The sequence below is a fragment of the Corynebacterium halotolerans YIM 70093 = DSM 44683 genome (genome assembly GCF_000341345.1).
GTDB classification, from domain to species: Bacteria; Actinomycetota; Actinomycetes; order Mycobacteriales; family Mycobacteriaceae; genus Corynebacterium; species Corynebacterium halotolerans.
The window spans coordinates 3,036,607-3,092,986 of record NC_020302.1 but is presented as its reverse complement, the minus strand read 5'-3'; the positions used below and the strand labels follow the sequence as shown (position 1 = coordinate 3,092,986).

Below are 56,380 nucleotides of genomic sequence, written 5' to 3'. Positions count from 1 at the left end.
CGGTAGGCGCTCGGGGACTCGCCGAACTCGGAGCGGAACACCCGGGAGACATGGGAGGCGTCCGGGAGACCGTGGCGGGCGCCGATGGTCTGGATGGAGTCGTCGGCCATCAGCGGATCGGCGAGATCCCGGCGGATGAGCTCCAGCCGACGGCCGCGGATATACGCACTGACGGTCAGCCCGCTGGCCGAGAACTGTGAGTGCAGGTGCCGCACGGAGACGAAGAGGGCCTCGGCCACCGTCCTGGGGCCCAGCTCCATGTCGGCCAGGTTCGCGTCGATATAGGCGATGGCCTGGTGGAAGAGCATGTCGGCCGCGGATGGCTCGGTGGGGTGCGTGAGTTCCGCGGACAGAACGGTGACCAGCATGTCCAGTGCGGAGCGCAGCAGAGAGCTCGCGTGGGGGCCGTTGAGCACATCGAAATTCATGGCCAGCTGCTCGAACAGCGGAATCATCACCCGGCCGAGTCCTTCGTCGCCCGAGATCCGGGTGGCGGTGAGCCGGCTGATCTGGTCGGGGGTCAGGTGGACGAAGCTCTGGGGGAAGTGCACCACGAGAGTGTGCTGGGGGGCGGGGTAATGCAGCTGGTAGGGGCGCTGGGTGACGTAGAGGGCGAGGTCGCCCGGCCGGAGAGCGCACTGCCGTCCGTCCTGGCTCAGAATGGATTCCCCCGCCAGTTGAAGGCTGAGTTTGCAGTAGGGGACTCCGTCACGGGGGATCGCGGCGGCGAGGCGATCCACGGTGTGGGCGGGTGTCTTCATGTCGAACAGGGAGACCTCCCCCACCGTGACCACGCGCAGGTCCGCGCGAAAGGTGGCGGCGTCGGCGGCGTTGACCTGCAGTGGGCCGAAGGGGGACGTGACCGCTGCCCGCCATTCGGGCAGGGACAGCGCTGACTGCGTGGACGGGGACATGTTTCCTCCCGGGTCTCGTCTGCCGGATGAATATTCACTACCTGTCGATCATCACACTGGACGGCAAGTGGTGTGCACGATTCTCCAAGCGGGGAAACTGTGTTCAGGGACACAATGGGTGAACCGTACCCCCAAGGAGGAACCATGACCCAGGCAACGCTCCAGACGTCCACCACGGCGGAAGAACTTCTCGCGGCCGTCGAGGCCGCCGACAACGGCCGCGATATTCTCAACCCGGCCACCGGCGAGCTGGTCGGCCGCGCCCCGGCCCACACCGTCGCCGACCTCGAGACCGCGGTACAGCGCGCCGTCGACAGTCAGCAGGGGTGGGGCGCGCTGAGCGACGAGGAGCGCTGCGACCGCCTGATGAAGGCCGCCGATGCCGTGGAGGCCGCCGCCGAGCCGCTCGCGCAGCTGTTGTCGCGTGAGCAGGGCAAGCCGCTCAACGGCCCGAACGCCCGTTTCGAGGTCGGGGCCTGCTCGGCCTGGCTGCGGGCCACCGCCTCCTTCGAGCTGAACGAGGAGACCCTGGTCGACGACGGCGAGACCCACGCCGTGATCAACTACCGGCCGATCGGCGTCGTCGGCGCCATCGGACCATGGAACTGGCCGATGATGATCACCATCTGGCAGATCGCCCCCGCCCTGCGGATGGGCAACGCAGTCGTCGTCAAGCCGTCCGAGTACACCCCGCTGAGCGTCCTGGCACTCGTGCACGTGATCAACACCGTGCTTCCCGACGGCGTGCTGAACGTCGTCTCCGGCGAGGGCGACGTCGGTGCCGCGCTGAGCACGCACGAGGCGGTCGGCAAGATCATGTTCACCGGCTCCACCACCACCGGCAAGAAGATCATCGAGGCCTCCGCGGGCACTGTCAAGCGCCTCACGCTCGAGCTCGGCGGCAATGACGCCGGCATCGTCCTCGACGACGCCGACCCGAAGGCCATCGCCGAGGACCTGTTCTGGGGCGCATTCATCAACACCGGCCAGACCTGTGCCGCGCTCAAGCGGCTCTACGTCCCGGACGCCATCTACGACGAGGTGTGCGCCGCGCTCGTGGAGGTCGCCGAGCAGATGCCCATGGGCGTCGGCCTGGAGGAGCAGAACGTGCTGGGACCGCTGCAGAACAAGGCGCAGTTCGACATCGTCGACCGCCTGGTGAACGCCGCGAAGGCCTCCGGTGCCCGCGTGCTCACCAGTGGCGAGCCGGACTACGACGCGCCGGGCTACTTCTACCCCACCACCCTGGTCGCCGACATCGACCCGGACAACCCGTTGGTCGTCGAGGAGCAGTTCGGCCCCGCCCTGCCGATCATCCGCTACACCGACCTCGACGAGGCCATCGCGCAGGCCAATGCGCTGGATGTCGGCCTCGGATCCTCGGTCTGGTCGTCCGACCGTGACCGGGCCCGCGAGGTGGCCGCCCGTATCCAGGCCGGCACCGTGTGGATAAACAAGCACGGCGGCGTCGATCCGCGCATCCCCTTCGGCGGCATCAAGGGCTCCGGCTACGGGCTCGAGTTCGGCGTCGAGGGCCTGAAGGCGCTCGGCGTGCCGCAGGTCATCAGCGGGTAGGCGCTCCCCCGCGGAACCCGGTCCCGTACGACGACTCGATCGTCGCCCGGGACCGGGTTCATTTGCGCGGGAAAACCGGAAAGGGCGACCCGTCAGGCCGTGAGGACCTATCTTGGGGTCCATGGAATACAAGGTCGTGGAAGTTCGGGAAGGCTGGTTCGGCGACAAGATGTCCGGCGGCAAGCTCGAGAAGATACTGAATGAGCACGCCCGGGAGGGCTGGCGCTACAAGTCGATGACCAATGTCAGCGTCAAGGGCCGGATCGGGCCCGGCGGCGTCGACGGCCTGGTCATCGTCTTCGAGCGGGGGTAGCCGGAGGGGTCGGGAACCTTCCGGAAAGGCCGGACGGTTCACACGCTCGCGCCGACGGCCTCCCCGGCGACTTCGTCCACGGCTTCATCGACGACCGCCCCGACGAGCTCATCGGTGATGAAGCTGGCTGCGCGCTCGGCGATCATGATGGTCGGGGCGTTGGTGTTCCCGGTGGTGACCAGCGGCATCACCGAGGCATCGGCGACGCGCAGGCCCGTCATCCCGTGCACCTTGAGGCTGCGCGGGTCCACGACGGCTGCAGTGTCCACGCCCATCCGGCAGGTGCCCACCTGGTGGTGGTAGGTGATGACGCTGCGGCGCACGTAATCCTCGAGGTCATCATCCGACACCTCCGGGCCCGGGTAGATCTCCTGCACGCCCCACTCCTCGAGGGCCCGGGCACGGGCGAGCTCGCGGCACTGCCGGACGGAGGCGACCAGGGAGCGGACGTCCTCCTCGGCGGACAGGGTGCCCAGATCGATGTTGATGGGGTCCTCCGGGTTCGGTCCCGAGAGGGTGACCGAGCCGCGGCTGGCCGGCCGGACGATGCCGCCCATGAGGGTGAATCCGTTCTCCGGCCCCTCCATCCAGTCCCGGTCGTACATCGGGATGGAGAAATGGATGGGCTGCGTGTCCGGAACGGGAAGTTCCGGGCGGCTCTTCCAGAACAGGTGTGTCTCGGCGGGGGCGACCTCCGGGGCCGGGACGGGCTTGTCGGTGGTGGTGCAGATGACCGGGGAGAGGAAGTGGTCGTGGAGGTTCTTGCCCACGCCCGGCAGGTCCAGGACCGGCTCCACGCCCACCTCGCGGAGCTCCTCGGCCGGGCCGATGCCGGAACGGAGCAGCAGCTCCGGCGAGTTGAGGGCGCCGGTGGCCAGGATGGTCTCCCGGGCGAAGGCCGTCTGCAGCTCGCCGTCCTTCTCGTACTCGACACCGACGACCGTGCCGTCCTCGATCAGCAGTCGGCGTGCGTGCGCGCCGGTGAGCAGGGTGAGGTTGGGGTGGTCGACGACCGGCCTGAGGTAGGCGTGCCAGGTGTTGAAGCGCCTGTCATCGCGCAGGTTGAGCTGCATCTGAGATACGCCCTCGGGGTCGCCGCTGTTGTAATCCTCGTTGAGCTCGATTCCGATCTCCTGCGCCGCCTCGAGGATGTCCTCCTGAATGGGGTTGGTCGGGTAGCTCTTCCTCACGTCCAGCGGCCCCGAATCACCTCGGGTCTCCGACGCCCCGCCGTCGTAATTCTCGATGGCCTTGAACACCGGCAGGACATCCTCCCAGGACCAGCCTGCGTTACCCAGGTAGGCCCAGGTGTCGTAGTCCTGCCGTGCACCGCGCACCCAGATGGTTGCGTTCAAGGCGTGGGAACCACCCAGGACCTTGCCGCGCGGCAGGTGCAGTCGCCGTCCCGCCGCATGCGGCTGCTCCGTCGTGTAGTAGTTCCAGTCCTCGGGACCGTGCCACAGTGCGCCCAACGTGTGCACGGTGGAGATCGCGGGATTGAGATCGTGGTCCCCCGCCTCGAGCACCGCCACCTTCTGACCGGCGTCGATCAGCCGACGGGCAATGACCGAGCCGGCGGAACCGGCGCCGATGACGATGAAATCCTGTGTGTGGGTAGTCATAACGACCTTTCTCTGGTGTCGCGCATCACCATGAGGGATGGTGCACCAAGTATCTGCCGGGTTCTCAGGTAAAGCTTGGATTTCTGCGCAGACCCACTGGGAAAGGAGTGCAGATTTCGGCCCGCTGCCTCCCCCGGTCCGGAGATCCCGGCGCGAAGCTCCTGACACGCCTCAGACCCGCCGATTACTATTCCCCCGACGGCGTATGTGCCCACCCAACTTCGCGGCTACCGCCGTTTCCCACCCCACCATAAACTCCATCAAGGAGCCCGCCATGTCTGTGCCTCCATCCGCCACGACCATCCTGGGCAAGGGAACCAGGTCGAAGGCGGCCAACCAGCGCCGGGTGGCCTTCGCCACCATCGCCGGCACCACTGTCGAGTGGTACGACTTCTTCATTTACGCCCAGGCCGCCGGCCTGGTGTTCACCCACCTCATGTTCGAGCCCGCTGGCGAGCAGATCGGTCTCATGCTCGCCTTCGCCTCCGTGGGCATCAGCTTCCTGTTCCGGCCCCTCGGCGCCTTCCTGGCCGGCCACCTGGGCGACCGGCTCGGGCGCCGGGTCGTCCTGGTCGCGACCCTCCTGCTGATGGGCCTGGCCACCACCCTCATCGGATTCCTGCCCACCTACGAGGCCGTGGGAGTGGCCGCCCCGATCATGCTGGTGCTGCTGCGCATCCTGCAGGGCATTTCCGCCGGCGGCGAATGGGGCGGTGCGGCCCTGATGGCCGTCGAACACGCCCCCGCCCACCGCCGCGGCCTGGCAGGCACCTACCCGCAGCTGGGCGTGCCCCTCGGCATGCTGCTGGCCTCCGGCGTGTTTGCCCTGATGACCGGTGTCATTGCGCCGGGCGACGCCTTCCTCGAGTGGGGTTGGCGCGTTCCCTTCCTCCTTAGCTTCGTACTGGTGCTGATCGGCCACTTCATCCGCCGCTCAGTGGATGAGTCTCCGGTCTTCCGGGAGATCGCGGAACGCAAGGAGCAGGCCTCCGCCCCCGTGGCCAAGCTCTTCCGCTTCCACTGGCCGCTGATCATCGCCGCGGCCTTGCTCTTCGCCGGCAACAACGCCGGTGGCTACATGACCACCGGCGGTTTCATCACCGCGTACGCGTCGGACGCCGACGGTCCCGTCGCGCTCGGCCGCACCGAGGTGCTGCTGGCCGTCACCGTCGCCGCCGCAGTCTGGTTCCTGGCCACGCTGGCAGCCGGCTTCATCTGCGACGCGATCGGCCGCCGCCGGACCTTCCTCATCGGCTACGCCTGGCTGGTGATCATGGCATTCCCGCTGTTCCTGCTGGTCAACACCGGTGACATCATGATGCTGACCCTGGGTCTCAGCCTGTTCTCCGTGGGCCTGGGGCTGACCTACGGCCCTCAGGCCTCCTGGTACGCCGAACTGTTTCCGGCCAATGTCCGCTTCTCGGGCGTGTCCATCTCCTACGCCCTCGGCGCCATTGTCGGCGGCGCGTTCGCCCCGACGATCGCCCAGGCACTGCTCGGCGCCACCGGCACGAGGCTGGCGGTCTCGGCCTACCTGGTGATCATGTTCCTCGTCGGCTCCGTGGCGGCTCTGGTGCTGCAGGACAAGCCGGGACGACCACTCGGCATCGACAGCCAGGAGGATCAGGAGAAGTACGCCGTCCTCCGAGTCTCACCGCGCTACCAGCAACAGGAGAAGGAAGTGGTCGAGGCCTGACCGACGACCGACCTTCTCACGGGCCGCGGCACCTGCACGGTGCCGCGGCCCGTCGGCGTTAACCCGTCAGCCGCACCATCCGCTCGTGGTACATCTGCGGCAGGCACCGCGCCTCGACGATCCGGCGCGCCGCCTCCTTGTCCCCCAGCGCGCCACGGAAGACGGTGAGCATGTCGACGTCGTGGCCCGGGGCGTCGACAAGCACCAGTTCATCGCCGGCCGTGATGGTACCGGGCACGACGACGCGGAAGTAGGCGCCCGTTCGCTCACGGGCGCTGAACCGCTTGACCCAACCGGCTTCGTCCAGCCAGCCGGCGAAGGTGCGGCAGGGCGTGCGCGAGACCGAGACCTCCAGCTCCGCGGTGCCGATCCGGATGCGCTGGTTGATCAGCAGGCGTGACAGGTCGACGCCGCGGGTGGTGAGGTTCTCCCCGAAGGAGCCGTTCGGGAGCGTGCGGCCGAGCTCGCGTTCCCAGTGGTCGAGTTCCTCCCGGGCGAAGGCGTAGACGGCCTTCTGGGCGCCGCCGTGGTGGGCCGAGTCCCCGACGGTATCGCCCACGACGCCGGGACCATCGCCGTAGGACGGCCCGGGCGCGAAGACCTCGAGGGAGGGCGCCGGGCGCTTGTCGATACCACTGACCCGGTCCGCCCCGCCCGGATCGGTCCGGGGGTGGGCGAGGTTGGTGGAGAGGACGAAGGCGGTCACGGAACCCAAGCTTAGACCGGAGTCATTCCTCCGTGGCCTGATCCGCCCGGATCGGGACAGGCCCGGTCCTCCCCGGCTTCGCGAACACCACGACGCCCCGGCCCGGAATCACATCCGGATCGGGGCGCCGTGGTTGAGGCCGGGTCAATACCGCGGCATCAGGGGTTGCGCGGGCCGCGCGGGCCGTAGTCGAAGTCCGCGGTCATCGGACCGAAGGACTGCAGGCCCGCGGGAGCGTCCTCGGGGTCCAGGTGGACCTCCAGGAATGCCCCGGCATCCGAGGCCTCGATGCTGGCCAGCGCCTCCTCCAGCTCGCCCTCGGTGGACGCGGAGTAGGAGACCATGGTGGTGTCGGGGCGGAACACCTTCGGCAGGTCACCGTAGCTCCAGTTCGCCACATCGTTGTACCCGGAGTTCATGCCCAGGATGAAACGCTCGATGGTGTAGCCGCGGTTGTTCACGAGCACGATGATCGGGGCCTGGTCCTCGCGCAGGATCGTCGAGAGCTCCTGGGCGGTCAGCTGGAAGGAGCCGTCACCGATGAACAGGATGTGGCGGCGCTCCGGGGCGGCGAGCTGGCTGCCCAGCAGGGCCGGGAGGGTGAAGCCGATGGATCCCCAGATCGACGAGTTGATGTACCTGCTGTTCGCGGGGAAGGTCTGCGCACCCAGGCCGATATTGGAGGTGCCCGCCTCGGCGATCACCACGTCGTCGGAACGCAGGAAGCGGGAGAACCGCGGCCACATCCGCTCCTGGGTCAGCGGGGAGTCCTCCTGCACGATCCACTCGGGCTGTTCCGGGGCGGGCTCGAGATCTTTGCTGGTGGCCGCGGGAATCCGTTCGAGCAGGATGTCGAGGAGTTCGAGCACGGTGATGCCCACGTAGTGCTCGCCCTGGATGCTCACGTGCTGGTCACCGAAGTCGAGGAGGGCCTCCTCCGGCAGCTGGTGGGTGAACGCGCCGGAGTTGCCCTCGATGAACCGGGGCGTGGTGGTGATCAGGAAGTCCGAGTTTTCGACGGCTTCGCGCACCGCAGGGGACGAGCCTGCGCCGTTGTAGGTGCCCAGGTACAGCGGGTGCTGCTCATTGAGCGTGCCCCGGCCGGAACTCAGGTGCGCATACGGCGTGCGGGTCTTCTCCGCGATGGCCTGCAGGGCGGGGACGAAGCCGTGGCGGTCCGCGTCCAGATCGGCGAGGATCACCGGGCGCTGCGCATTGCCGAACATCTCGAGGATCCGCTCGGCGGCGGATTCCAACCGTTCCGGGTCGCTGGTGGGCAGCGTGGCGTCGAAGGGGGTGTCGGGCACCTCGATGGTCAGGTGGGAGATGTCCGAGGGCAGCTGGATGTGGACGGGGCGCTTCTCCCGGAGGCAGGTGTGCAGAGCGCGGTCGATCTCCTCGACGGCGTTCATGGGCGTGATGCGCACCGCCGCCGCGGTGAACTGCCCGATGCTGGCCAGCATGTCGCTGAAGTTGCCGTCGGCCATCGTGTGGTGCAGCGCGTAGCGGTCCTCGGTGGCGTACAGCGGCGGGGCACCTGCGATGGAGATGAGCGGGACGTGTTCCGCGGCGGCACCGGCGATGCCGTTCAGCGCGCTGAGCTCGCCCACGCCGTAGGTGGTCAGCAGTGCGGACAGCCCACGGGAACGGGCGTAGCCGTCGGCGGCGTAGGCGGCGTTGAGCTCGTTGCAGGTGCCGACGAACCGGATGCCCTCAGCCTCGTCGACCTGCTCCAGGAGGTTGAGGTTGAAATCGCCGGGGACGCCGATGATCTCGGTGATGCCGACCGTCTTGAGCCGGTCGAGCAGAAATTCGCCGATGGTGGTGCGCATTGGGTTACTCCTTGATGGTTGCGTTGGTGGGGTTGGGGTCGCGTGCCGCAGGACCGCGGCACCGGTTGCTGTTCATTATCACCGATCAAATTTCCCGTTGTGTGGTAATAAGGTTATCATCTGGTGAGAGCTTGTCATGTCCGTTGCGGCGCTGGTGGACACACTGCCCGAGCCAGATGACCGCCAGGGTGAGCACCCAGGCCGGCAGGGCGAACAACGCGATCCGGTAGTCCGGCAGGAAGGCCATCAGTGTCAGAAGCAGGGCGAAGAACGCCAGGCAACCGTAATTGGCGATCGGGAAGAACGGCGCCCGGTAGGTGGAGGTCTGGCCCGCCCGGCGCAGCTGCTTCCGGAAGCCCAGGTGGGCCAGGGCGATGGCGGACCAGGAGATGATTTCCGCCCCCAGGATGATGGCCATCAGCGCAAACAGCAGTTGGCCCTCGAAGAGGAAGTTCAGCAGCACCGCCACGCCCATCAGTCCGGAGTTGAACAGCAGGGCGCGCAGCGGCAGCCCCCGCTTGGTGGTGCGGGCGAAGAAGGGCGGGGCCTGGCCGTTGAGGGCCAGATCGCGCAGCATGCGGCCACCGGAGTAGGTCATGTTGTTGAACACCGACAGGGCCGCGGACAGCACCACCACGTTGAGGATGACGGCGGCGCCGCCGATACCCAGGCCCATCAGGATGCGGACGAAGGGGCTGGAGTCGGCGTCGATGTCATTCCAGGGCCAGAGCAGCAGCATGATGCCCACACCGCCGACGTAGAAGACGATGATGCGGTAGATGACGCTGTTGATGGCCTTCGGGATGTTGCGGGAGGGGTTTTCCACCTCGCCGGCCGCGGTGCCGATCGAGACGGTGCCGCCGAAGGTGAAGGTCACCGCGACCAGGGAGAGCATGAACCCGCCGAGGCCGGTGGGTGCGAAGCCGCCGTGCTCCCAGAGGTTGGAGAAGCCGATGGCCGGGTCGGGGCCGATGCCGAAGACCAGGCACAGGCCGAGCACGATCATGGCGACCAACGCGACGACCTTGATCATGGACATCCAGAACTCCACCTCGCCGAAGGCTCCGACGTGGATGAGGTTGATGCCGGTGATCACCACCAGCGCGACCAGCGCGGTGATCCAGTGCGGCAGGCCGGGGAACCAGAAGTCCATGAACACCCCGGCCGCGGTCAGTTCCAGCATGCCGACCACGATGCAGGTGAACCACCAGTTCCAGCCGGTGATGAACCCGGCCACCGGACCGATGAACTTGCGGGCGTAGTAGGCGAAGGAGCCGGAGACCGGGTGTATCACCGCCATCTCACCGAGCATGCGCATGATCAGGAAGATCATGGCACCGGCCACGGCGAAGGCCAGCAGCACCGCCGGGCCCGCCAGCTGGATGCTGGCGCCCGAACCCAGGAACAGGCCGGTGCCGATGGACGAACCCAGGGCGATCAGCTGCAGGTGACGGGCCTTCAGGCCGCGCTTGAGCCCGTTGTCCTGCGTGGACGGCGTCTGGAGGTGCGCTGCAGGTGCCGCCGTGTCCGCCGGTGTCCGGGCGGGAGTGGAGGTCAGCTGATCGGTCATGCGGGCACCGCAACCTCAAGCTCGGGAAACAGCAGCTCGGTGCACTGCCGGTAGGCGTTGGCCGTCGGGGTGATCCCCAGTTCGCGGGCCTGCTCCAGGTTCTCGCGGGTCTTGCGCGGCACGGTGCTCATCACGCGCTCCCGCAGGCTCTCCGGGGAGGAGTCGGCGCCGTTGAGGTATTCCTCGGCGCCACCCATCACGCCGCCGGTGTTGTGCCACCACTCGGTCTGGAAGAGAATCCCGCGGTCGGCCAGCAGCTGGGCCAGCCGCAGCTCCTCGGCCTGGTTGGTGGCTCTGATCTGGTTGTTGGCCGGACCGAAGACGTAAGCGTAACGCAGCTGATTGATGGTCTCTTCGTCGAGGATCCCGCCGATCGCGGACGGGCACAGGATATCCGCCTCGAAGCTGAGGACCTCGTCGACCCCGATCGCGTTGATCTCCACGTCCGGGTGTGCGGCGCGCAGGGCGGCGACCCGCTCTGGGTTGAGGTCGGAGACGGTGAGTGCGGCACCGGCGTCGATCAGGTGGGCGGCCAGGTACCAGCCCACCGCGCCCAGCCCCATGATCACGGCGGACTTGCCGCGTAGGTCGTCGCTGCCCTCCTGGAACCGCACCGCCTCCTTCAGGGCGAGGTAGGAACCGAGGGCCGTCGGGGTGCCGCTCTCCCCGATCGGGGAGCTGGGGCCGTTGGTGAACTGGCTCGAGAAGTGCTCGTTCATCACGTCCGCCACGGCGGTGTCGAGGCTCATGTCCGGGCTGGTCATCGTCCGGCAGCGATCGATGGCGAAGGCCAGGAAACCGAGGGTCTCCAGGTCGTCGAGCTCCGGTTCGTCCATGTGCACGGTGGTCTTGCAGCCGCCGAAGTTCAGGCCGGCCGCGATGTTCTTGAAGCTCATGGCCCGGCCCAGGTTGAGACCGTCGATGATGACGTCGATCTCCGGGGTCTCCGGGTCGTGGCGACGGGTGCCGCCGGCCATGATGGCGTGGTGCCTGTTCCGCAGCCCGAGCGTGCGGCTGTGCTGGTGACACATGAAACGGATATTCCTGCCACGGTGGAAGTAGACCTCGATGCCCTCGTGGCGGCCCTGGCGCAGCAGGTCCAGGATCTCCTCCAGGTACCCGCTGAGGCCATACTCGGCGAAGAGGGCATGGACCTGCCCGGTACCGAGGCTCACCGGGTCCGGGGTCAGCGTGGTGTGGGCGGTGAAGTCCTGGTTGTACCGCGAGAAGTCCAGTTCCTCGTCCCATTCCCGTGCCGCGTGGAGCGTCTGCTCATCAGTGCGCCAGTTGTACTGCAGTTTCAGGGTGGTCAGGCCGGCCTGCTCCAGCGGGGTGAAGATGCTGTTGTCCACGCGGACTCCTTGAGGTGGGGATGGTGGCATGACCCCGAAATAGTGTGATCGGCGTCATGATTACAGGACTTAATGGTGGTGCATCACTGTGGGGGTTGTCACTGGCCGAAAGTTGAGGATAATTTCGACGTATGTCGAAAAATCGCGGTGGCGCAGCTGAAAACCTCAGCCGGATTCAGTCACTGATGGACGACCTGGCCCACCGGCTGGGCAGGTCCGTGGAGGTGGACACCCCTTCCTTTGAGGTGGTGTGCGCCAGTGCCCAGATCGGGGCGATCGATGATCGTCGGATCGCCTCCATCATCCACCGCTCCCCGCCCCCGGAACCCGTCCCCTGGATACTGAGCCACGGAATTCAGGACGCCGTGGCGCCGGTGAGACTGCCGGCCAACCCCGAATTCGAGATGCTGCCCAGGGTGTGCTTCCCGGTACGCCGCAGCGGGAAGCTCTGTGCCTACCTGTGGTTGTTCGATGAACCCCGCATGACGGACACGGAAATTGCGCGGGTCACCGGGTTCATTGAGCCGCTGGCCCGTCTCTTCGCCCACGATGACGGCGGACTCCATGACCGCGCGGAAGAACTTGGTGCGCTGGCCGCGGAGATCCTGGGCGGCGCGGAAGACTCCGTGGTTACCGCCCTGGATGGCGGGTACCTGCCGGATGATGGCCGACTCACCGTGCATGTCGTCCGACTCGGTGAGACGGTTGCCGACGCCGCGGACCCACCGGAGGGCTCCTCGGCCCGGCGCCTCCAGCTCGAGCTGAGCAGGTTGCACCGCAGCAGGCCCTTCCTGGTCACCGCCGAGGCCGGCGCCGTGATGGTGGTCGAACGCAGCAGATCGATCGTGGACACCGACAAGGTGCTCGATGAGGTTCGCCGGGCCGCGATCGTCAGCGCGGTGGACATCGAGGCCATCGGCTCCGCAGGTATCAATGAGCTGGGCAGGGCCCGCACCGCGGTGCGCCGGGCACGTTTCCTGTCCGATGTGGCGGCACTTCCCGGTTGGCGGTCCAGGCAACTGTCCTGGGAGGACGCGGGGGCCTGGCGATTGCTCATCGGTTGGGAGTTCAACGAGGCCAGCGTGCACGCCATCAGCGATGATGCGTCCCGGTTGCTTCTGGCGGGCAACCGGAGCTACTGGTCGACGGTCCTGACCTATCTGGACAATGCGCGCAACTCCACCGTGACCAGCCGACAGCTGTTCATTCACCGCGCGACCCTGCACTACCGGCTGGAACGCGCCCGGGAGATCATCGGTGACGACGCCCTCGAGGACGGCTGGCGGGCGGCGGCCCTGCAGATCGCGCTGCGGCTGCATGCCGCGCTGGGCGAGGGCCGAGCCGAGGGTTCGACGTCCGGGGCGGGGCTGCCGGGAAGCGGTAGTATCCCGCGGCGTCGATGAGCGGTGGCTTTTCCTGCCATTCCTGGCCTCCGGCCCACCACGGCGATGTCTGCCCCACCTACTACACTGCTAAGGCATGACGACTCCGAGCGAAACCCCGGAACACCGCTACACGCCGCAGCTGGCCAACCGGATTGAACGGGACTGGCAGCAGTACTGGACCGACAACGGCACCTTCAACGCGCCGAACCCGGTCGGCGACCTCGCCCCGGAAAGCGGCGAGCTGCTGCCGGAGGACAAGCTCTTCGTCCAGGACATGTTCCCCTACCCCTCCGGGTCGGGTCTGCACGTGGGCCATCCGCTGGGTTATATCGCCACGGACGTCTTCGCCCGCTTCAACCGCATGCTCGGCAAGAACGTGCTGCACACCCTGGGCTACGACTCCTTCGGCCTGCCGGCGGAGCAGTACGCCATCCAGACGGGCACGCACCCGCGCACCACGACGATGGCGAATATCGAGAACATGCGTCGCCAGCTGGGGGCCCTGGGTCTCGGGCACGACCAGCGCCGCTCCGTGGCCACCACCGACCCGGAGTTCTACCGGTGGACCCAGTGGATCTTCCTGCAGATCTACAACGCCTGGTTCGACGAGGACCAGCAGAAGGCGCGTCGTATCGACGAGCTCATCCCGCTGCTGGAGTCCGGTGAGCTGAGCACCAAGGACGGCCGGAACTACAACGAGCTCGACCGGGTCGGCAAGGCCGAGGCCGTTGATGAGTTCCGGCTGGTCTACCGCTCCAACTCCACCGTGAACTGGTGCCCTGGCCTGGGCACCGTGCTGGCCAACGAGGAGGTCACCGCCGACGGCCGTTCGGAGCGCGGCAACTTCCCCGTCTTCCGCAAGAACCTCTCGCAGTGGATGATGCGCATCACCGCCTACTCGGACCGCCTCATCGACGACCTTGAGCTGCTCGACTGGCCGGAGAAGGTCAAGTCCATGCAGCGCAACTGGATCGGCCGCTCCCGGGGCGCCGAGGTGAACTTCCTGGCCCAGGGCGAGACCATCACCGTGTTCACCACCCGCCCGGACACCCTCTTCGGCGCGACCTACATGGTGCTGGCTCCTGAACACGAGCTGGTCGACACCCTCGTGGCCGGTGGCACCGGCACCTACGACGACGTCGATGAGCGCTGGACCTACGGCAGGGCGAACCCGGCCGAGGCCGTCGCCGCCTACCGCTCCGATATCGCCGCGAAGTCCGACCTGGAGCGTCAGGAGAACAAGGAGAAGACCGGTGTCTTTCTCGGCGCCTACGCCATCAACCCGGTCAACGGCGCGGAGATCCCGGTTTTCATCGCCGACTACGTGCTCACCGGCTACGGCACCGGCGCCATCATGGCCGTGCCCGCCCACGACACCCGCGACTACGAGTTCGCAGGCGTCTTCGGCCTGCCGATCCGCGAGGTCGTCTCCGGTGGAAACGTCGCCGAGGAGGCCTGGACCGGCGACGGCACCCTGGTCAACTCCGTCAATGACCAGAGTCTCGACATCAACGGCCTGAACAAGGCCGAGGCCATCGAGCGCACCATCGAATGGCTGATGGACAGCGAGATGGGCGTGGAGAAGATCCAGTACAAGCTGCGCGACTGGCTCTTCGCCCGCCAGCGCTACTGGGGCGAGCCCTTCCCCGTCGTCTACGACGAGGACGGCCTGGCCCATGCCCTGCCGGATTCCATGCTGCCCGTGGAGCTGCCCGAGGTGGAGGACTACAAGCCGGTCTCCTTCGATCCGGACGACGCCGACTCCGAGCCGCAGCCTCCGTTGGCCAAGGCCCGCGAGTGGGTCGAGGTCGAACTCGACCTGGGTGAGGGCAGGCAGAAGTACTACCGCGACACCAACGTCATGCCGCAGTGGGCCGGTTCCTCCTGGTACCAGCTGCGCTACATCGACCCGACCAATGACGATCAGCTCTGCAACCTGGAGAACGAGCGCTACTGGACCGGCCCGCGCCCGGAGAAGCACGGCGCCAACGACCCTGGCGGCGTCGACCTGTACGTCGGCGGTGTCGAGCACGCCGTACTGCACCTGCTGTACTCGCGCTTCTGGCATAAGGTGCTCTTCGATCTGGGGCACGTGACCTCGAAGGAGCCCTACCGCCGCCTGTACAACCAGGGCTATATCCAGGCCTACGCCTACACGGACGCCCGCGGCGTCTACGTTCCGGCCGCCGAGGTCGAGGAGCGTGACGGCAGGTTCTACTTCGAGGGCGAGGAGGTCAATCAGGAGTACGGCAAGATGGGCAAGTCCCTGAAGAATGCCGTGGCCCCGGACGAGATCGCCGAGAACTTCGGCGCCGACACCCTGCGCGTCTACGAAATGTCCATGGGCCCGCTGGACACCTCCCGGCCCTGGGCGACGAAGGATGTCATCGGCGCGCAGCGCTTCCTGCAGCGACTGTGGCGCCTGATCGTCGATGAGAACACCGGTGAGGTGCTCACCACCGACGCCGCGCTGACCGACGAGGACAGCAAGCAGCTGCACCGCACCGTCGCGGGCGTGCGCGACGACTACACGCACCTGCGCGTCAACACGGTGGTGGCCAAGCTCATCGAGTACGTCAACTACCTGACCAAGACCTACCCGGATGCCATCCCGGCCGCCGCCGTCGAGCCCCTGGTGATCATGGTCGCCCCGGTCGCCCCGCACATTGCCGAGGAACTGTGGAAGCGCCTCGGCCACGAGGAGACCATCACCTTCGCCGAGTTCCCCACCTTTGACGAGAAGTGGCTGGTCGACGATGAGATCGAGCTGCCCGTGCAGGTCAACGGCAAGGTCCGCGGCCGCGTGACCGTGCCTGCCGACGCCGCACAGGACGATATCGTCGCCGCCGCCCTGGCCGACGAGAAGGTCGCCGCCCATATCGAGGGTAAGAACGTGGTCAAGCAGATCGTCGTGCCCGGGCGCATGGTCAACCTGGTGGTGAAGTAGGCCGATCGGTTCCCGGAGTGCGCAGCTGCGCACTTTTGGGGTGTTATCCGGTGCCTCGGCCGTTGTCGGTGTCGGGGTCGTCGAAGGAGTCGGTGCTGTCCCAGACCTGGCGGTGGTGCTCGTCGCCGCGGGGGACGGGGCCGTCGGTGTAGTCGTCTGCCCAGATTCCCATCTGCTCGTTGCGGACGGGCAGTTCCCGGGCGGTGGAGGTGTGGGACTGGCCTCCGGGGAGGCGGAAGCGCAGTAGCTGGGGGTTGATCTCGTCGGCGTGGATGGTCATTTTCCCTGCGGTGACCAGGGCGTGGCAGCCGGAACACAGTGGGATGAGGTTGTCGAGATCGGTGGTGCCGCCGGAGGCCCAGTCGGTGATGTGGTGGAATTCCAGGAACCGTGAGTGGCAGCATCCCGGGGTGGCGCAGCGGTAGCCCCAGCGGGTGAGCAGGGCTTTTTCCAGTGCCGGGGAGGCCAGGCGGGCGGATCGGCTGAGTTTGAGGTGCAGGCCGTTGTTGTCCAGCAGGTGGTAGCGGATGTCGCCGTTGAGGATGCTGCGCAGCAGTGCGGCGGTCTCTGCTCCGAAGCGGTCGGGGATCACGACCCTTCCGTCGAGGGTCACCAGGACGTTGACCTGCGCGCCTGGGGCGCGGACCGTGCTCACCGGGTGGGTGCGCACCATGTTGATCACCGCGAGGAACGCCGATAACAGGCTGGTGCTCAGTGGCGCTCCGAAGCGGGTGCGTGCCCCGTCCTTCTGGTCGCCCGCGGTGTCCGTCCCGTCCTGCCCGGTCATCTGTTCGGAGGTGATCTGTTGTTCGGTGTCTTGTCGGGCGGTCGTGATCTCCGCGTCGAGTGCCTCCGGGTTGTTGAGTACCTCGGGGTCGATGTTGGTCAGGTCGCGTAGGTAGGCCAGTTCGCCGGTTTTCAGGGCGGCGAGGAATTCGGCTCCGTGGTCGGCGTCCAGGGATCCCCAGAAGTTCAGGCCCCCGGTGTCCTCGTCGATGACCACGCGGAGGCAATTACCCCGGGCCTTTTTGCCGCCGCTGCGGGGTCGGCCGGCCAGGGCCTGCTCCAACTCGGTCAGGCAGTGCTGGAGGGCCAACTCGACCAGCTCATCTTCGTTGGAGTGGGTGAGGTAGCGCAGGAGCAGGCGGATTTTGGAGTAGGACAGTCGGCCGGTGAGGAATTCGGCGGTGACCTGGTGGAAGGCCCGTAGTTTTGTGCCGATTCCGAGGTATTCGTAGGCGGTGCGGCGGGCGAGGTCGTGGTGGCGCATCAGCCAGGTGACGGTGTTGGGTGCTCCGTGTTTTTTGGCGAGGTTGCGGTCGTGGAATTCGGCCAGTGACACGATGAAGCGGGCCTGGTGGCGGGTCAGGGTGTGGTGGGTGGTGTGGATGGCATCGATCAGGTCGGTGTCGGGTAGGTCGGTGATCTCGGTGAGCATCGGCTTCTCCCCCATGGAGTCGAATTACTGTTCGATCATCTGGAAGCTAGCACCCGCTCTGGACACAACTGTCCCGCCTACCCCCGAACGGGTAAAGCTGCACGTCAACGAGCTGGGGAGTGCGCAGCTGCGCACTCTGTCAGCGCTTTCCGACGCCTTGCGCCCCCAGACGCTGATCGGCCGTTCCTACTCTTCACACAGGAGTGCGTTCTCCAGGAAGTAGGCCGGCGCCCCGTTGTCGATCAGCCGTTCCCGGTCGTAGCACTCGAAACCGGTGTGGGACGTGCCGTCCGCCTCGTAGGGGGTCCAGGTGCCGTCGAGCCAGCGGAAGATCACCACGTGGTCGGATTGCGCGGCTCCTGCACGGGCCCACTGGGTGTCGCAGTAGAGCACTATGTCCACGAACTCCGAGCCGGACCGTTGGAAAGCCGCGGAATCGCAGACGTCCACGGGCTGTGTCGTCGGAGATCCGCTGGTCGTCGGAGACTCGCTCGTCGGCGTCGTCGAGTTCGTCACCGGGCCAGAGGTCTCTGGGCTTTCGGCGGCCACGGTGGACGTCACCACGGACGTCACCGTCCCAGGCTCCGGTTCCCCCGGCTGCGTGCAGGCCGCGAGCGCCACGGCCGCACCTCCGACGCCGAGACTGGCCACCATCCGTTTCACTGTCCAGGACATTTCAGTCACCAGTCCTTGTGTTCAGGTGAGTGCCAGTAGACCAGAATCGCTGTCCCGTCGCAGCGGATTACGGAACCTGTTCTCAGCCCCGCACATCCACGACGGTGCGCCCGTGGCTTCGTCCCGCCATCAGATCCGCGCCGGCGGCCGCGACGTCGGCAAGCGTCACCGTGGAGGTCATGGCCTCCAGCACATCGGTGTCGAGGTGTTCGGCTAGCGTCGCCCAGGCGCGTTCGCGCAGTTCGAGCGGGGCGTCGACCGAGTTGATGCCCACCAACTTCACGCCGCGGAGGATGAAGGGCAGCACCGTGCCCTGCAGATCGGGGCCCTGGGCCAGGCCACAGGCGGTCACCGTACCGCCCCACCGGGTCTGCGCGAGCGCGTTGACCAGTGTGTGGGAGCCGACGGCGTCGACCACGCCCGCCCACCGGGACTTCTGCAGCGGCTTGCCCTGCTCGGAGAGCTCGGCGCGGTCGATGACCTCCGCCGCGCCCAGCTCGCGCAGGTAGTCGCCGTGCTCCTCGACACGGCCGGTGGAGGCGGCGGCCGTGTAGCCCAGCCGTTTGAGCAGGTGGATGGCCACGGAGCCGACGCCGCCGGTGGCGCCGGTGACCAGGATGTCCCCGTCCCCGGGTTCGACGCCCTGCTCACGCAGCGCGTCCACGCTCAGCGCCGCGGTGAACCCGGCGGTGCCGATCGCGGCTGCCTGCCGCGCGGAGAACGCGGCCGGCAACGCGACCGTCGATTCGGAGGGGATGCGCTGCTGTGTGGCGTAGCCACCGTGGCGGAACTCGCCGAGACCGGCGCCGTTGATGACGACCTCGTCACCGGTATTGAAGCGCTCCGAGTCGGACTCCACGACGGTGCCCACGGCGTCGATGCCCGGCACGAGCGGGAGTGTGCGAGCCACGCCTTTGTCGCCCCGCAGGGCCATGGCGTCCTTGTAGTTCAGGGAGGAGTAGGTGACATCGATGAGCAGGTCCCCCTCGCCGAGGTGGAGTTCATCGGTCAGGGTGGTGTTCACGGAATCGTCGGTGTCGTCGGACTTGTTCACAATGAGGCTGCGGTTCATGCCCCCACGATAGATGCACCCGGCGGGTTGAGGGTGGTGGTCGAGTGTTGCCGCAGGATATCGACGACCGCCCGGTGCGCCGGTCCCACCGGCACGTCCTCCGCGACGCAGGCGACGACGGCCTGTGGGGGAAGGTCGCCGGTCAGTGGTACCGCCGCCAGGGGGCGCCCCTCGCTGGAGATGAAGGACAGCCCGGGGCTGACCACCGGGCTGACCGCCAGATTCCGGCCGATGAGGTTCTTGATCACATCCGTGCTGGTGGTGCGCCAGCGGATGGCGTGCGCCACGCCGTGGCGCTCCAGGAGCTCGGTGAGCAGTTCGGAGACCGGGTACAGCGCGTTGATGATGATGTCCTCGTCCGCCAGTTCCGCGAGACGGGCGCTCCGGCGATCGGCCAGACGGTGCTCCGTGGACACGATCGCCCGCAGTTGAACTGGGGCGATGGGGATCATCTGGACACCCGGCTTCACGTGGTTCTGGAAACCGATGAGGATGTCGAGGGTGCCGTGGCGTAGCCCTTCGTGGAGGGTCTCGTAGTCGGATTCGAGCAACTCGATCGTGACTCCGGGATGGTGGCGGGAGAACTCGGCGATGATCGGGGGCACCGCCCACCCGGACAAGGTGGGGAATGAACCGATCCGCAGGGTCGGCTTCATCCGCTCGGCTGCGGCGTCGATGAGCAGCGGAAGACGGTCGACCGAATGCAGCACCTCCCGCGCGTGCCGGACGATCTCCCCGCCGATGACCGTGAGGGCGACGCCTTTCGACCGTTGTCGGCGGGTCAGGGTCGCCCCCAGGGTCCGTTCGAGATCGTCCAGCGCCTGCCCCACGGCCACCGGGGAGACGTGGCAGCGGGCGGCCCCTCTGCTGATGGAGCCCTCCTCGGCCACGGCCACCAGGTACTCGAGCTGGCGGAGCGTCACGTCCTTCATAAGCGGAACTGTACAACTTCCACACTAAAAACAAGCTCGCTTTTGTTAACTGGCGTTGCATTCCGTCCTAAGGTGCTGTGTGTCACAAAAGCTTTCATGGCAAACGGAAAGGCGGGACACCATGAGTCCAGACCCCACTCCACGAGTCATCACCCTCGGCACCGGGGGTGGCCCGAGAATCTGGTTGAACGCGGACCAGGCCACCGCTCCACGCTGCGGCATCGCCACCGCCGTCGTGGTCGGCGACCGCTGGTACCTCATCGACGCCGGCCACGGGACCTTCACGCAGATCAAACGCGCCGGGCTCGACATCTCGGACCTGGCAGGCATCTTCATCACCCACCTGCACTCCGACCACATCATCGACCTCAACTCGGTCACCATCTTCGGCATGTTCGACCTCGCCGGACAGCTCCCGGAAATCCCGATCTACGGCCCCGGGGACCGTCAGGTGCTCCCGCAGATCTCTCCCCGCGCCCAGGTTCCCGTGGAGCCGATCTTCCCGGGTAACCCCACCCCGGGAATCGCTGGCCTGTTCACCGCGCTCATGCAGGCGCACGCCACGGACCTCAACGACCGCATCATCGACGCCCTGCGGCCCTCCCCACTCGACGTCTGGCAGCCCCGGAACATCGTCATCCCGCCGGAGGTGGGCTTTCACGCCAACGACAACCCCTTCCCCGACGTGGCCCCCTGGGTCATCCACGAGGACGACCGCGTCCGCGTCAGCGCCACCCTGGTCGTCCACCCGCCGATCGCCCCGGCCTTCGCCTTCCGCTTCGATACCGAGGCGGGCAGCGTGACGATCTCCGGCGACACCCGTCCCAGCGACAACCTCGTCACTCTCGCGGAGAACACCGACCTGCTTCTGCACGAGGCCATCGACTTCGACTGGGTGCACGCCGCCTACCCGGGCCGCAACGAGATGGAGCGCGCCTCCGTCGACCATCACCGCAAGTCGCACACCAGCCCGACGGAGGCCGGCGAGATCGCCACCCGCGCGAACGCCCGACGTCTCGCCCTGCACCACGTCGTCCCCGGCAACACCCCGCGGGCCGTCCTCGAGACGGCCGGCACCACCTTCGACGGTGGCGTCCTCGTCCCCGACGACCTCGACGACATCGCGCTCAGCGTGCTCGGCGTCCACTGACCGGCACCAGAGAGGAGAACACCCGTGGAAAACACCAGGCAACGCACACCGATGGTCCGGGCCGTTGTGGCCGTCATCGCCCTCGCCGGCCTGCTGCTCAGTGGCTGCCAGGCCGCCGCCAACACCGCGGACTACCCGAACAAACGGGTCCAGCTGCTCGTCGGATACGGGGCAGGTGGAGCGAACGACACCACCGCCCGATCCTTCGGCCAGGCCTTCGAGGAGGTCAGCGGCGGGACCATGCTCGTGGTCAACCGCCCGGGCGCCGGCGGCATCATCGCCGCGACGGAGGCCATGGTCGAGGCCGCCGACGGCCACCGCCTCTTCCTTGCCCCGATTGCCGCCTTCACCTCTGCCCCGCTGATGCAGGAGGTGCGCTACGGCGACGATGACTTCCGTTCCTTCGCCGTACTCACCGAACAGCCGCTGGTCCTGGTGGCCCCGGCGGATTCGCCCTACGAGACGATCGAGGATCTCGCGGGGGCCACCGGCACCGTCACCCACACCTCCTTCGGCGAGGGGCACATGACCCAGCTGGTCGCCGGCGAGGTGCTCAACGCGCTCGGGGTGGACTCCCAGGCCATCCCCTTCGACGGTTCCCCCGCCGCGGTCCAGTCGGTGGCCAACGGCGAGTCCGATCTCGGCGTCATCGACATCACCAGTGCCCGGCCCCGGGTCCAGGCCGGCGACCTGAAGGCGTTGGCCGTCACCGGACCGGTCCGGGTGAAAGGGCTCGAGGACGTGCCCACCATCACCGAGGCGGGTTTCCCGGAGGCCGACTACGTCGTCTCCCAGGCGCTGGTCGGTCCCGCCGACATCCCCGACGACGTCGCCGCGCAGATCGAGGCCCTGGCGGCGGAGGCTGTGAAGCAACCCGTCTTCCAGGACTATCTGGAGACCACCGGCAGCCACCTGCCCAAACAGCCCGGGCCGGAATGGATGACCGGCTACGTGCCCATGGAGAGGGCCCGCACCGAAGATTCCTACGACAAGTTGGGAGTGGAACGATGACCCGCCTGGACAACGCCACCGAGACCGCCGTCGACCCGACGGACGGGATTACTCAGCCGCCCACCGAAGAGCCCATCCCGCACCCCGACGACCCGTCCCTGGACGAATCCGTCACCGGATCCGCCGAGCACGCCGGGAAACGTGCCCCGGTCGTCGCCGAGTGGGTCACCTGCGCGGCGATCGCCGTGGTCGCCGTGATCGTGATGGTCCAGATGCTCAGTCTCGGACTCGGCACGATCTCCCAGCCCGAGGCCGGTCTGTGGCCCATGATCATCGCCGCGGTCATCCTCACCGCGGTTCCCTTCGCGGTGCTGGACAAGACGACCTCGGAGCCGTACCGCATGAGTTCCGTGGGGCGGCCCGCCCTCATGGCGGTCGCTCTGCTGGCCTTCGTCCCCCTCTACCCGCTCCTCGGATTCCTCCCGGCCACCTTCCTCATGATGTTCGTCATCATCCGGTGGGTCTGCCACGAGAGCATGCGGGCCTGTCTCATCGTCAGTACCGCCACCCCGCTCATCGCCTACCTGCTCTTCGGCGTCATCTTCCAGGTCGCCATCAACCCGCTCCCCGCCTGGCTCGGCCTGTGACCCCGCCGATCCGGTCCCGACGCTGAAAGAAGAAGCCATGGACATCATTTCCAGTCTCGCAACCGGCTTTGAGGTGGCGTTCAGCCCGATCAACCTGTTCTACGTCACCCTCGGGGTGGTCGTCGGCACCGTCATCGGGCTCATCCCGGGTCTCGGCCCGGTCACCGCCATCGCGCTGCTGCTGCCGCTGACCTTCAACCTCGACGCCGCCACCGCCATCATGCTGCTCGCGGGCATCTACTACGGCTCCATGTACGGCGGCCGCATTCCCGCCATCCTGCTGCGTCTGCCCGGTGACGCCTCCTCGGTGGTCACGACCTTCGACGGCTATCCACTGGCGAAACAGGGTAAGGCGGGTTCCGCGCTCGGCCTGACCGCGATCGCCTCCTTCATCGGCGGCACCGTCGCCATCATCGGCCTGACCTTCCTCGCCCCCACCCTCGCCACGTTCGCCGCGGGCATCGGTGCCCCGGACCTGTTCGCCCTGGCGTTGATCGGCCTGCTCATGATCATCTTCATCGGGCAGGGATCCAAGGCCAAGGCGATGATCACCGGTGGCCTCGGCATCCTCGTCGCCTCCATCGGCCTCGATCCGATCAGCGGTGCGGAGCGGCTGACGTTCGGCTCACTCGACCTGCTCTCCGGCATCGACATCGTGGCCGTCGCCGTGGGGCTGTTCGGCATCGGTGAGACGCTGTACAACGCCGAGCACGGTTTCCATGCCGGCATGAAGAAGATGAAGCTCGACCGCACGCTTCCGTCGCGGGCGGACTGGCTGCTGTCCCGGATGGCCATCCTGCGCTCCTCCATTCTGGGATTCTTCGTCGGCGTCATTCCGGGCGGCGGCGGAACCGTTTCCTCGGTGCTGGCCTACGGCGTGGAGCGCAAGATCTCCAAGCGCCCGGAGAAGTTCGGCAAGGGCGCCATCGAGGGTCTGGCCGCCACCGAGACCGCGGACAACGCCTCCTCGAATTCAGCATTCATCCCGTTGCTGACCCTGGGTGTGCCCCCGAACCCGGTCCTCGCGCTGATCTTCGGTGCCCTGCTGCTGCAGAACATCACCCCGGGTCCCACGATGATCAACGAGCACCCGGAGGTCTTCTGGGGTGTGATCGCCTCGATGTACATCGGCAACATCCTGCTGCTGGCCCTCAACCTGCCGCTCATCCGGATCTTCGTCCAGGTGCTGCGCCTGCGGGGTTCCGTCATGGCCCCGATCATTCTCGTGGTCGCCATCTGCGGCGTGTTCAGCGTGCGCAACTCCCTGTTCGACGTCGCCGTGGCCATTGTGTTCGGCATCATCGGTTACCTGCTGCGCAAGGCCTCCTTCGATCTGGGGCCCTTCATCCTCGGATTCATCCTGGGCCCCATCCTCGAGGTGCAGTTCCGCCGCTCCATGCTCGTCTCCGACGGTGACTTCGGTGTCTTCCTCGACCGCCCGCTGTCGCTCGCGGTGATCCTGATCATCATGGCCGTCATCGTCCAGGGGGTGCTCACCAAGGTCCGTGCCCGACAGCGGAAGCTGCGCGAAGAGGCACACCCCGAGTCCGTCTACGTCTAGGCCCGGTCAACCATGAACGTACGTCTCACTGATTCCCACGCAAAGGACGTCGGCACCGGGCACGGTGCCGGAGCCGACGACGCCCGGCGGTCCTGGCTCGCCCGAACCCTCCTGCCGGAGGGCACCGAGCCGGATCCCCGCTTCACGCTGGCCAACGAGCGCACCTTCCTGGCCTGGACCCGTACCTCGCTGGCCTTCCTGGCCGGCGGCATCGCCCTGGAGGCCTTTCCCCTGCCGGAGGTCTCCGCCACGGCGCAGTCGGTCATCGCGGTGCTGGTCATCGCGGTCGGTCTGCTGATCTCGCTGGGGGCGGCGCTGCGTTGGCTCAAGGTCGAACGCGCCATGCGCACCGGCGAGCCCCTCCCGGTGCCCGCCATCGTCCCGTTGCTCTCCCTCGCGGCCGTCTGCGCCTGCGGGTTGACCATCTGGAGTCTGCTCTCATGACGTCCTTCGCCCGCCTCCACGATGATCCCGGTCTGCAGCCGGAGCGCACATCGCTCAGCTGGGCCAGGACCACCGTTGCCCTGGCCGTGGCCAGCGCCGTCCTGCTGCGCTGGGCGAATCACTTCCCCGTCGCGATCCACGCGCTCGTCGTCGTGATGGGGACCATGGCTCTGGCCATCTACCTGACACAACGCCGCCGCTACCGGCGGGCGGGCCTCGGTCTCGCCCATGGTCGGGTCGAGGCCAATGTCGGTTCCGTGGTCGCCGTGACTGTCGGCATGGTGTTGCTGGGTGTGGCGGGACTGGGGCTCATCTTGGTCGATGCCGTCCGTTAGGTCGGTCTCTGTTGTTTCGCGTGAGCGCGAGACAGGACGAGGACAAGCTGACACGAACCCGGTTCGGAGGTTGTCCACAGAAATGCTGGGTAGTCTCAGCCGGGTGAACAAGGGCATACCGCAGACAATCCCCGCCCGGCTGGTCTATCTCGTGACCGCCGGGCTCGTCGCCCTGACCATCCTGTTCCTGACCCTGCTCAAGAGCAGCTTCTCCATCGGCGGCCTCTGGAACGCGGCCGCCCACAACCGTCGCAGCATCGACCTCATCCCCTTCAACGGATTCATCGATCCGCCGGTCTGGTACGGGCCGATCACCAACACACTGGGCAATGCCGCCATGTTCGTCCCGGTCGGCGTCCTCGTGGTGCTGTTGTGGGGGACGGTCGCGCGCACCGACATCACCGCCCGCGCTTCCCGACGCCGCGTCCTCCTCCGCGTCGCGCTCATCGGTGGCATGGGCAGCCTCGCCATCGAGGTCGCCCAGTTCGTGTTCGCGCGGGGATACTCGGACGTCGACGACCTCATCCTCAACACCGCCGGTGCGACCCTGGGGGCGTGGCTGACGCTGCGCCTGAACGCGGAGGGGCGCCGCTACGTGCTCGGGCTGATCTGGGCGTCCTGCCTGGTGATCCTGGTGATGATGTTCGCCGGGGCGCTGTTCGACTGAGGTGACGGGCGCGATGTTTCACGTGAAACATCGCCAGTGATCATGCCCCGGTAATCTCGGCGGGCATGCCGACCCGCAGATCCCAACCCGCCCCCATCCTCATCGCCCTGGCCCTGGTGGTCTATTCAGCGGTGATGGTGGCGCTGACGATGCTCAAGGCCTTCTATGTCATCGGCCTGCTCTGGGACCCCGCCGAACAACGCAACCGCTCGCTCTCGCTGCTCCCGTTCAATGACTTCGTCGAGGCGGGCAGCTGGTTCGGCCCGCTCTTCGACTACCTGGGCAACCTCGCCTTCTTCGTCCCCTTCGGCGTGCTCGTCTACGTGCTGCTTGCCGACGCCCGCCGGCCCCTGCTGTGGGCGACCGGCTGCGGCCTCGTCTTCAGCTTGGGCGTGGAGACCGCGCAGTACGTTTTCGCACTGGGCTACTCCGACATCGACGACGTCATCATGAACACCCTCGGCGCGTTCCTGGGGGCGTTGGTGGCCCGGCTGCTCGGACCCCGGTTCTATCCCGTCTGGATCTGGCTGGCCCTGCTGCTGGGTGTGGTGTTCGCGGTGCTCGTCGGCCTGGGCGACCGGCTGGGGGATCCGGACCGGGTCGTGCAGGTGTAGCGGCGGCCGCAGGGGACGGCGGGGCCGATCAACCTCAGAATCTCCGGAGGATCTCCCCCACCAGCGCCTTTCCCCCCTCGGTCAGACGGGTGGGGGCGAAGACATCCCAGAAATCCGTTGAGTGGTCCAGGGCGCCCATCGCCAGAAAGAGCTGGTGGTTGTCCACGTGTGTCGCGGCCATCAGCAGGCCGGGTTCGGGATCGCTGTCGATTTCGTTGGCCCAGGCCCACATCTGCGTGATCGACGGGGCCAGGTCGTCAGGGTCAGAGAGCAACGGCAGGTAGGCGGCGACATGACGGGCCAGCTCCAGCGGCCGGTTCTTCAGTCGCTGGCCGGCCTCGGTGACGTGGATGCGGCCGCCGCGCCTTTCGAGTAGTTCGAAATGCTCCATCGCCTGGCGCAGAATCAATACCGGGAGGGTGGAGTTCTCGCGGTTCGCCTTTCCCCGCCAGCGCTCGTCCAGGCCGATGCGTTCGGCGATGGCGGTGACGTCGACCGGCTTGAGGTAGCCCGAGGGGGTCAGCGGACGCCCCTCGCCCACCAGATCCAGCACCCACCGAATGTGCTCCGTGGCGGTCTCCGCGGACTTCTCGTCCAGCTCCGGCAGATTCTCCCTGATATCGCCGTCGTGCGCCGCCATGCCGGGTGCAACCGCGTCGGGTTCGAGTCCATCGAAGAACTTCTCGATCGCCTGCCGGAGAACCGAGTTCTGTACCGGATCCGGGGTGTTTTCCGGCCCGGGCGGAAGAGGTGCGTCCTCGTCGTCGAAACTCAGGGGCGCCTCATTCCCGGACCGCACGCGCTGGGCCAGCCGCTCCGCGACCACCACGTCGTCGACGGTGGTCAATCGGCGCAGCATCTGATTCGGCGACAGGTGCGGGAAGCGGTCGTTCAGCTCGGCACTGTTCGCGGGGCTCCGGTCGATGCCGGCCAGGAAATCCCGGGCGGCATCGCGCAGCCGCATCATCTCCTCCGGTCCGTTGCACGCCTCGACGACGTCGGGGCCCGCCACCTCGATGAGCAGCGGGGTGGGCATGTCCACACCCGCGTATCCGAGGAGCTCGATACCCACGTGCCAGTTCCGGGGCGGGTGGTAGCGGAACACGGCGAAGGCCCGGTCCTCCCTGAACAGGTCCGCCACGGTCCCGGTCGTCTCATCCTCCCAGACCTGCCGGGAACCACCGGTGCTGGTCATCAGCAGGTGCGGGGACCGGCCCGAGAAACCGAGGACGGCCTCCACCGCCTCGGCCAGGTCGGTCAGCGGCATGTCTGTGCGGACAGTGATGGTCCGGGTGATCCCCGGCAATGAACCGGTGACGGACAGCAGTAGTGCGGCGATCGGCATGCCCGCAGGTTACGGCAGTTGGACGGGGAGTGCCGACGCGGACGGGCGCCCCTCGGGGAAGGCTTTCCGCAGTGACGGTTTAAATTGTCCCTATGGCAAGTTTCTGCCGGGGTCTTACTGTCCTCACCACCGCTGTGTTCGCCGTTGCGGGCATCGTCACGTCCGCCCATGCCCAGAGCCATCAGGTGCGGACCCTCGTCTCCAGTGGCTCGAGTGTCAGTCACTCCAGCGGCGCCGCGGTGGAGCTCTCGAGTGGTCCGGTTGTGGAGCTGTCCAGCGGCTCCAGTCTCGCTCGGAGTGCGGGATCCACGGTGCACCTTTCCGCGGATCCGGAGATACACCACGTCTTCAACGACGAGTACTGTTCACCGTCCCCCGGACACCGCAATCCGGTGGTCTTTCTCCACGGCACCGGAACAGGTTCCCAGCAGTTCATCGCTACGGCACAGTACCTGCGGGGTGAGGGATTTTGCCCGTGGGCGATCGACTACGGTTCCGGGCATTTCAACCTCCTGAATGCCGTGCCCGGCCAGCATGGCTACGCCGAACTTGACGAAAGTCTCGACGAGATCGCCGAGTTCATCGACGACGTCCTGACGGTCACCGGCGCGCAGAAGGTGGATCTGGTCGGGCACTCCCAGGGCGGGACGTTGACCAAGGCCTATATTCAGGGCCGGGATGGTGCCGCGAAAGTTGATCGAGTGGTGTCCCTGGGGGCCACATTCCACGGCACGACCGTCGACGACCGCGGCGAGCTCCTGGGATCGGTCGTTGACACCATGCCGGGTTCATCGGCCTTCGCCGCCGGGGCGGCCGCCACCCAGCAATTGGTTGGCTCCGAGACCGTCACCGCGCTCGAGCAGCTGCCCGACACCGCCCCGGATGTCATCTACACCGCGTTGTACACCCCCTCGGACACCGTGGCCACCCCCAACAGCACCTCGATGCTTGAATCCGTCGATGGTGCGGATGTCGTCAATGTCGACGTCGAAGCCGCCTGCGATATCACTGTCTCGCACCAGGACATGGTGCGTAGCCCGGAGGTCGCGGGCCTCATTCACTGGGGGCTTACCCGTGCGGAGGGCGATCACGCCGTGGGGGCGGAGCAGTGTGAGCTGAAGGCCTAGCCCGACGTCGATCAGCGGTGTTCCCTGCCGGACCCCGGCACTGACGGATCCCCATGGGTGGGCGGAGAATCCCGCCGGCAGGGCCGTGCCTGTCCTGCCCCTGGTGTGACGGGAGTGTTCATGGATTGTGACCTGAACTTCCCCCGCGACGACGTCGGCCTGACCTAGATTCTGGGCATGACGAGCCTCCGCCGCGGTCTCCCCGCCGTCGCCGCCGCAGCCGCCGGCGTCGTCCTGGCGGCCACAGTCCCCACAGTGGCCACAGTGGCCATCTCCCCCGCCCACGCCCAGAGTCACCAGGTCAACACCCTGCTCTCCAGCGGTTCGAGCGTGAGCCGGGAGCACGGCTCCGCCGCCGAACTGTCCAGCGGGCCGATCGTGGATCTGGCGGGTGGCTCCAGCCTCGCGCGGGAGACCGGTTCGACCGTGCACCTGTCCTCGGATCCGGCCGTCGACGCCGTGTTCAACGACCCGTCCTGCGTCCCCTCCCCCGACCACCCGAATCCGGTGGTCTACCTCCACGGGACGGGCACCAGCTCGGCCCAGTTCCTCGAAACCGCGCGCTGGCTGCGCGCGCAGGGGTTCTGCTTGTGGGCAATCCACTACGGCTCCGGTCATCCTAACCTGCGGAACGTGGTGCCCGGCGAGCACGGCTGGGCGGACATCGACGCCAGCGCCGCCGAGATCGCCGTCTTCGTCGACGGTGCCCTGGCGGCCACCGGCGCGGAGAAGGTGGATCTGGTCGGGCACTCCCAGGGTGGGACACTGACCAAGGTCTACGTCCAGCGTTACGGCGGCGCAGGCAAGGTTGGCCGGGTGGTCGCCCTGGGTGCCACGTTCCGGGGTACGACGCTCGACGGCCGCGACACCTGGGCGCGTTCGGCGGTCGACACGGCCCCCAGTTCCTCGGCGGCGATCGTCGGTGAATCGGCGCTCCAGCAGCTGGCCGGGTCCGAGTACATCACGGGTGTCGGGGAACTGCCGGACACCACCCCGGGCATCATCTACACCGCCCTGTACACCCCCTCGGACACCACGGCGACGCCGTACACCACCTCGCTGCTGGAGTCCGTCGACGGTGCCGACGTGGCCAATATCGACGTCGAGGCCACCTGCGGCGTCCCCGTCTCCCACGGTGACCTGGCCCGCAGCCCCGTCGTCGCCGGGCTCGTCCGCTGGGGCCTGACCCGCGCGGAGGGCGAGCACGCCGCCGACGCGGAGCAGTGCGGCGTCGATTAGCGCCGCGGGCTACCCCTTGCCCTGCGCGCGGTCGATGGTCTCCTTGGCCGCGCGGAGGCCGGCGCCGGTCAACTCGCGGTAGCGCTTGATCGCGGCGATCTCCCTGCCACGGTCCAGCAGTGCGCGCACCTCGTCCGGGAGGGTGTCCTCCGGTGTCAGATCGCGGGGCTCCAGCGGGGGTAGATCCGCCCGCCGCGCCAGTTCGGCGATGATCTGCTGCTGGCGGGACACGGTCGCCTCGAGGCGGTGGATGCGCCCCTCCAGGTGGGCGAGGTGGTCACGGTCATGGGCGTTATGGAAGAACATGTCGGCTCCTTCTCGTGTCCGGGGCGAGGGTACCTGACCGCGCCACTGGTGCGACGTGCGTGGGGCACCCATGATGAAAGATGAAGCATGTATGTATGAAGCATGTATGTATGAAGCATGTATGTATGAAAGAGGCTCCCGCTGACCAGCGGGTTTATTCTTGCATCATCATCATTGCTGGTTGCGGTGTTCCTTCCACATATGTTCTCCGGCCCGCAGACGGCGCCCCTGACTCCGGGCTTCGGGTCGGAGAGCGGTAGCACCCACTATCCTGGCACCACACACCGCGCAGGCCAGCCGAGGAGAGAAACAAGGGCGATGTCGAGCACCTCAGGTACCAAGAAGATCCCCACCATGTCGGTGAAGCTGAGTGAATCGGTGGGGCCGTACGTGCTGGCGCTCGACGTCGGCTCGACGGCCTCCCGCGGCGGGCTCTACGACGCCACGGGGCGCCCGGTGAAGGGCTCCAAGGAGCGTATCGCGCACGCGTTCACCACCGCCGGCGACGGCACCAGCACCATCGACGCCGGGCAGGTCGTCGACGAGTGCGCGCAGATCGTCGACGCCGTCGTGGCCTTCGCGGAGGAGAACCGGCTCGTCGGCGAGGTCACGGGCGTGGCCATGGACTCCTTCGCCTCCTCGCTGATCCTCGTCGACGCCGACGGAGACGCGTTGACCCCCTGCCTCACCTACGCCGACTCCCGCTCCCACCGGCAGGTCCGCTTCCTGCAGGAGCGGGTCGATGAAGCCGACTACCACGCCCGCACCGGCGTGCGGCTGCACACCTCCTACCACCCCTCCCGCCTGCTGTGGCTCCAGCAGGAGGACCCGGAGACGTTCGCGCGCACGCACGCTGCGATGACCATCGGCGAATACGTCTACCTGCGGCTGGCCGGCATCCGCGGCATCGCCACCTCCATGGCGGCCTGGTCGGGGATCCTGGACCTGCACACCGGTGAACTCGACCTGCCGATCCTGCAGGCCTGCGGCACTGACCCGGATCTGTTCGCCGCCGTCCACGACCCCGACCAGCCCGCTCGCCCCGCCGCGGACGCGCTGCCGGAGAAGTGGCGGATGCTCGCCGACGCGGACTGGTTCCACGCCATCCCCGACGGCTGGCCCTCCAATATCGGTCCCGGCGCGGTCGACTCCAGCACCGCGGCCGTCGCCGCCGCCACCTCCGGCGCGATGCGGGTGATCGTCTCGCAGCGTCCCGGGACCATCCCCGACGGGCTGTGGTGCTACCGCCTCTCCCGTGCGGCGTGGATTCTCGGCGGCGCGCTCAACGACGTCGGCCGCGCCGTCGAGTGGCTGGAGAACACCGTCGCGCCCGTCGACGGGGAGCTGGGCGAGGTCCTCGCCGGTCCCCCGCGTGACGACGCCCCCGCGGTCCTGCCCTTCTTCAGCGGCGAGCGTGCCACCGGCTGGGCCTCGGACGCCCGCGCCAGCCTCGTCGGGCTGACCACCGCCACCGGCCCCGCCGACCTGTGGCGCGGCGTCGTCGAGGGGCTCGCCCTGTCCTACCGGCGCGTCTGGGACGCTCTGGGTGAGGCCGGGGCGCAGCCGGAGCGGGTCATCGCCTCCGGGCGGGTGACCATCGACCACCCCGCGTGGCTGCAGCCGTTGGCCGACTCCCTCGAGGTGCCCGTCGTCCCGCTGGCGATGAAGCGTGCCACCCTGCGCGGCACTGCGTTGATCGCCCTCGACGTCCTCGCCCCGGACGTCGGGCGCGCCACCCCGCCCTTCGACGAGGCCTGGTCCCCCGTCGCCGGCCATGCCGGGCACTACCGGCACGCGCGCGGGGATTTCGAGCGGCTGTACACGGCGCTCGTGGCGGACTGACCCGCTACCGCAGCAGCGGCCGCGACCAGGCGGCGAGCGTGGCGGTGGCCGCGGCGGCGAGCACCAGCATCAGCCACATCGTGGCGGGGAGCTGCCCGGCGTCCACTGCGGTGGCGCCGGCCGCCGAGCCGGAGGCGATGCCCACCTGGAAGGTCACCACGTACAGCGACGAGGCGACGTCCTGGTTGTTGCGCCCGGCGTGCAGGAAGAGGGTCGTCGCCACCGTCGGCAGCGCGCCGTAGCCGACGCCGCAGACCGCGAGGCCGAGGAAGATCAGGGCCGTGGACCCGAGTGTCGGACCACCGTCGAGCTGGGAGAACGCTGCGATGCCGAGCACCGCGGCGACCATGAACAGGACCGTGGCCGAGAAGTTGAAGCGGATCATGCGCCGGTCCACGAGCCGGGTGGCCAGCAGCACCCCGACCAGTCCGAACACACCGAACGCGGTCAGGCCCGTGGGCACCAGCTCCGCACCGGCGGTGTGCGACACGATCAGTCCCAGGTAGGTGTAGGTGACGAACGAGGCCGTGACCGCCAGGAGCAGGAAGACGATGAGCGAGGGCACCCCCCACTTCGACACCGCCTCGATGCTGGGGTGGTCATCCTTCGCCAACGGCGGCAGCTTCGGCAGCGTCGGCACCAGCACGGCCACCGAGGCGACCGCGAGCAGTCCGAGCGCCCAGGTCGCACCCCGCCAGCCGATCACCCCGCCCAACCAGGTGGCGGCCGGTGAACCGAGGACCAGGGCCATTGTCGAACCGAGGGACACCAGACCGACCGCGGTGCCGGTCCTCCCGGCGGGGGCCAGCCGGGCGGCCATCGGGCCCACCAGCGACCAGAAGACGCCGTGGGTCAGGGCTGCGGCGATGCGGGCGATGACGAGCTGCCCGTAGCCGGTGGCGGTGGCCTGCAGGATGGTGCCGACCAGCAGGAATCCCAGCGTGGCCAGGAAGAGGGTGCGCCGGTCGAGGCGTCGGCACGCGAGCATGGCGGGGATGGTCACCACGGCGACCACACCCGCGTACATGCTCATGAGCAGGCCGATATGGGACTCGGGCACGCCCAGATCCGCGGCCATCGGGGTGATCAGGCCGACGGTGAAGATCTCGAATGTCACGTACACGAAAGCCGCGAAACCCATCGCGGTCAACGGGACATAGGGTACGGCGGTGGTACGTACTTCGGTGGTGGTCAATGCGCTTCCTTCCGCGCAGGATGCCCCATCGTGGGCAAGAACGAGAGGGGACTTTAGTGCTATCAATGCGCGGACGCACGCCACGCGTGATGAGTAGGCTCGAAATCACAGTCGTCGAATGCGTCTCCAAGGAGGTCCGACATGTCCATCGTCGAAGAAAAGGCCCGTCAGCTGCTCGAACAGGCCCGGGAGAATGAGCACGGCCGGATGGCCAAGCTACTGATCAATGACGGTCCGCTGCGCCAGACCGTCATCGCCCTGCGTGAGGGAACCGAGCTGGCCGAGCACAACTCCCCGCCGGCAGCCTCCCTGTTCCTGTTCAGGGGGAACGTCAAGGTCACCGGCCAGGAGGAGACCGAGGTCAACGAGGGCGAGCTGGTCACCCTGACCCACTACCGCCACTCCGTGACCGCCCTGGCGGACTCCGTCTTCCTCCTGACCACCGTCACCAGCATCGAGGGCACCGGCGCCCACGGCGCTGACCGGGGGTAGGGTCCCGAGGGCTCAGTCAGGCTGGTCCGGCGGCACGTGTGAGTGACGGTCCGCCACGCCAGTCGGAGGGCACTCCTGAAAACAGCGGCAATCCATCATTGGCCCGCCGCCGCCAGGCCCGAAAACCTGAATTCGGGCCCTTTTTCATGATCGGGCGGCAGGACCCCGCCCCCGAGTCAGTTCATTTCCGCGGCTTGCCCAGCGATTCCGCGATCCGTGCGGCGGTGTCCCGTGCGTAAGGGGACACGCCCACGATCGTCGCCGAACCCGGCCCCGTCCAGTCGCCGTAGCCGACCAGGTACAGGCCCGGCTGTCTCGGCTCGCGGCCGTCGAGAAGATCCTCGAAGGGCCCCAGCGCCGGCAGGTAGCCGGTGCACCAGATGAGGTGGTCGGCGTCGATCTCGTCGAGGGAGCCGACCATCGGTGTGGCCTTCAGCCGTCCTTCGTCACGGGCCCGCCGGACCTCCGGCACCATGACGATATCCCCGAGCTCCGAATCGGCGCCCGGGTCCTCCTCGCCGCGCTGGATGGCGAGGGCGCGCTGCCGATTGCGGCGGAAGAGCTCGCGGCCGTCGACGTCGTCGGGCATCCATCGCGGCTCCCTGAGCGTGTACCAGGTGACGTCGGCGACCTCGGAGAGCTCGGCGCTGATCTGCGCGCCCGAGTTCCCACCGCCGATCACGGCGACTTTCTGGCCCCGGAACGTCTCGGGCCCCGGGTAGTTGGCGCTGTGCCAGAATGCGCCGGTGATGGTGCCGGGGTAGCTGGGCACATAGGGTGAGGACCAGATGCCGGTGGCGGCGACGATATTATCGGCCGTCCAGAACCGGTCCCCGGCACGCACGATGTACCTCTCACCGTCGTGCTCCACGGCGGTGACGTCCACGGGGCGCTCGACGGGCAGGTCGTAGCGCTGCTCATAGCGGGTGAAGTAGTCGACCACGTGGGAGGCCGGCGGATAACCCTCATGAGGGGGCATCTGCCGGCCCGGCAGGCTGGAGAAGTCCGAGGTGGAGAACAGTGCCAGGCTCGGCCAGTACTGCTGCCACGCCCCACCGGGGGCGGTCTGATTGTCCAGAATCAGGAAGTCCACGCCCGCCCGCCGCAGGTAGTAGGCGGTGGCTAGACCCGCCTGGCCGGCACCGATGATGATGGCCTCGTGATGGCCGGCGGGCGTCGACTCGCTCATGTGCTCTCCTCGGATCCTGGACGACGGCGCCTTTCAGGCTACCCCTCAGATCAGCCGCCGCTCCCGGGCGGCGGTGATCGCCGCGGTGCGGTTCTCCACGCCGAGCTTCTGGTAGATGTGCACCAGATGCGTCTTGACGGTCGCCTCGGAGATGAACAGCTGCCGGGCCAGATCCCGGTTGCCCGCCCCGGACTCGAGCGCGCGGAGAATCTCGATCTCGCGGGTCGACAGGGCCTGCCGGGGACGGCTCACCCGCTCCGCCAGGGCTGCGGCGACCTCCGGTGAGAGCGTGCGCCGGCCCTGCGCGGTGGTCACGACGGCGTCGTGGAGCGCCTGCTCGGGTGCGTCCTTGAGCAGATATCCCAGCGCCCCGGCCTCGACGGCGGCGACGATGTCGGCCTCCGTGTCGTAGGTGGTGAGGATGAGCACCGGCGGCCCACCCGTCTCCGCGAGCCGCCGGGTGGCGGTGATGCCGTCCATGCCGGGCATCTGGATATCGCAGACCACCACGTCCACGCTGGCGGTCGTCGCCGTCAGCGCCGCCGAGCCCTCGGCGCCCTCGGCGACGACTTCGATGTCGTCGAAGGCGTCGAGTATGGTGCGTAGCCCGGCGCGCACGACCGGGTGGTCGTCGATGAGCATGACACGGATCATGGGGTGTCCTCCCGTTGCGAGGTCAGGGGTAGGTGCACGGCGAGCGCGGTGCCGTCGCCGGTCTCGATGACGAGGTCGCCGTGGAGCGCGCTCACGCGGGCCTCAAGCCCGCGCAGCCCGTAACCGTACCCACCGTCGAAGCTGCGGCCGTCGTCGAAGACGTCCAGGGTGACGGAGTCGTCCCACACCTCGAGGGTGACCACCGCCATCGACGCCTGCGCATGCTTGACGACGTTCGCGAGCGCCTCCTGCGCCGCCCGCAGCACGGTGCGGTTGACCGGCTCAGGCAGGGGCCGGCCGGTATCGCCGGCCAGGTGCAGGGAGATGTCCAGGGACTCTCCGAGGGCCTCCTGCCGGGCGCGGGTGCGCTCGATGACCTGCCGCAGTGCCTCCGGGAGGGACTCTCCCAGCGCTGGGGAGGCGAGGTCGCGGACGAAGCGGCGGGCCTCGGCGAGGTTGTCGGCGGCCGCTTCCTCGATGGTGCCCAGCTGCCGGGCGGCCGTTTCGGCATCACCGCGGTCCAGGGTGCCGCGGGCGGCACGCGCGACGAGCAGAATGGAGCTGAGTCCCTGGGCTACGGTGTCGTGGATCTCCCGGGAGAGTCGTTCACGCTCCTCCAGGCGGCCGGCCTGATGCTCGGAGTCGGCCAGCTCCGCCCGCGTCGCCCGCAGCTGCTCCGCCACCCTCCGGTGGTGGGTCACCTCCGCGTGCAGGGCGCGGTAGGCGTAGTAGATCGCCACCGCGAACACCGCACCGATGGCCGGTCCCACGGCCGCCCCGGCCGTCCATGCCTCCGGGTGCAGCCAGGCCGGGGCGAACGCCGCCACCGCCCACAGCAGCACCGTGGCCGGGATGCCAACGACGGGCCAGGTCAGGTGGAGAAACAGGAAGACCAGGGGGAACAGCAGCCACACGAAGTCGATCGAGAGCACCACCAGCCCCACCCACAGAGCCGTGACCGACGCCAGCCACGCCGGCGCGAAGGGGGTGGGGTCGAGTCCGGTGGCACCCCGGGCGTGGCGGTTCTCCCACAGGGTGCCCGTCAGGTAGATCCCGCCGAGGGCCAGAACCAGCGGCAGCACCGGTGACGAGACAGCGTGGCGGGGATCGTCGAGCAGGTGGCGCAGGAGGCCGAAGACCAGCAGGAACGCGAACATCATGTGCAGTCCGAGGCGCAGCAACTTCAGCACGTGGGGCAGCGGGGTCGGCGTCGGCTGTGGCGTCGGCGAGGGGGTCATATTCACCGACGGTAGACCTCGCGGAGGGGTAGGGCACGGGGCCACCGATGACAGGCCGCCAGGAGCAGTTCGGTTAAGGTTGATTGTTGCTTCATTGAATAATCGAACTGAAAGGATCTCGAATGCGCTCTCTGCGTAACGCGACCGTTGCCCTGGCCGCCGCCGGTGCCCTGGCCCTCTCCGTCACCCCGGCCATGGCTCAGGAGTCCTCCACCTCCTCCGAGGGCCTCTCCTCGAACTCCCTCTCCTCCACCGTGGGCGATAACCTGAACGCCACCGAGGAGCAGCGCAACATCTTCGGCTCCTCCAAGAACGCTGACGAAACCAGCGAGTTCACCCAGGCCTGGTACGGCTACACCATCGCCGCCACCGTCGCGGCCGTCGCCGGTGGTGTCGCCCTCGCGTACCCGCAGATCCAGGAGGTCGCCGCGCAGAACGGCATCGAGCTGCCGGAGCTGCCGCTGTAGGCCTTCACGCCTTTCCGTCACCCCGTGCCCTGGAGAACGATCCGGGACGCGGGGTGTCGTCGTTTCCGGGGCGGATCGGCCGGCCGGTCGAGGGGCAGTCAACCGGATGATTGATCCGGGATTCAGGCGCTCAGCCGATGTTTGCGTGGCCTGCGGAAGCAACAATCGAGGACAGTCACGTCACCTCACTGAAAGGTCCTCATGTTCCTCGGAATCCGCGACATCGCCCACGCCCGGGGCCGGTTCGCGCTCATCGGATCCGTCGTCGGGCTGATCACGCTGCTGCTCGTCATGCTCACCGGGCTGACCGGCGGCCTCGGGGCGCAGAACATCTCTGCCCTGCAGGCGCTCGATCCGGACCGCTACGTCTTCGCCCCCGCCACCGCCGGAGAGTCGCCGGAAGTCTCCTTCACCGACTCGGCCATCACCGCCGGCGACGTCGCGGCCTGGGAGGGCATCGACGGGGTCACCGGCGTGGCCCCGGTCGGCTTCACCCAGACCCGCCTGGAGGCCGACAGTGCCGTCTCCGTCGCGGTCGTGGGCCTGCCCGCCGGCACCGGCCTGCCCGGCGGCGGCACCGTTCCCGACGACGGCGCGGTGGTCTCCGCGTCCCTGGCCGAGGAGGTCGGCGCGCACGAGGGCGAGGTCGTCACCCTCTCGGGCCGTGACGCCGAGGTCACCGGCACCGCCCCGGATGAATTCCACTCCCACTCCGCGGTCGTCTGGGTCGACTCCGGCACCTGGCAGTCGGTCGCGCACGTGGGCGATGACGTCCTCGGCACCGTCCTGGCCGTCGACGGCACGCTTGACGATGCCGCGTGGGAGGCGGCGTCGGAAAGCACCGGCACCCTGGCCGAGACCGTCTCCGGTTCCTTCGCCGGCCTGGCCGCCTACCAGTCCGAGCGCGGCTCGCTGGTGACCATGCAGGGCTTCCTCTACGGCATCTCCGCCCTGGTGACCATCTCCTTCCTCACCGTCTGGACCATCCAGCGCACCCGCGACCTGTCGATCCTGCGCGCCCTGGGTGCCGACGCGGGGTACCTGATGAAGGACGCCCTCGGCCAGGCGGCGCTGATCCTCGGCGTCGGAGTCGTTACCGGGGCCCTGCTCGGCTGGGCCCTCGGCTCACTCGCCGGCGGGGCCGTCCCCTTCCTGCTCACCACCTCGACCGTCCTCGCCCCCGCCCTGGGCATCTGGTTCCTGGGGCTGCTGGGCGCACTCATCGCCACCCGCCGCGTCGCCCGGATCGACCCGCTGCTCGCACTCGGAGGAAACGCATGACCACCCTCACTGACCGTCTGACCCGCCTGGCCATCGACGACGTCTCCGTCATCTACCCCGACGGTGACTCCACCGTCACCGCGCTCGACCGGGTCTCGCTGCAGGCGCGCGCCGGGGAGATGACCGCGATCGTCGGCGAATCCGGTTCCGGCAAGTCCTCCCTGCTGTCCGTCGCCGCGGCGCTGGTGGTGCCCGACTCCGGCACCGTGTCCGTGGCCGGGGTGGCGCTGGACGGTGTGCCGGAGGCCGAGCGGGCCCGGGTGCGTCGCGAGCACATCGGCATCATCTTCCAGCAGGCCAACCTCATCGGCTCGCTCACCGCCCGCGACCAACTGCTGCTCACCGACCACATTCGCGGCCTGCGCGGGAAGGCGCTGCGCGGGCGGGCCGACCGGGCGACGGAACTGCTCGAGCGCGTCGGACTGGACGGGCTCGGCGACCGGCGCATGCACCAGCTCTCCGGCGGCCAGCGCCAACGCGTCAATATCGCCCGGGCGCTGATGGGCTCCCCCGGACTGCTGCTCGCCGACGAGCCGACCTCCGCACTGGACGCGTCGCGTTCACGCGGGATCGTCGAACTGCTGCGGGAGCTGACGGAGGAGACCGGTGCCGCCTGCGTCATGGTCACCCACGACCGCTCATTGCTCGACGTCTTCGACGCCGCCGTCGAGGTCCGCGACGGCCGGGTGATCCGGCGCTACGATCGCGGATATGGACCACTCCCCTGACCTCGTCGAACTCAGGGCCCGCCGCCTCATCGCCCAGGGGCTCGCACCCACTGCCGCCCGTGACGCCCTGACCGGCCCCGTCGACGTCGCCCGCCACCTGCTCGCCCTGCAGGGGCAGACCTATCCGGCGGGTATCCGGGCGATCGCCCTGCGCGCGGATGTGGACGATGCCGAGGTCCTCGCGGCCGTCGACCGGTACGAGATCGTGCGCGCCTGGCCCCAGCGGGGCACGCTGCACTTCCTCCCGCCCGAGGACGCGCGCTGGATGATGCGCCTGCTCTCACCCCGGGTGGAGAAGGCCGCCGCCGGCCGACGCCCGGCGCTGGGGCTGAGCCCCGAGGACGTGGGGGTAGCACGCGAGGCGCTCCACGCGGAGCTGCGGGAACGCGGCCTGGAGGATCCACTGTCCCGGAAGGGGGCCTACCGGGTCTTTGCCGCGGCGGGCGTCGACCCCGGGGACGGGCGCGGACCCCACCTGCTGCGCGCTCTCGGCGGTGAGGGGGACGTCGTGCAGGGGCCGAAGAAGGGCTCGGAGGAGACGTTCGTGCACGTCGACGACCTGCTGGTGGAGCAGCGGGAGATGCCCCGGGAGGAATCGCTGGCCGAGCTGGCCACCCGCTACCTGCACTCCCATGGGCCGGCGACGGCGAAGGATCTGGTGTGGTGGTCGAAGCTGACGGTGGCCGAGGCGCGGAAGGCCATCGCCGCCGCCCGCGACGTCGTCGAGATCGACCTGGGCGGGGTGAGCTACTGGATGGGCGCCTGGCAGGCGGACGTCACCGGCGCGGAGATCGCCGCCGCCCTGGCCGCCGACCACACGCTGCCCGCCTTCGACGAGTATCTGCTCGGCTACCACGACAAGTCCTATATCCTCGCCGATGAGCTGCGTCCCCGGGTATTGACGATGAATGGTTTGAGCTGGTCTTTTGAGGTTTCACGGGGCGTGGTGACCGGGCGGGCGGAGTGAGCCCGTTCAGCCGGAGGCCGGTCGAAAAGCGGCTGGCATCCGCCCGCCCGGCGGGCAACCGAAAGGCCCGGAGTGCGCAGCTGCGCACTCCGGGCCTTCTCGGATTCAACTGAAGGATCAGCCGGCGTAGAGCGTGTCCACTTTCTCCACGAGGGTGAGCACGTCGTAGCTGGCGACGATCTCGTCGTTCTGGTTGTACAGGACGGTGTCCCAGCAGACCTCGCCGTACTCGTCGGTCACGCGCGGGGTGATGCGCTTGGCCGTGAGCTCGACGCGGACGGAGTCGTCGTAGGTGACCGGGGTGATGAAGCGCAGGTTCTCCAGGCCGTAGTTCGCCAGGACCGGGCCCGGGGCCGGCTCGACGAACAGGCCGGCGGCCCAGGCCACGAGCAGGTAGCCGTGGGCGACGCGCCGCGGGAAGAACGGGTTGGCGGTGGCGGCCTCCTCGTTGACGTGGGCGTAGAAGGTGTCGCCGGTCTCCTCCGCGAACTCGAGGATCTCCTCGAGGGTGACCTTGCGCAGGTCGGATGCGAACTGGTCGCCGATGCGCAGGGTGGCCAGGTCCTTGCGGAACGGGTGGACGCCGGTACCGGCCTCGACTTCCGCGCGGGTGACGCGCTGGATCCGGGCGCCGCGGTGCCACTGGCCGGTGATGGCGGTCAGGTGGTCCGGGGAGCCCTGGATGGCGGTGCGCTGCATGTAGTGTTTGACGCCGCGGATACCGCCGAGCTCCTCTCCCCCGCCGGCGCGGCCCGGGCCACCGTGGATGAGGTGCGGCAGCGGGGAGCCGTGGCCGGTGGAGGTCTTCGCGTCATCGCGGTCGAGGAAGTGCAGGCGGCCGTGGTGGGCGGCGATGCCGGCGGCGAAGCGGGCGGTCAGTTCCGGATCGTGGGTGATCACGGAGGCGACCAGGGAGCCGCGGCCGCGGGCGGCCAGGCGGACGGCGTCGTCGGTGTCGGCGTAGCCCAGGATGGAGACCACGGGTCCGAAGGCCTCGGTGTCGTGGACGGCATCGGCGTCCGCGTCGGCGAAGGTCAGGATGGTCGGGGCGAAGAAGGCGCCGTCGAGCTCCTCGGGTCCGCCGTGCACGATCTTTCCGCCGGCCTCCACCAGCTTGGCGACGGCCGCGGCGACGTCGTCGCGCTGCTCGCGGGAGACCAGCGGACCCATGGTGGCCTCCTTGTCACGCGGGTCGCCGGGGACGACCTTGGCGCTGATGCGCTCGGACAGGGCGGTGGCGACTGCGTCGACCAGCGGGGCCGGGACGATGGCGCGGCGCACGGCGGTGCACTTCTGGCCGGCCTTGGAGGTCATCTCGGCGAACAGCGTCTTGATGAAGGCGTCGAATTCCGGGGTGCCCGGGGTGGCGTCCTCGCCGAGGATGGCGGCATTGAGCGAGTCCGCCTCGGAGGTGAAGCGCAGGCCGTGCAGCTGGACGTTGTCATGGGAGCGCAGCTTGGCGGCGGTGGCGGCGGAGCCGGTGAAGGCGACGTGGTCGCGGTAGTCGAGGTGGTCGAGCAGATCGCGGGCGGAGCCGGAGATCAGCTGGATGGAGCCGGCAGGCAGGATGCCGGAGTCGACCATCAGCTCCACGCAGGCGGCGGTGATGTAGCCGGTCGGGGTGGCGGGCTTGACGATGCTGGGCACCCCGGCGATGAAGGCCGGGGCGAACTTCTCGAGCATGCCCCAGACCGGGAAGTTGAAGGCGTTGATCTGCGCGGCTACACCGGGCAGCGAGGTGTGGATGTGGGTGCCCAGGAAGCTGTTGTCCTTGGACAGCACCTCAGTGGGGCCGTCGACGATGACCTTCGAGTTCGGCAGCTCGCGGCGGCCCTTGGAGGAGAAGGTGAACAGCGTGGAGATGCCGCCGTCGACGTCGACGAAGTTGTCGCGCTTGTTGGCGCCGGACTTGTGCGCCAGCTCGTAGAGGACCTGCTTGTGCTCCTGCAGGTACAGCGCCAGCTCCTTGAGCTTGATCGCGCGCTCGTGGATGGTCAGCGCCTGCAGGCCGGCCTGGCCGACCGTGCGGGCGTGGTCGACGGCGCCGGCGATGTCGAGGCCGTCGGTGGAGACCCGGGCGACGAGCTCGCCGGTGGAGGCGTCCTCCACGTCCACCACGCGGGTGGGGGCCTCGGGGGTGACCCACTCGCCGGAGAGGAAACTCGGGACGAGCGCGACGTCGGTGCGGGTCTCGTCGATGGTGGCCGTGGCGGTGCCGCCGGTAGCCTCGGAGATCAGGGAGACGGGGGTGCTGTTACGGGTGCTCATCAGGTGTTCCTTTCATTGGAGCGGGGTCCGTATCCAATTAGTGACCGACCGGACGGTTAGTATTTGAGGCCAGTATAATCGGCATCACATTTTTTGCAGGACATTCGGAAAGGTGGAGGGGCATGGAACCCTGGACGATCGAACTCGGGGAACTCGACCGCAAGATGGGGGTGGAGGTGGTTGAACAGTCCGCCGAGCGGGTCGTGGCCACCATGCCGATCGACGGCAACCGCCAGTCGCTCGGGCTGCTCCACGGCGGCGGGATGGTCGCACTCGCCGAGGCGGTGGGCAGCTGGGCCGCGGTCATCCACGCCTCCACAATGGGGAAGGTGGCCGTCGGTGTGGACATCAACGCCACGCACCACGCCTCCGGCCGGGACGGCACTGTCACCGCGACGGCCACCGCCATCCGGCTGGGGCGGACGCTGACCAGCCACGAGGTGGTGCTCGTCGACGACCGCGGGCGGCGGCTGTGCACCGCGCGGATCACCAACGCGATCGTCGAGAAGCGTTAGCTGTAGTCGTAGAAGCCCTGGCCGGACTTTCGCCCCAGCTCGCCGCGGGCGACCATGTCGCGCATGAGCTGCGGCGGGGCGAAACGCTCACCGAGGGTGGAGGCGAGGTACTCGGCGATGCCGAGGCGCACATCCAGGCCGACGATGTCCGTGAGCTTCAGCGGGCCGACGGGGAACTTGTAGCCCAGCACCATGGCGTTGTCGATGTCCTCGGGGCTGGCCACGCCTTCCTCGACCATCCGGATGGCCTCGAGCGCGATGGCCACGCCCAGCCGCGAGGAGGCGAAGCCGGGGGCGTCGGCGACCACGATCGGGGTCTTGCCCAGGCCCTCCACCCACGCGCGGGCCTCGCCCACCAGGTCGGCCGGGGTGGTGTCGGCGACGACGATCTCCACCAGCTTCGAGGCCGGGACCGGGTTGAAGAAGTGCAGGCCGATGACCGGGTTGTCCACGGTGACCGCCAGGTCGGACACCGACAGCGAGGAGGTGTTGGTGGCGATGACCGCCTCGGGTGCGACCTCGGCGATCCGGCGGAAGGAATCGGTCTTGAGCTCGATGGACTCCGGCACGGCCTCGACGACCAGCGGCAGGTCGGCGAAGGCGGACGCGTCGGTGGTCACGGTCAGGCGGTCGAGCCACCCGTCGACGGTGCCCGGCGCGCCGCGCCTGATCGAGCCCTCGATGTCGTGGGTGATGCGCCCGCGGGCGGCGGCGACGGCGTCGTCGTTGATGTCGACCACGGTGACGTGTGCGCCTGCGGCGAGGAAGGAGTGGGCGATGCCGGCGCCCATGCGCCCGCCGCCGAGTACGCCGACGAGCGCTGGGACGCGCAGGTCCGTGGTGGTTGCGTCGAGGACTGCTTGCTGAACGGTCATTTTTCGGCTCCTGTTACTTGTTGTTCTTGCGGTCGAGGAACGCCTGCATGCGGTCGAACTTGGCGTCGGATTCGAAGAGGATGGCCTGGGCGATGTTGTCCACGCCCGGGTGCGCTCCGGCGGGCATCGCCATGACCTGCTTGCTGATGCGCACCGCCAGCGGGTCGAGCGCACTGATGCGGTCGGCGAGCGCCTGGGCGGCGTCGAGCAGGTCCTCGGGTGCGTGGACCCCGGTGACCAGGTGCACGGCGAGTGCCTCCTCGCCGGTGAGGATCCGCCCGGCGAGCAGGATTTCCTTGGCCACGGCCTCGCCGATGAGATTCTTCAGCCGCCACAACCCACCGGCGGCGGCGATGATGCCCAGACCCGCCTCGGGCTGGCCGAACTTCGCGTGCGGGGTGGCCACCCGGAAATCGGCGGCCAGGGCCAGCTCCAGGCCACCGCCCAGGGCGTACCCGTCGACGGCCGCGATGACCGGGGACGGCAGCTGTGCGATGCGGTGGAAGATGGTGTTGTTGATCCCGCGCAGAGCGTCGTCGCGGCGGCGTTCGCGCAGCTGACCGATGTCGGCGCCGGAGGCGAAGATGCCGCGGCCCTTGTGCTGCGTGCCGGTGATGACCAGGATCTTCGGGTGGTTCTCCAGGTGGGTGCACACGGCGTGCAGCTCGGCGACCATCGTCTCGTCGATGGCGTTGCGCACCTCGGGGCGGGTCAGCTCGACGAGCATCCGGTCGTCGTGTTCTGCGACGGTCAGGGCGGCGAAGTCCCGGGTGTCCAGGGTGTTCGGGATGGTGGTGGCGGTTGTCATGACTGTCAGACCCTCTCGATGGCGATGGCGGAACCCTGGCCGACACCCACACACATCGTGGCGATGCCGCGGGTGCCCCCCTCCTGTTCCAGGCGGTTGAGGAGGGTGATGGTGATGCGGGAACCCGAGGAACCCAGCGGGTGGCCGAGTGCGATGGCCCCGCCCCAGGTGTTGACCCTGTCCCGGTCGAGGCCGAGCTCGCGGATGCAGGCCAGGGACTGGGTGGCGAAGGCCTCGTTGAGCTCCACGGCGTCGACGCCGTCGATCTCCCAGCCGGTGCGTTCGAGCACCTTCCGGGTGGCCGGGATGGGGCCCAGGCCCATGATCTCGGGGGCCACCCCGGCGTTGGCGCCGGCGATGACCTTCGCGCGGGCCTGCAGGTGGTACTTCTCGACGGCCGCCTCAGAGCACACGAGGATGGCGGAGGCGCCGTCGTTGAGCGAGGAGGAGTTGCCGGCGGTGACCACGGAGCCGCCGCCGACCACCGGCCGCAGCTTCGCCAGCACCTCGGCCGTGGTGCCCGGGCGCGGTCCCTCGTCGGTGTCGACGACCGTGACCCTGCCCTTGCGGTCGGTGACCTCGACCGGGACGATCTCGGCGTCGAAACGCCCGGCCTCCATCGCGGCGACCGCGCGGGCCTGGGACTCGACGGCGAAGGCGTCGGCGTCCTCGCGGCTGATGTCCCTCACCCGGGCGACCTCCTCCGCGGTCTCCGGCATGGAGAAGGCGGCCTTCTCCTGCCGCTGGAAGACCGGGTTGGTGAAGCGCCAGCCGATGGAGGTGTCGAAGATCTCGCCGGGCCTGGCGAACGGGGTGGTCGGCTTCTCGAGCACCCACGGTGCCCGGGACATCGACTCCACGCCGCCGGCGATGACGACGTCGGCCTCCCCGGCCTTGACCATGTTGGCGGCCATCGTGATGGCGGACATGCCCGAGGCGCACAGGCGGTTGACGGTGATGCCCGGCACGGTGTCCGGGAAGCCGGCCAGCAGCCAGGCCATACGGGCGACGTTGCGGTTCTCCTCGCCGGCGCCGTTGGCGTTGCCGAGGATGACCTCGTCGACGACCGACGGGTCGATGCCGGATTCCTCGACGACCGACCGGACCGTTAGCGCGGCGAGATCATCGGGGCGGACGGATGACAGGGCGCCGCCGTAGCGGCCCACCGGGGTGCGGCGGCCGGAGACGAGGTAGGCGTTCGGGGTGCTCATGCAGTCTTTTCTCCTGGGTGGTGGCTTCGGTGGTGTCAGCGGCCGGCGAAGACCGGGGTGCGCTTCTCGTTGAAGGCGGCGAAGCCCTCGGCGTAGTCCTCGGAGGAGCACAGCTGTCCCTGGGCGGCGTTCTCCGCGTCGACGGAGGCCCACAGGCCGGTGCCGTTGTCGCGGATGTCGTGGACGAGGCGTCGGCTGGTCAGGAAGGCCTGCGTCGCACCGTTGGCGGCCTTTCGGGCACGCTCGCGGGTGAAGTCGAGGAGCTGATCGGCCGGGACGGCGCGGGAGAACAGGCCCGCGTTGACGGCCTCGGTGCCGGAGATCAGCTCGCCGGTGACGATGAGATCCATCGCCCGGTGGGCGCCGAGGCGCTCGACGAACAGGGCGTGGCCGCCGGAGTCGAGGGTGGCACCCAGGTTGGCGAACGGGGAACCGAATTTCGCGTCCTCGGCGACGTAGACGATGTCGGTGGCGATGGCCAGGCCCAGGCCCACACCCAGGCACGCGCCGTGGACGGCGGCGAAGGTCGGCGCCGGGAACTGGCTCATCTGCCTCAGCACCGGGGTGACCTGGCGGGCCAGGTAGTCGGTGGCGTCGTCATCGGCCGGGTTCAGGCCCTTGATGTTGCGGCCGGCGGAGAAGCCCTTGCCCTCACCGCGCAGAAGCAGTGCCCGCACGCCGCGGGCCTCGGCCTCGGCGTAGGCGTCGGAGAGCTCCCGGAGGTCGGCCTCTCCCAGTGCGTTGAGGGCCTTCGGGTTGTTGAGCACCACTTCGGCGGTGTTGTCGTCGATGATGAGGTCGATCATGGCGGCTGCGTCCTTCCTTCTGGTCGGGGGCTGGTCGGCGGGTCGGTCAGGCGTCGTAGTCGACGGTGAGGCAGTCGCCCTTCGGGCGGGTCTGGCAGGTCAGGACGTAACCGTCGGCCACCTCGTCGGGCTCGAGGGCGTAGTTCTCGTCCATCTCGTACTCGCCCTCGACGACCTTGGCGCGGCAGGTGCCGCACACGCCGCCGGCGCAGGCGAACGGGACGTCGGGACGCGCGCGCAGGGCGGCGTTGAGGATGGTCTCCTTCGCGCTGACCGGGGAGTCGACCGAGCCCGACAGGCCGTCCAGGGTGAAGGAGATGGTGATGTTCCTGCCCTTGGGGTCGGCGACGACCGGGCGGCCGGTGTTGCCCTGCTGCGGCCCGTCGGAGGGCTTGCCGGTGGAGAACAGCTCGAAGCGGATGTCCTGGCTGTCGACGCCCTTGCCCGCCAGCTCATCGCGGCACAGCTGCACCAGCTCGAAGGGGCCGCACAGGAACCACTCGCGCACCCGGTCGGTCTGGACGACGTGCTCGAGCAGGAGGGAGAGCTTCTCGTCGTCGATGCGGCCGGAGAACAGCGGATTGACGCGCTGCTCGCGGGACAGGACGTGGTGGACGGCGAAGCGGGTCGGGTACTTGTCCTTCAGGTCGCCGATCTCCTCGGCGAACATGACGTCGCCGCCGCCCTTGTTGGCGTAGACCAGCTCGAAGGTGGCCTGCGGGCTGCCCGCGAGCACCGCCTGGGCGATGGACATGATCGGGGTGATGCCGGAGCCGGCGGCGATGGCCACCAGGTGCGGGGCCTCGGCGTCGGCCAGGTCGTGGTCGAGGATCTCCTCGGCGTCGTTGAGAGAGGTCACGTGGGTGCGGGGGGTGAACGCGCCCTGCGGGTTCATCACCTCGATGGTGGTGCCCACGGTCAGTTCCTCGTTGGCCCAGGTGGAGAACAGCCCGCCGAGGTTCTTCTTGATGGCCACCCGGATCAGGCCGGGGCGGGGGATGTCGCAGATCGAGTAGGAGCGCCGGATCTCCTGGCCGTCGATGGTGGCGCGCAGGGCCACGTACTGTCCGGGGACGTAGTCGTAATCGTCACGCAGCTCCTCCGGAACCTGGAAGCTGACCTCGACCGCTTCATCGGTCAGGCGGCGGATCTCGGAGACCGCCAGCGCGTTGAACTTTGCCTTGTGCTTGGTGGGAGTGGTCATCAGTGCACCTTGAAGTAGTCGAAGGGCTCGAGGCAGTCCTGGCAGCTGTAGAGCGACTTGCAGGATGTTGAGCCGAAGTGGCTGAGCTTGCGGGTGTTGGTGGAGGAGCAGCGGGGGCAGGCCACGGGCTCCGGGCGCAGGAGGGTCAGGCGGACCGGGCCCTGACTCGTCCCGGCGGTGGAGTGGGCCGGGGGTGCGATGCCGTACTCGCGCAGCTCGTCGCGCCCCTTCTCCGTGATCCAGTCCGTGCTCCAGGCCGGCTGGAGCACCAGCTCTACGCGGGCGTCGTCGTGACCGGCGGCGGTGAGGGCCTCCCGGACGTCGCTGGTGATCCGGTCCATCGCGGGGCAGCCGGAGTACGTCGGGGTGATGGTGACGACCGGGGTGCCGTCCTCGATCCGGGCGTCGCGCAGGATACCCAGGTCGGCGATGGAGATCACCGGGATCTCCGGGTCGGGGACGGTGGCGGCCAGGTCCCAGATCTGCGCCGCCCCGGGGTCGGCGGGGCGCAGGGGATGGGGGGAGGTGTCGGTGACGGACACGGGAGCCTCCTTCGGGCGGGGCGCTGAGCGCGCGGCGGGTACGGCGGCGGGGTGTGCGGGTGGCTACCTGGCGGTCACCAGGTGACGCCGGGGTGGCGGCGGGCCAGCGACTGCATCTCCGCGAGGATGAAGCCGCGGTACTCGCTGAAGCAGCCGGTGCGCTGACCCGAACGGGCCTGCGGAACGGCGGGGACCTCCAGGCCGGACTGCTGCAGGACGTGGGCGATACGCTCGTCGAACCCGGCGCGCAGGCGGGAGGGCAGCACGCCCGCGCCGGCGGCGGCGAGCCGCTCGTGGACCGGCAGGTCCTCGAAGAGCTCGGCCAGGTAGGGCCACATGTTCTCCAGGCCGGCGGTCATGCGGCGGTGGGACTCCTCCGTGCCGAGACCGAGACGCAGCACCCACTGGTTGGCGTGGTCGACGTGGTACTCGACCTCCTTGACCGCCTTGGCCGCGATGGCGGCCAGCGTCGGGTCGGTCGACTCGCACAGCGCCGTGTAGAGCCCCAGCTGGTAGTGGGCGAACAGGAGCTGGCGGGCGATGGTGTGGCCGAAGTCGCCGTTCTCCTGCTCGACGAGGCGGGCGGAGCGGAACTCCTCCTCGTCGCGGAAGTAGGCGAGGTCGTCCTCGGACCTCCCCCAGGCGGTGCCGGCGTAGCTGTAGAGGAAGCGGGCGTGGCCCACGAGGTCGAGGGCGATGTTCCCGAGCGCGATGTCCTCCTCCATCTCCGGCGCGCGGGAGACCCACCAGCCCAGACGCTGGGCGAGGATGAGGGCGTCGTCGGCGAGCATCAGCGCGTAGGTGGCGGCGTCCTCGGTGGCGGTGGCGCCGGAGGCCTGGATGTCTTCTGCGGTGATGGCGTCACCCTGGGTGTGGCGGGTGGCGGAATCCGCGGTGGCGAAGCTGCTCACAGGTGAGGCACCCCCTCGGTCTTGGCGTAGTAGGTGGCGTGGCGGTAGCTCTTGCCCTGCGGGGACTCGAAGAACCCGCCCTTGGAGTCCGGGTCGGAGGAGACCACGGTCTCGGAGGGGACGACCCACACGGAGGTGCCCTCGTTGCGGCGCGTGTAGAGGTCGCGGGCGTGGCGCAGGGCCATGGTGGCGTCGGCGGCGTGCAGTGAACCGGCGTGGACGTGGGACAGGCCGCGGGAGGAGCGGACGAAGACCTCCCACATGGGCCAGGACTGGTTGGACATGGCGTTTCTCCTTGGTTTCCGGTGCTTCGGGCTGGGTCGGGCGGCTTTAGGCGGTCAGCCGGGTGTCGGCGGACTCGTGCCTGGTGGCGAAGGCGGCGGCCGCCTCGCGCACCCAGGCGCCCTCGTCGAATGCCTGACGGCGCCGCTGCATGCGCTGGGCGTTGCAGGGGCCGTTGCCCTTGATGACGGACTTGAACTCGTCCCAGTCGAGCTCGCCGTAGTCGTAGTGGCCGCGCTCCTCGTTCCACTTCAGGTCCGGGTCCTCGAAGTGGAGGCCGAGGGCCTCGGCCTGGGGCACGATCATGTCGACGAAGCGCTGGCGCAGCTCATCGTTGCTGAAGCGCTTGATGTTCCAGGCCATCGACTGCCGGGAGTTCGGGGAGTCCTCGTCCGGCGGGCCGAACATCTGCAGCGCCGGGCCGTAGAAGCGGTTGATCGCCTCCTGCGCCATCTGCTTCTGCTCCGCGGTGCCGTGGGCGAGCTCGTGGAGGATCTCCCAGCCCTGGCGCTGGTGGAAGGACTCCTCCTTGCAGATACGCACCATCGCCCGGCCGTAGGGGGCGTAGGAGGCACGGCACAGCGGCACCTGGTTGGCGATGGCGGCGCCGTCGACGAGCCAACCGATCGCGCCGATGTCGGCCCAGGTGCGCGCCGGGTAGTTGAAGATCGACGAGTACTTCGCCTTGCCGCTCAGCAGCTGGTCGACCAGCTCGTCGCGGGAGGTGCCGAGGGTCTCGGCGGCGGAGTACAGGTAGAGGCCGTGGCCGGCCTCGTCCTGGACCTTGGCCATCAGGATGGCCTTGCGCTTGAGCGAGGGGGCGCGGGTGATCCAGTTGGCCTCGGGCTGCATGCCGATGATCTCCGAGTGGGCGTGCTGGGAGATCTGGCGGGTCAGCGTCTTGCGGTAGGCCGCGGGCATCCAGTCGGTGGGCTCGATGCGGGAGTCCTCGGCGATCAACTGGTCGAAACGCTGCTGGCCCGCCTCGTCCTCGGTGGAGTGAAGGGGGGTCGTGGCTGTGGCGGTGGTCATGGGTCCTCCTCGGGTCGTCGCGGTGCCCGCGGTCTGGCCGGGCGTGAGGCGAAGGAAGTCGCTGTCGGCATTTACTAACCGATCGCTCGGTCAGTATATGGAGAAAATGTGATCCACGTCAATGGAATGGGTCACTGACGGGACGGGTGGGGATGGGGCGGGTGTGGTTTTCCCCTGTTTCCGCAGGTTGTTTCCCGGCGGCAGGGGGTGGCCGGTCAGATGCTGCGGACGGTACGGGAGGTGCCGCGGAACTCCGCGACCACCCGTCCGTTGCTGGTCAGCGTCACATCGGTGATGCCGTTGCGTCCCCAGGCCTGCCGGGTCACGGCAACTCCCTCGACGACGTCGCTCTCCCGGGCCGGCGAGATGAAGTGGATGTTCACCTGGGCGGCGACGGCTGGCTGGCCCGGGGCGTTGCAGGCGCCGGCGAACAGTGAGTCGGCGAAGGTGAAGAGGATCCCGCCCTGGGCGGTGCCGTGGCCGTTGCACATCTCGGGTCGGATGGTGAAGTGACCACGGACCTCCTCCGTGTTGAGGGCGGTGATGGTCATTCCCAGGCTCCGGGAGGCGGCGTCATTGGCGAACATGGTGCGGACGTGGTCGAATTCGGCACCCTCGGCCACTCCGGGGGCGAGGATCTGGGGCACGGTCTGGGTCATGGCTGGCTCCCTCGGTTCGTCTGGAAAACGGTTACCGACCGTTCGGGCGGTAATGTGTGGTGAGTGTACGTGGTATCCGCACCTCTCGGATGGGAAACTGGGGGCAGATGCTGGTCCAGGCCCGCTGACGAGGGTGGCCCGAAACGAAGGAACAGATATGACTCAGGCAGCAACGACGGGCCGGAAGGCCGCGCCGACCACCCACTCCGGACGGGGACGTCCGGGCTACGGCCGGGGCGACGTCATCCGGATCGCCGTCGACGAATTCAACACCCGGGGCTACGAGGCCACCTCCATGGGGGCGTTGGCGACCCGGCTCGGTGTGAGCAAATCCGCCATCTACCACCACGTCACCTCGAAGGAGGAGATCCTCGTCGAGGCCACCGACCGGGCCCTTGAGGCGCTCAACGGTGTGGTGCAGGAGGCGGAGGAACTGGAGGGCACGGCCCGGGACCGGCTCGCGGTGGTCATCGGCGGATCGACACGCGTGCTGTGCGAGAACCCCGGCTACGTCACCCTGCTGCTGCGGCTGCGGGGCAACACCGAGGTGGAGCTCGAGATCATGGAGCGCCGTCGTCAGGTCACCCGCAAGCTCATCGATTATGTCCGTGAGGCGCAGGAGGAGGGGGTGGTGCGCCCCGATCTCGACGCCGGACTCGTGGGTCGCCTGGTCTTCGGCATGATCAACTCCATCGTGGAGTGGTACCGGCCGGACGGCGAGCTGACGCCGGAGGCCTTCAGCGAGATCACCCCGAGCCTGGTTTTCCGGGGGCTCGAGGCGAAATAGCTGGCGAGGACATCCGCCCCATCTTCCGCAGGCCGGAAGACGGGGCGGATTTTTCCCGTATGGGGGTAGTTCGCGGGGTGGAAAAGTGTTCTGTGTGCGACTCTTTTTGTTGTGACTCTGGCGATCCGCCGGAATGCGATGTAATCTCTGCCACATATCAGCTGACCGACTGGTCAGTCGGTATTTCAACCAGGGGAAGCTTCACACGATCCTCAGACACCTTGCCTCGACACGTGACCGGACCGAGCGACAGCAGCACGGAGCCCCGGGACCCACGGCCCCGGCGATAAGAGGCACCGGCGCTGAATGCCAGGATCAGCCAGAAAGGAATGCCCGATGACTTCTGTCACCGAAATCACCTCCACCCACAATGGCCCGCAGACGGGAATTGAGTACGCCTCCCGTGACGAGATCACGGCATTGCAGACCGAACGCGCCAAGAACACCCTGCGTCACGCCTACTTCAACGTGCCGCACTACCGGAAGGCCTTCGACGAGAAGGGGGTGCACCCGGATGACTTCCGCGAGCTGTCGGATCTGGCGAAGTTCCCCTTCACCGACAAGGAGACCCTGCGCGAGGAGTACCCCTTCGGCATGTTCGCGGTGCCCAAGCACCAGATCGTGCGCATCCACGCCTCGTCCGGAACGACCGGACGCCCCACCGTGGTCGGCTACACCCGCCGTGACATCGAGAACTGGTCGGACCTGGTGGCCCGCTCGCTGCGGGCCGGCGGGGTGCGCGCCGGGGACAAAGTGCAGGTGACCTTCGGCTACGGCCTGTTCACCGGCGGCCTCGGCGCCCACTACGGCGTCGAGAAGCTGGGTGCGACGGTCATCCCCACCTCCGGTGGCCAGACCGAGCGCCAGCTGCAGATCATGCAGGACTTCCAGCCCGACGCCATCATGGGCACCCCCTCCTACATGCTCACCATCCTCGACCGCCTGCGCGCCGAGGGCCGGGATCCCCGCGACACCTCGCTGCGCGTGGGCGTTTTCGGGGCCGAGCCCTGGACCGAGGGCATGCGCCGGGACCTGGAGGACGGGCTGGGCATCGACGCCACCGACATCTACGGTCTCTCCGAGGTCATGGGGCCGGGCGTCGCCCAGGAGAGCGTCGAGACGAAGGACGGACTGACGATCTGGGAGGACCACTTCTATCCCGAGATCGTCGACCCGGTGACCGGTGAGCCGCTGCCGGACGGCGAGTACGGCGAGCTGGTGATCAGCTCCCTGACCAAGGAGGCCTTCCCGGTCATCCGCTACCGCACCCACGACCTGACGCGCATCCTGCCGGGAACCGCATTCTCCATGCGTCGCCTCGAGAAGATCGGCGCCCGCAACGACGACATGATCATCCTCCGCGGCGTCAACTGTTTCCCGAGCCAGTTCGAGGAGATCATCGTCGAGGACAAGAACCTCCGTCCCCGTTACCAGTGCGTGCTCAGCAAGAAGGGCCGGATGGACCACCTCACCCTGGTCGTCGAGCACGCCCCCGGCCGCACCGCCGACGAGATCGACGCCTCCCGCCTGCAGCTGCGCAAGCTGATCAAGGACCGGATCGGTGTCTCCGTCGACGTCGACATCCGCGAGCAGGTCGACTGCGGTGAGGGCAAGGCCAAGCGCCTCCTCGACAACCGCCCGCAGGCCTGATCACCCGCCGGTTCACGCCGCACCCCACAGTCACCCCGACGCCGCCAGGGCGACCGCTGAGCCGGTTGCCCGGTTCGTCGACCCCCGGGACGGTCCCCTCCACCGTCCCGGCCCCTCACTTTGCCTGCCTGCGCGCTTTTTCCGGGTGCGCCGCACAGAAAGTTCACACCGATGACCAATGACACCCTTGCCTCTGGCCACCGTGTAACAACCGCCCCCACCCCGGCCCCGCTGACGAAGGAGCACCGCAAGGTGCTGTCCGGCGCCATGGTCGGCACCACCATCGAATGGTTCGACTTCTTCATCTACGCCCAGGCCGCGGGACTGATCTTCGCCACCCAGTACTTCAACCCGGTCAGCAACGACAGCCCCGCACTCGCGCAGGTCATCGCCTGGGCGTCGCTCGGCATCAGCTTCCTCTTCCGCCCGCTCGGTGCCGTCCTCGCCGGCCACCTCGGCGACCGGCTGGGCCGCAAGCCCGTCCTCGTCCTCACCCTGATCGGCATGGGTGGCGCGACCGTCGCCATCGGCCTGCTGCCGAACTACGCGGCCATCGGTATCGCCGCGCCGCTCCTCCTCGTCCTCCTGCGCATCCTGCAGGGAATCTCCGCCGGCGGCGAGTGGGGCGGCGCGGCGCTGATCGCCGTCGAGCACGCCCCCACCAACCGGCGCGGGTACTTCGGCGCCTTCCCGCAGGTGGGTGTCCCGGCCGGCATGCTGCTGGCCACGTTGTTCATGCTCGTCGTGACCACCGTGCTCACCCCGGAGCAGTTCGAGGCCTGGGGCTGGCGCGTCCCCTTCGTCTCCAGCCTGGTGCTGATCTTCATCGGCTTCTTCATCCGCCGCCTGGTCGAGGAGTCCCCCGTCTTCTCCGAGATGGAGGAACTCAAGCAGAAGTCCTCGGCCCCGCTGTCCGAACTGTTCCGCGGCCACTCGAAGACCGTCCTGCTCGCCGCCCTCATCTTCGCCGGCGTCAACGCCGCCGGTTACCTCGCCATCGCGTTCTTCGTCTCCTACGGCACGAACGTTCTCGGCATGGGCCGACCGGTCGTGCTCGGGCTGACCTCCGTGACCGCCATCGCCTGGATTGTCGCCACCCTGTACTTCGGCGCCGTGTCCGACCGCCTGGGGCGCAGGCGCACCTTCGCCTTCGGCTACCTCGCGATGATTCTGTGGGCCATTCCGACCTGGCTGCTGATCGACACCGCGAACCCGCTCCTGTTCGGCATCGCCGTCGTGGTCCTCGGCGCGCTCCTGGGCGTGACCTACGGCCCGCAGCCGGCCCTCTACGCGGAGATGTTCCCCGCCAGCGTCCGGCTGTCCGGTGTCTCCATCGGCTACGCGATCGGTTCCATCATCGGCGGCGCCTTCGCCCCCATGATCGCCGAGCTGCTGCTGGACAACACCGGCAACTCACTGAGCATCGGCGTCTACATCGCCGTCATCTCGGCCATCTCCCTGGCCGCCGTGCTCCTGGTGCCCAAGGGCATCCAGGGCAAGAACCTGCACGAGTGACCAAGCATCTGTGACGCCGTCCCGGAGGTGGGGAGTGCGCAGTTGTGCTCTCCCTACCTCCGGTTCGTCATCCTTGCCGTCGCCTGCGGAACCGCCTCCGCGATCCGCGATGCAGTCGTCGGCGCTGGCCCATCGGGAGTCTGGGCCGCCAGCCATGCGGCAGCGGAGTGCACCTGCACCGCCTCACCGGTCGAATAGAGTGCGGGGTGGAAGCTGCCGGTGTGCTGGATCTTTGGATGGGCGGCGTCGAAACGTTGCGCTTTCGCCGCCCCGCGGGCCAGCCAGGCGCCGGCGATACCGGACAGCACATCCCCTGAGCCGGGTGTAGCTGCCCACGAGGAGCCGGCGTCGACGACCGTGAGGTCCTTGCCCGGTCCCCGGGCGATCACCGTGTGTCGGCCCTTCAGCAGTACGCCGCAGCGCAGATCTTCCGACAGCGCGCGGACGGCGCCGAGACGGTCTTCATCGGGGTCCGGGATATCGAGGTCGAGTGGTTCGGCGAGGCGCCGGAACTCCCCGGCGTGCGGGGTGAGCAACGTCGTCCCCTCCCGCTCCCGCAGTTGAGTGCGCAGCTGCGCACTCTCGCTGAGCAGGGTGAGTCCGTCGGCGTCGATGAGCAGTGGCTCGGGACGGGCCAACAGCTCCGCCAGCTCCTCTACAGCGTCGTCATCCGTACCACGGCCGGGACCGACCACCCACGCCTGCACGCGCCCGGTCTCGCCGATTGAGTCGGAGATGACGACCTCCGGTAGGGCACGCACGACCTCCAGGCCCTGCGGTCCGATATAACGGACCATTGAACTGGTCGCGCGCACCGCACCCATCGTCGTCAGCACGGCGGCACCCG

Annotated in this window: 53 protein-coding genes (2 of these 53 running past the window's edge); 25 read left to right on the top strand and 28 right to left on the bottom strand. The window is 68.4% G+C overall.

Features of this window, described 5'->3' with window-relative positions:
* Nucleotides 1-914 carry the 5' portion of an AraC-like ligand-binding domain-containing protein gene (locus tag A605_RS14100; RefSeq protein ID WP_015402185.1) on the bottom strand. The gene continues 25 nt to the left of window position 1, outside the view, so 914 of the gene's 939 nt are visible here — the first part of the coding sequence; its start codon is at nt 912-914; its stop codon lies off the left edge, out of view.
* Nucleotides 915-1,058: 144 nt separating this feature from the next.
* Between A605_RS14100 and A605_RS14095 the strand changes: the two genes are divergently transcribed.
* Together A605_RS14095 and A605_RS14090 are read left to right on the top strand one after the other, a co-directional pair.
* Nucleotides 1,059-2,489, top strand: a complete 1,431-nt coding sequence (locus A605_RS14095; RefSeq protein ID WP_015402184.1) for an aldehyde dehydrogenase family protein — start codon at nt 1,059-1,061, stop codon at nt 2,487-2,489.
* A 121-nt stretch (nt 2,490-2,610) separates the two neighbouring features.
* Nucleotides 2,611-2,802 carry a DUF4177 domain-containing protein gene (locus tag A605_RS14090; RefSeq protein WP_015402183.1) on the top strand — a complete coding sequence of 64 codons (192 nt, stop codon included), beginning with the start codon at nt 2,611-2,613 and terminating at the stop codon, nt 2,800-2,802.
* A gap of 38 nt (nt 2,803-2,840) precedes the next feature.
* Here A605_RS14090 and A605_RS14085 read toward each other — a convergent pair whose 3' ends face one another.
* A complete protein-coding gene (locus A605_RS14085; RefSeq protein ID WP_015402182.1) occupies nt 2,841-4,424 on the bottom strand; it encodes a GMC family oxidoreductase in 1,584 nt (527 codons plus the stop codon).
* A 346-nt stretch (nt 4,425-4,770) separates the two neighbouring features.
* Between A605_RS14085 and A605_RS14080 the strand changes: the two genes are divergently transcribed.
* Nucleotides 4,771-6,120, top strand: a complete 1,350-nt coding sequence (locus A605_RS14080; RefSeq protein WP_015402180.1) for an MFS transporter — start codon at nt 4,771-4,773, stop codon at nt 6,118-6,120.
* 58 nt (nt 6,121-6,178) lie between these two features.
* On the opposite strand, the gene A605_RS14075 is transcribed toward A605_RS14080, so the two are convergent.
* The 4 genes from A605_RS14075 to A605_RS14060 all read right to left on the bottom strand — a co-directional run bounded on the left by A605_RS14075 (nt 6,179) and on the right by A605_RS14060 (nt 11,580).
* On the bottom strand, nt 6,179-6,826 hold the full coding sequence (locus A605_RS14075; RefSeq protein ID WP_027004378.1) for an MOSC domain-containing protein: 648 nt from the start codon (nt 6,824-6,826) through the stop codon (nt 6,179-6,181).
* A 158-nt stretch (nt 6,827-6,984) separates the two neighbouring features.
* A complete protein-coding gene (locus A605_RS14070) occupies nt 6,985-8,658 on the bottom strand; it encodes an alpha-keto acid decarboxylase family protein (RefSeq protein ID WP_015402178.1) in 1,674 nt (557 codons plus the stop codon).
* Nucleotides 8,659-8,743: 85 nt separating this feature from the next.
* A complete protein-coding gene (locus tag A605_RS14065) occupies nt 8,744-10,228 on the bottom strand; it encodes an amino acid permease (protein ID WP_015402177.1) in 1,485 nt (494 codons plus the stop codon).
* On the bottom strand, nt 10,225-11,580 hold the full coding sequence (locus A605_RS14060) for a Glu/Leu/Phe/Val dehydrogenase family protein (RefSeq protein WP_015402176.1): 1,356 nt from the start codon (nt 11,578-11,580) through the stop codon (nt 10,225-10,227). Before A605_RS14060 ends, A605_RS14065 begins: the two co-directional genes overlap by 4 nt.
* A gap of 131 nt (nt 11,581-11,711) precedes the next feature.
* On the opposite strand from A605_RS14060, the gene A605_RS14055 reads away from it, so the two are divergent.
* Nucleotides 11,712-12,983 (top strand): helix-turn-helix domain-containing protein, encoded by a 1,272-nt coding sequence (locus tag A605_RS14055; protein ID WP_081602149.1) that lies wholly within the window; start codon nt 11,712-11,714, stop codon nt 12,981-12,983.
* Nucleotides 12,984-13,059: 76 nt separating this feature from the next.
* The gene (gene leuS, locus A605_RS14050) at nt 13,060-15,912 is read left to right on the top strand and encodes a leucine--tRNA ligase (protein WP_015402174.1); all 2,853 of its coding nucleotides are present in this window, start codon (nt 13,060-13,062) and stop codon (nt 15,910-15,912) included.
* Nucleotides 15,913-15,955: 43 nt separating this feature from the next.
* Here the strand turns inward: leuS and A605_RS14045 are convergent, their stop codons facing one another.
* The 4 genes from A605_RS14045 to A605_RS14030 form a co-directional block, all read right to left on the bottom strand.
* Nucleotides 15,956-17,365, bottom strand: coding sequence for an HNH endonuclease (locus tag A605_RS14045; protein WP_015402173.1), 1,410 nt, complete (start codon nt 17,363-17,365; stop codon nt 15,956-15,958).
* 171 nt (nt 17,366-17,536) lie between these two features.
* The gene (locus tag A605_RS14040) at nt 17,537-18,034 is read right to left on the bottom strand and encodes a hypothetical protein (RefSeq protein WP_149029452.1); all 498 of its coding nucleotides are present in this window, start codon (nt 18,032-18,034) and stop codon (nt 17,537-17,539) included.
* 73 nt (nt 18,035-18,107) lie between these two features.
* On the bottom strand, nt 18,108-19,097 hold the full coding sequence (locus tag A605_RS14035; protein WP_015402171.1) for an MDR family oxidoreductase: 990 nt from the start codon (nt 19,095-19,097) through the stop codon (nt 18,108-18,110).
* The gene (locus A605_RS14030) at nt 19,094-20,029 is read right to left on the bottom strand and encodes a LysR family transcriptional regulator (RefSeq protein ID WP_015402170.1); all 936 of its coding nucleotides are present in this window, start codon (nt 20,027-20,029) and stop codon (nt 19,094-19,096) included. Before A605_RS14030 ends, A605_RS14035 begins: the two co-directional genes overlap by 4 nt.
* Before the next feature lie 121 nt (nt 20,030-20,150).
* Between A605_RS14030 and A605_RS14025 the strand changes: the two genes are divergently transcribed.
* The 8 genes from A605_RS14025 to A605_RS13990 all read left to right on the top strand — a co-directional run bounded on the left by A605_RS14025 (nt 20,151) and on the right by A605_RS13990 (nt 26,398).
* Nucleotides 20,151-21,179, top strand: coding sequence for an MBL fold metallo-hydrolase (locus A605_RS14025; protein ID WP_034990806.1), 1,029 nt, complete (start codon nt 20,151-20,153; stop codon nt 21,177-21,179).
* A gap of 24 nt (nt 21,180-21,203) precedes the next feature.
* Nucleotides 21,204-22,190 (top strand): Bug family tripartite tricarboxylate transporter substrate binding protein, encoded by a 987-nt coding sequence (locus A605_RS14020; RefSeq protein ID WP_149029451.1) that lies wholly within the window; start codon nt 21,204-21,206, stop codon nt 22,188-22,190.
* Nucleotides 22,187-22,777, top strand: coding sequence for a tripartite tricarboxylate transporter TctB family protein (locus tag A605_RS14015; protein WP_015402167.1), 591 nt, complete (start codon nt 22,187-22,189; stop codon nt 22,775-22,777). Before A605_RS14020 ends, A605_RS14015 begins: the two co-directional genes overlap by 4 nt.
* Before the next feature lie 37 nt (nt 22,778-22,814).
* A complete protein-coding gene (locus A605_RS14010; protein WP_015402166.1) occupies nt 22,815-24,338 on the top strand; it encodes a tripartite tricarboxylate transporter permease in 1,524 nt (507 codons plus the stop codon).
* Between the two features lie 12 nt (nt 24,339-24,350).
* Nucleotides 24,351-24,782, top strand: a complete 432-nt coding sequence (locus tag A605_RS14005) for a YidH family protein (RefSeq protein ID WP_015402165.1) — start codon at nt 24,351-24,353, stop codon at nt 24,780-24,782.
* Nucleotides 24,779-25,117: a DUF202 domain-containing protein gene (locus A605_RS14000; protein ID WP_015402164.1), complete on the top strand. Its 339-nt coding sequence runs from the start codon at nt 24,779-24,781 to the stop codon at nt 25,115-25,117. Before A605_RS14005 ends, A605_RS14000 begins: the two co-directional genes overlap by 4 nt.
* Nucleotides 25,118-25,244: 127 nt before the next feature.
* Nucleotides 25,245-25,784 (top strand): VanZ family protein, encoded by a 540-nt coding sequence (locus tag A605_RS13995; RefSeq protein ID WP_034990843.1) that lies wholly within the window; start codon nt 25,245-25,247, stop codon nt 25,782-25,784.
* 65 nt (nt 25,785-25,849) lie between these two features.
* The gene (locus A605_RS13990) at nt 25,850-26,398 is read left to right on the top strand and encodes a VanZ family protein (protein ID WP_015402162.1); all 549 of its coding nucleotides are present in this window, start codon (nt 25,850-25,852) and stop codon (nt 26,396-26,398) included.
* Nucleotides 26,399-26,432: 34 nt separating this feature from the next.
* On the opposite strand, the gene A605_RS13985 is transcribed toward A605_RS13990, so the two are convergent.
* Nucleotides 26,433-27,743, bottom strand: coding sequence for a hypothetical protein (locus tag A605_RS13985; RefSeq protein WP_015402161.1), 1,311 nt, complete (start codon nt 27,741-27,743; stop codon nt 26,433-26,435).
* 311 nt (nt 27,744-28,054) lie between these two features.
* Here A605_RS13985 and A605_RS13980 point away from each other — a divergent pair, with 311 nt between their 5' ends.
* Nucleotides 28,055-28,870 carry an esterase/lipase family protein gene (locus A605_RS13980; protein ID WP_244428991.1) on the top strand — a complete coding sequence of 272 codons (816 nt, stop codon included), beginning with the start codon at nt 28,055-28,057 and terminating at the stop codon, nt 28,868-28,870.
* Between the two features lie 177 nt (nt 28,871-29,047).
* Entirely contained in the window at nt 29,048-30,109 is a 1,062-nt protein-coding gene (locus A605_RS13975; protein ID WP_015402159.1) for an esterase/lipase family protein, read from the top strand.
* A 9-nt stretch (nt 30,110-30,118) separates the two neighbouring features.
* Here the strand turns inward: A605_RS13975 and A605_RS13970 are convergent, their stop codons facing one another.
* On the bottom strand, nt 30,119-30,415 hold the full coding sequence (locus A605_RS13970; protein ID WP_015402158.1) for a hypothetical protein: 297 nt from the start codon (nt 30,413-30,415) through the stop codon (nt 30,119-30,121).
* A 318-nt stretch (nt 30,416-30,733) separates the two neighbouring features.
* Between A605_RS13970 and A605_RS13965 the strand changes: the two genes are divergently transcribed.
* Nucleotides 30,734-32,257: a gluconokinase gene (locus A605_RS13965; RefSeq protein ID WP_015402157.1), complete on the top strand. Its 1,524-nt coding sequence runs from the start codon at nt 30,734-30,736 to the stop codon at nt 32,255-32,257.
* A 4-nt stretch (nt 32,258-32,261) separates the two neighbouring features.
* Here the strand turns inward: A605_RS13965 and A605_RS13960 are convergent, their stop codons facing one another.
* A complete protein-coding gene (locus tag A605_RS13960) occupies nt 32,262-33,452 on the bottom strand; it encodes an MFS transporter (RefSeq protein ID WP_015402156.1) in 1,191 nt (396 codons plus the stop codon).
* A gap of 141 nt (nt 33,453-33,593) precedes the next feature.
* Between A605_RS13960 and A605_RS13955 the strand changes: the two genes are divergently transcribed.
* Nucleotides 33,594-33,944 (top strand): cupin domain-containing protein, encoded by a 351-nt coding sequence (locus A605_RS13955; RefSeq protein ID WP_015402155.1) that lies wholly within the window; start codon nt 33,594-33,596, stop codon nt 33,942-33,944.
* A gap of 181 nt (nt 33,945-34,125) precedes the next feature.
* Here the strand turns inward: A605_RS13955 and A605_RS13950 are convergent, their stop codons facing one another.
* The 3 genes from A605_RS13950 to A605_RS13940 are packed head-to-tail and all read right to left on the bottom strand — an operon-like array spanning nt 34,126 to nt 37,025.
* Nucleotides 34,126-35,133 (bottom strand): ArsO family NAD(P)H-dependent flavin-containing monooxygenase, encoded by a 1,008-nt coding sequence (locus tag A605_RS13950; protein WP_015402154.1) that lies wholly within the window; start codon nt 35,131-35,133, stop codon nt 34,126-34,128.
* 45 nt (nt 35,134-35,178) lie between these two features.
* Nucleotides 35,179-35,787: a response regulator gene (locus A605_RS13945; protein WP_015402153.1), complete on the bottom strand. Its 609-nt coding sequence runs from the start codon at nt 35,785-35,787 to the stop codon at nt 35,179-35,181.
* On the bottom strand, nt 35,784-37,025 hold the full coding sequence (locus A605_RS13940) for a sensor histidine kinase (RefSeq protein ID WP_015402152.1): 1,242 nt from the start codon (nt 37,023-37,025) through the stop codon (nt 35,784-35,786). Before A605_RS13940 ends, A605_RS13945 begins: the two co-directional genes overlap by 4 nt.
* Nucleotides 37,026-37,147: 122 nt before the next feature.
* Between A605_RS13940 and A605_RS13935 the strand changes: the two genes are divergently transcribed.
* The 4 genes from A605_RS13935 to A605_RS13920 all read left to right on the top strand — a co-directional run bounded on the left by A605_RS13935 (nt 37,148) and on the right by A605_RS13920 (nt 40,468).
* Nucleotides 37,148-37,492, top strand: coding sequence for a hypothetical protein (locus tag A605_RS13935; protein ID WP_015402151.1), 345 nt, complete (start codon nt 37,148-37,150; stop codon nt 37,490-37,492).
* A 201-nt stretch (nt 37,493-37,693) separates the two neighbouring features.
* The gene (locus tag A605_RS13930; protein WP_015402150.1) at nt 37,694-38,773 is read left to right on the top strand and encodes an ABC transporter permease; all 1,080 of its coding nucleotides are present in this window, start codon (nt 37,694-37,696) and stop codon (nt 38,771-38,773) included.
* Nucleotides 38,770-39,501 carry an ABC transporter ATP-binding protein gene (locus A605_RS13925; RefSeq protein WP_015402149.1) on the top strand — a complete coding sequence of 244 codons (732 nt, stop codon included), beginning with the start codon at nt 38,770-38,772 and terminating at the stop codon, nt 39,499-39,501. Before A605_RS13930 ends, A605_RS13925 begins: the two co-directional genes overlap by 4 nt.
* Complete coding sequence (locus tag A605_RS13920; RefSeq protein ID WP_015402148.1) at nt 39,485-40,468, top strand: winged helix DNA-binding domain-containing protein; 984 nt, start codon at nt 39,485-39,487, stop codon at nt 40,466-40,468. The genes A605_RS13925 and A605_RS13920 overlap by 17 nt, the downstream gene beginning before the upstream one ends.
* A 117-nt stretch (nt 40,469-40,585) precedes the next feature.
* On the opposite strand, the gene paaZ is transcribed toward A605_RS13920, so the two are convergent.
* Nucleotides 40,586-42,736: a phenylacetic acid degradation bifunctional protein PaaZ gene (paaZ, locus tag A605_RS13915; protein WP_015402147.1), complete on the bottom strand. Its 2,151-nt coding sequence runs from the start codon at nt 42,734-42,736 to the stop codon at nt 40,586-40,588.
* Between the two features lie 122 nt (nt 42,737-42,858).
* Here paaZ and A605_RS13910 point away from each other — a divergent pair, with 122 nt between their 5' ends.
* Entirely contained in the window at nt 42,859-43,251 is a 393-nt protein-coding gene (locus A605_RS13910) for a PaaI family thioesterase (RefSeq protein WP_015402146.1), read from the top strand.
* Here the strand turns inward: A605_RS13910 and A605_RS13905 are convergent.
* The 10 genes from A605_RS13905 to paaI form a co-directional block, all read right to left on the bottom strand.
* A complete protein-coding gene (locus A605_RS13905) occupies nt 43,248-44,126 on the bottom strand; it encodes a 3-hydroxyacyl-CoA dehydrogenase family protein (protein WP_015402145.1) in 879 nt (292 codons plus the stop codon). The two genes, A605_RS13910 and A605_RS13905, sit on opposite strands and share 4 nt — an antisense overlap.
* A 13-nt stretch (nt 44,127-44,139) precedes the next feature.
* Nucleotides 44,140-44,934, bottom strand: a complete 795-nt coding sequence (locus A605_RS13900; RefSeq protein WP_015402144.1) for an enoyl-CoA hydratase/isomerase family protein — start codon at nt 44,932-44,934, stop codon at nt 44,140-44,142.
* Nucleotides 44,935-44,939: 5 nt separating this feature from the next.
* On the bottom strand, nt 44,940-46,145 hold the full coding sequence (locus A605_RS13895; RefSeq protein WP_015402143.1) for an acetyl-CoA C-acyltransferase: 1,206 nt from the start codon (nt 46,143-46,145) through the stop codon (nt 44,940-44,942).
* Between the two features lie 35 nt (nt 46,146-46,180).
* A complete protein-coding gene (locus A605_RS13890; protein ID WP_015402142.1) occupies nt 46,181-46,951 on the bottom strand; it encodes an enoyl-CoA hydratase/isomerase family protein in 771 nt (256 codons plus the stop codon).
* A 46-nt stretch (nt 46,952-46,997) separates the two neighbouring features.
* Nucleotides 46,998-48,155 carry a 1,2-phenylacetyl-CoA epoxidase subunit PaaE gene (gene paaE, locus A605_RS13885; RefSeq protein WP_015402141.1) on the bottom strand — a complete coding sequence of 386 codons (1,158 nt, stop codon included), beginning with the start codon at nt 48,153-48,155 and terminating at the stop codon, nt 46,998-47,000.
* Entirely contained in the window at nt 48,155-48,697 is a 543-nt protein-coding gene (paaD, locus tag A605_RS13880; RefSeq protein ID WP_015402140.1) for a 1,2-phenylacetyl-CoA epoxidase subunit PaaD, read from the bottom strand. Before paaD ends, paaE begins: the two co-directional genes overlap by 1 nt.
* Nucleotides 48,698-48,771: 74 nt before the next feature.
* Complete coding sequence (gene paaC, locus A605_RS13875) at nt 48,772-49,608, bottom strand: 1,2-phenylacetyl-CoA epoxidase subunit PaaC (RefSeq protein ID WP_015402139.1); 837 nt, start codon at nt 49,606-49,608, stop codon at nt 48,772-48,774.
* The gene (gene paaB / locus A605_RS13870) at nt 49,605-49,892 is read right to left on the bottom strand and encodes a 1,2-phenylacetyl-CoA epoxidase subunit PaaB (RefSeq protein ID WP_015402138.1); all 288 of its coding nucleotides are present in this window, start codon (nt 49,890-49,892) and stop codon (nt 49,605-49,607) included. Before paaB ends, paaC begins: the two co-directional genes overlap by 4 nt.
* Nucleotides 49,893-49,938: 46 nt before the next feature.
* The gene (gene paaA / locus A605_RS13865) at nt 49,939-50,922 is read right to left on the bottom strand and encodes a 1,2-phenylacetyl-CoA epoxidase subunit PaaA (protein ID WP_015402137.1); all 984 of its coding nucleotides are present in this window, start codon (nt 50,920-50,922) and stop codon (nt 49,939-49,941) included.
* A gap of 215 nt (nt 50,923-51,137) precedes the next feature.
* Nucleotides 51,138-51,581 (bottom strand): hydroxyphenylacetyl-CoA thioesterase PaaI, encoded by a 444-nt coding sequence (gene paaI / locus A605_RS13860; RefSeq protein ID WP_015402136.1) that lies wholly within the window; start codon nt 51,579-51,581, stop codon nt 51,138-51,140.
* A gap of 157 nt (nt 51,582-51,738) precedes the next feature.
* On the opposite strand from paaI, the gene A605_RS13855 reads away from it, so the two are divergent.
* From A605_RS13855 to A605_RS13845, 3 genes are all read left to right on the top strand, one after another.
* Entirely contained in the window at nt 51,739-52,368 is a 630-nt protein-coding gene (locus A605_RS13855; RefSeq protein ID WP_015402135.1) for a TetR/AcrR family transcriptional regulator, read from the top strand.
* A 336-nt stretch (nt 52,369-52,704) separates the two neighbouring features.
* Entirely contained in the window at nt 52,705-54,018 is a 1,314-nt protein-coding gene (locus tag A605_RS13850; RefSeq protein ID WP_015402134.1) for an AMP-binding protein, read from the top strand.
* Nucleotides 54,019-54,189: 171 nt separating this feature from the next.
* Complete coding sequence (locus A605_RS13845) at nt 54,190-55,533, top strand: MFS transporter (RefSeq protein WP_027004370.1); 1,344 nt, start codon at nt 54,190-54,192, stop codon at nt 55,531-55,533.
* Between the two features lie 53 nt (nt 55,534-55,586).
* Here the strand turns inward: A605_RS13845 and A605_RS13840 are convergent, their stop codons facing one another.
* Nucleotides 55,587-56,380, bottom strand: partial view of a bifunctional ADP-dependent NAD(P)H-hydrate dehydratase/NAD(P)H-hydrate epimerase gene (locus tag A605_RS13840; RefSeq protein WP_015402132.1) — the end only. The gene runs 940 nt beyond the window's last position; the window shows 794 of its 1,734 coding nt (coding positions 941-1,734); the start codon falls outside the window, past its right edge — the gene reads right to left on this strand; its stop codon occupies nt 55,587-55,589.

Coding starts and splice junctions, on each gene's coding strand:
- A605_RS14095 (WP_015402184.1), top strand. CDS start 1,059: ATGACCCAGGCAACGCTCCAGACGTCCACCACGGCGGAAGAACTTCTC.
- A605_RS14090 (WP_015402183.1), top strand. CDS start 2,611: ATGGAATACAAGGTCGTGGAAGTTCGGGAAGGCTGGTTCGGCGACAAG.
- A605_RS14085 (WP_015402182.1), bottom strand. CDS start 4,424: ATGACTACCCACACACAGGATTTCATCGTCATCGGCGCCGGTTCCGCC.
- A605_RS14070 (WP_015402178.1), bottom strand. CDS start 8,658: ATGCGCACCACCATCGGCGAATTTCTGCTCGACCGGCTCAAGACGGTC.
- A605_RS14065 (WP_015402177.1), bottom strand. CDS start 10,228: ATGACCGATCAGCTGACCTCCACTCCCGCCCGGACACCGGCGGACACG.
- A605_RS14055 (WP_081602149.1), top strand. CDS start 11,712: ATGTCGAAAAATCGCGGTGGCGCAGCTGAAAACCTCAGCCGGATTCAG.
- leuS (WP_015402174.1), top strand. CDS start 13,060: ATGACGACTCCGAGCGAAACCCCGGAACACCGCTACACGCCGCAGCTG.
- A605_RS14045 (WP_015402173.1), bottom strand. CDS start 17,365: ATGGGGGAGAAGCCGATGCTCACCGAGATCACCGACCTACCCGACACC.
- A605_RS14035 (WP_015402171.1), bottom strand. CDS start 19,097: ATGAACCGCAGCCTCATTGTGAACAAGTCCGACGACACCGACGATTCC.
- A605_RS14030 (WP_015402170.1), bottom strand. CDS start 20,029: ATGAAGGACGTGACGCTCCGCCAGCTCGAGTACCTGGTGGCCGTGGCC.
- A605_RS14025 (WP_034990806.1), top strand. CDS start 20,151: ATGAGTCCAGACCCCACTCCACGAGTCATCACCCTCGGCACCGGGGGT.
- A605_RS14015 (WP_015402167.1), top strand. CDS start 22,187: ATGACCCGCCTGGACAACGCCACCGAGACCGCCGTCGACCCGACGGAC.
- A605_RS14010 (WP_015402166.1), top strand. CDS start 22,815: ATGGACATCATTTCCAGTCTCGCAACCGGCTTTGAGGTGGCGTTCAGC.
- A605_RS14005 (WP_015402165.1), top strand. CDS start 24,351: ATGAACGTACGTCTCACTGATTCCCACGCAAAGGACGTCGGCACCGGG.
- A605_RS14000 (WP_015402164.1), top strand. CDS start 24,779: ATGACGTCCTTCGCCCGCCTCCACGATGATCCCGGTCTGCAGCCGGAG.
- A605_RS13990 (WP_015402162.1), top strand. CDS start 25,850: ATGCCGACCCGCAGATCCCAACCCGCCCCCATCCTCATCGCCCTGGCC.
- A605_RS13985 (WP_015402161.1), bottom strand. CDS start 27,743: ATGCCGATCGCCGCACTACTGCTGTCCGTCACCGGTTCATTGCCGGGG.
- A605_RS13975 (WP_015402159.1), top strand. CDS start 29,048: ATGACGAGCCTCCGCCGCGGTCTCCCCGCCGTCGCCGCCGCAGCCGCC.
- A605_RS13970 (WP_015402158.1), bottom strand. CDS start 30,415: ATGTTCTTCCATAACGCCCATGACCGTGACCACCTCGCCCACCTGGAG.
- A605_RS13965 (WP_015402157.1), top strand. CDS start 30,734: ATGTCGAGCACCTCAGGTACCAAGAAGATCCCCACCATGTCGGTGAAG.
- A605_RS13955 (WP_015402155.1), top strand. CDS start 33,594: ATGTCCATCGTCGAAGAAAAGGCCCGTCAGCTGCTCGAACAGGCCCGG.
- A605_RS13950 (WP_015402154.1), bottom strand. CDS start 35,133: ATGAGCGAGTCGACGCCCGCCGGCCATCACGAGGCCATCATCATCGGT.
- A605_RS13945 (WP_015402153.1), bottom strand. CDS start 35,787: ATGATCCGTGTCATGCTCATCGACGACCACCCGGTCGTGCGCGCCGGG.
- A605_RS13940 (WP_015402152.1), bottom strand. CDS start 37,025: ATGACCCCCTCGCCGACGCCACAGCCGACGCCGACCCCGCTGCCCCAC.
- A605_RS13935 (WP_015402151.1), top strand. CDS start 37,148: ATGCGCTCTCTGCGTAACGCGACCGTTGCCCTGGCCGCCGCCGGTGCC.
- A605_RS13930 (WP_015402150.1), top strand. CDS start 37,694: ATGTTCCTCGGAATCCGCGACATCGCCCACGCCCGGGGCCGGTTCGCG.
- A605_RS13925 (WP_015402149.1), top strand. CDS start 38,770: ATGACCACCCTCACTGACCGTCTGACCCGCCTGGCCATCGACGACGTC.
- A605_RS13920 (WP_015402148.1), top strand. CDS start 39,485: ATGGACCACTCCCCTGACCTCGTCGAACTCAGGGCCCGCCGCCTCATC.
- paaZ (WP_015402147.1), bottom strand. CDS start 42,736: ATGAGCACCCGTAACAGCACCCCCGTCTCCCTGATCTCCGAGGCTACC.
- A605_RS13910 (WP_015402146.1), top strand. CDS start 42,859: ATGGAACCCTGGACGATCGAACTCGGGGAACTCGACCGCAAGATGGGG.
- A605_RS13905 (WP_015402145.1), bottom strand. CDS start 44,126: ATGACCGTTCAGCAAGCAGTCCTCGACGCAACCACCACGGACCTGCGC.
- A605_RS13900 (WP_015402144.1), bottom strand. CDS start 44,934: ATGACAACCGCCACCACCATCCCGAACACCCTGGACACCCGGGACTTC.
- A605_RS13895 (WP_015402143.1), bottom strand. CDS start 46,145: ATGAGCACCCCGAACGCCTACCTCGTCTCCGGCCGCCGCACCCCGGTG.
- A605_RS13890 (WP_015402142.1), bottom strand. CDS start 46,951: ATGATCGACCTCATCATCGACGACAACACCGCCGAAGTGGTGCTCAAC.
- paaE (WP_015402141.1), bottom strand. CDS start 48,155: ATGACCACTCCCACCAAGCACAAGGCAAAGTTCAACGCGCTGGCGGTC.
- paaB (WP_015402138.1), bottom strand. CDS start 49,892: ATGTCCAACCAGTCCTGGCCCATGTGGGAGGTCTTCGTCCGCTCCTCC.
- paaA (WP_015402137.1), bottom strand. CDS start 50,922: ATGACCACCGCCACAGCCACGACCCCCCTTCACTCCACCGAGGACGAG.
- paaI (WP_015402136.1), bottom strand. CDS start 51,581: ATGACCCAGACCGTGCCCCAGATCCTCGCCCCCGGAGTGGCCGAGGGT.
- A605_RS13855 (WP_015402135.1), top strand. CDS start 51,739: ATGACTCAGGCAGCAACGACGGGCCGGAAGGCCGCGCCGACCACCCAC.
- A605_RS13850 (WP_015402134.1), top strand. CDS start 52,705: ATGACTTCTGTCACCGAAATCACCTCCACCCACAATGGCCCGCAGACG.
- A605_RS13845 (WP_027004370.1), top strand. CDS start 54,190: ATGACCAATGACACCCTTGCCTCTGGCCACCGTGTAACAACCGCCCCC.